50 protein-coding genes and 1 pseudogene (1 of these 51 running past the window's edge) are annotated in these 57,671 nt (G+C 50.1%); 28 read left to right on the forward strand and 23 right to left on the reverse strand.

Going from position 1 to position 57,671, the window contains the following annotated elements; all coding sequences use genetic code 11:
* Positions 1-146 precede the first annotated feature (146 nt).
* The 7 genes from typA to J5W02_RS11920 all read left to right on the forward strand — a co-directional run bounded on the left by typA (position 147) and on the right by J5W02_RS11920 (position 7,508).
* A complete protein-coding gene (gene typA, locus J5W02_RS11890) occupies positions 147-1,967 on the forward strand; it encodes a translational GTPase TypA (RefSeq protein ID WP_219965922.1) in 1,821 nt (606 codons plus the stop codon).
* A 1-nt stretch (position 1,968) separates the two neighbouring features.
* Positions 1,969-2,850 (forward strand): 3'-5' exonuclease, encoded by an 882-nt coding sequence (locus tag J5W02_RS11895; protein WP_219965923.1) that lies wholly within the window; start codon positions 1,969-1,971, stop codon positions 2,848-2,850.
* Positions 2,851-2,998: 148 nt separating this feature from the next.
* Positions 2,999-3,841, forward strand: a complete 843-nt coding sequence (pgeF, locus tag J5W02_RS11900; RefSeq protein WP_219965924.1) for a peptidoglycan editing factor PgeF — start codon at positions 2,999-3,001, stop codon at positions 3,839-3,841.
* Positions 3,838-4,731, forward strand: coding sequence for a radical SAM protein (locus J5W02_RS11905; RefSeq protein ID WP_219965925.1), 894 nt, complete (start codon positions 3,838-3,840; stop codon positions 4,729-4,731). Before pgeF ends, J5W02_RS11905 begins: the two co-directional genes overlap by 4 nt.
* Before the next feature lie 87 nt (positions 4,732-4,818).
* Positions 4,819-5,505 (forward strand): PAQR family membrane homeostasis protein TrhA, encoded by a 687-nt coding sequence (gene trhA, locus J5W02_RS11910; protein WP_219965926.1) that lies wholly within the window; start codon positions 4,819-4,821, stop codon positions 5,503-5,505.
* A gap of 89 nt (positions 5,506-5,594) precedes the next feature.
* On the forward strand, positions 5,595-6,545 hold the full coding sequence (locus J5W02_RS11915) for an alpha/beta fold hydrolase (protein WP_219965927.1): 951 nt from the start codon (positions 5,595-5,597) through the stop codon (positions 6,543-6,545).
* Positions 6,546-6,635: 90 nt separating this feature from the next.
* Positions 6,636-7,508: a polysaccharide deacetylase family protein gene (locus J5W02_RS11920; RefSeq protein ID WP_219965928.1), complete on the forward strand. Its 873-nt coding sequence runs from the start codon at positions 6,636-6,638 to the stop codon at positions 7,506-7,508.
* A gap of 4 nt (positions 7,509-7,512) precedes the next feature.
* Here J5W02_RS11920 and J5W02_RS11925 read toward each other — a convergent pair whose 3' ends face one another.
* The gene (locus tag J5W02_RS11925) at positions 7,513-9,849 is read right to left on the reverse strand and encodes a cation-translocating P-type ATPase (protein WP_219965929.1); all 2,337 of its coding nucleotides are present in this window, start codon (positions 9,847-9,849) and stop codon (positions 7,513-7,515) included.
* A gap of 283 nt (positions 9,850-10,132) precedes the next feature.
* Between J5W02_RS11925 and J5W02_RS11930 the strand changes: the two genes are divergently transcribed.
* Together J5W02_RS11930 and mgtA are read left to right on the forward strand one after the other, a co-directional pair.
* Positions 10,133-11,350: an O-antigen ligase family protein gene (locus tag J5W02_RS11930; protein ID WP_219965930.1), complete on the forward strand. Its 1,218-nt coding sequence runs from the start codon at positions 10,133-10,135 to the stop codon at positions 11,348-11,350.
* A gap of 159 nt (positions 11,351-11,509) precedes the next feature.
* Positions 11,510-14,161, forward strand: coding sequence for a magnesium-translocating P-type ATPase (gene mgtA / locus J5W02_RS11935; RefSeq protein ID WP_219965931.1), 2,652 nt, complete (start codon positions 11,510-11,512; stop codon positions 14,159-14,161).
* 38 nt (positions 14,162-14,199) lie between these two features.
* Here the strand turns inward: mgtA and J5W02_RS11940 are convergent, their stop codons facing one another.
* Entirely contained in the window at positions 14,200-15,477 is a 1,278-nt protein-coding gene (locus tag J5W02_RS11940; RefSeq protein ID WP_219966159.1) for a LysM peptidoglycan-binding domain-containing protein, read from the reverse strand.
* Positions 15,478-15,685: 208 nt separating this feature from the next.
* Between J5W02_RS11940 and J5W02_RS11945 the strand changes: the two are divergent.
* Positions 15,686-16,440, forward strand: a pseudogene (locus tag J5W02_RS11945) (MerR family transcriptional regulator).
* A gap of 162 nt (positions 16,441-16,602) precedes the next feature.
* On the opposite strand, the gene J5W02_RS11950 reads toward J5W02_RS11945, so the two are convergent.
* The 5 genes from J5W02_RS11950 to J5W02_RS11970 form a co-directional block, all read right to left on the reverse strand.
* Positions 16,603-18,552 carry a DUF2207 domain-containing protein gene (locus J5W02_RS11950; RefSeq protein WP_219965932.1) on the reverse strand — a complete coding sequence of 650 codons (1,950 nt, stop codon included), beginning with the start codon at positions 18,550-18,552 and terminating at the stop codon, positions 16,603-16,605.
* Between the two features lie 27 nt (positions 18,553-18,579).
* Positions 18,580-19,137, reverse strand: coding sequence for a LemA family protein (locus J5W02_RS11955; protein ID WP_255575733.1), 558 nt, complete (start codon positions 19,135-19,137; stop codon positions 18,580-18,582).
* A gap of 167 nt (positions 19,138-19,304) precedes the next feature.
* Positions 19,305-19,946, reverse strand: coding sequence for a redox-sensing transcriptional repressor Rex (locus J5W02_RS11960; protein ID WP_219965933.1), 642 nt, complete (start codon positions 19,944-19,946; stop codon positions 19,305-19,307).
* A 30-nt stretch (positions 19,947-19,976) separates the two neighbouring features.
* On the reverse strand, positions 19,977-21,185 hold the full coding sequence (locus J5W02_RS11965; protein WP_219965934.1) for an NADP-dependent isocitrate dehydrogenase: 1,209 nt from the start codon (positions 21,183-21,185) through the stop codon (positions 19,977-19,979).
* 49 nt (positions 21,186-21,234) lie between these two features.
* Complete coding sequence (locus tag J5W02_RS11970; RefSeq protein WP_219965935.1) at positions 21,235-23,169, reverse strand: aconitate hydratase; 1,935 nt, start codon at positions 23,167-23,169, stop codon at positions 21,235-21,237.
* A 243-nt stretch (positions 23,170-23,412) separates the two neighbouring features.
* Here J5W02_RS11970 and J5W02_RS11975 point away from each other — a divergent pair, with 243 nt between their 5' ends.
* The 5 genes from J5W02_RS11975 (at position 23,413) to J5W02_RS11995 (ending at position 29,910) form a co-directional block, all read left to right on the forward strand.
* Complete coding sequence (locus J5W02_RS11975) at positions 23,413-24,246, forward strand: ClpP family protease (RefSeq protein ID WP_219965936.1); 834 nt, start codon at positions 23,413-23,415, stop codon at positions 24,244-24,246.
* A 144-nt stretch (positions 24,247-24,390) separates the two neighbouring features.
* Positions 24,391-26,886, forward strand: coding sequence for an FtsK/SpoIIIE family DNA translocase (locus tag J5W02_RS11980; protein ID WP_330659758.1), 2,496 nt, complete (start codon positions 24,391-24,393; stop codon positions 26,884-26,886).
* A gap of 5 nt (positions 26,887-26,891) precedes the next feature.
* Positions 26,892-28,766, forward strand: coding sequence for a YgiQ family radical SAM protein (locus J5W02_RS11985; protein ID WP_219965937.1), 1,875 nt, complete (start codon positions 26,892-26,894; stop codon positions 28,764-28,766).
* Positions 28,733-29,656, forward strand: a complete 924-nt coding sequence (locus tag J5W02_RS11990; RefSeq protein WP_219965938.1) for a ComEC/Rec2 family competence protein — start codon at positions 28,733-28,735, stop codon at positions 29,654-29,656. Before J5W02_RS11985 ends, J5W02_RS11990 begins: the two co-directional genes overlap by 34 nt.
* Positions 29,657-29,688: 32 nt before the next feature.
* Positions 29,689-29,910 carry a DUF3006 domain-containing protein gene (locus J5W02_RS11995; protein WP_219965939.1) on the forward strand — a complete coding sequence of 74 codons (222 nt, stop codon included), beginning with the start codon at positions 29,689-29,691 and terminating at the stop codon, positions 29,908-29,910.
* Between the two features lie 52 nt (positions 29,911-29,962).
* Here the strand turns inward: J5W02_RS11995 and J5W02_RS12000 are convergent, their stop codons facing one another.
* From J5W02_RS12000 to J5W02_RS12010, 3 genes are all read right to left on the reverse strand, one after another.
* Positions 29,963-31,111 carry an FtsW/RodA/SpoVE family cell cycle protein gene (locus tag J5W02_RS12000; RefSeq protein ID WP_219965940.1) on the reverse strand — a complete coding sequence of 383 codons (1,149 nt, stop codon included), beginning with the start codon at positions 31,109-31,111 and terminating at the stop codon, positions 29,963-29,965.
* Positions 31,112-31,242: 131 nt separating this feature from the next.
* Entirely contained in the window at positions 31,243-33,201 is a 1,959-nt protein-coding gene (locus tag J5W02_RS12005; protein ID WP_219965941.1) for a sensor histidine kinase, read from the reverse strand.
* A gap of 37 nt (positions 33,202-33,238) precedes the next feature.
* On the reverse strand, positions 33,239-33,940 hold the full coding sequence (locus J5W02_RS12010; RefSeq protein WP_219965942.1) for a response regulator transcription factor: 702 nt from the start codon (positions 33,938-33,940) through the stop codon (positions 33,239-33,241).
* A 224-nt stretch (positions 33,941-34,164) separates the two neighbouring features.
* Between J5W02_RS12010 and J5W02_RS12015 the strand changes: the two genes are divergently transcribed.
* From J5W02_RS12015 to upp, 5 genes are read left to right on the forward strand one after another with little or no spacing between them, the layout of a single operon-like run.
* Positions 34,165-35,832: a formate--tetrahydrofolate ligase gene (locus J5W02_RS12015; RefSeq protein WP_219965943.1), complete on the forward strand. Its 1,668-nt coding sequence runs from the start codon at positions 34,165-34,167 to the stop codon at positions 35,830-35,832.
* Positions 35,833-35,852: 20 nt separating this feature from the next.
* Positions 35,853-36,275, forward strand: a complete 423-nt coding sequence (tsaE, locus tag J5W02_RS12020) for a tRNA (adenosine(37)-N6)-threonylcarbamoyltransferase complex ATPase subunit type 1 TsaE (RefSeq protein ID WP_219965944.1) — start codon at positions 35,853-35,855, stop codon at positions 36,273-36,275.
* Entirely contained in the window at positions 36,275-36,985 is a 711-nt protein-coding gene (tsaB, locus tag J5W02_RS12025; RefSeq protein ID WP_219965945.1) for a tRNA (adenosine(37)-N6)-threonylcarbamoyltransferase complex dimerization subunit type 1 TsaB, read from the forward strand. Before tsaE ends, tsaB begins: the two co-directional genes overlap by 1 nt.
* On the forward strand, positions 36,982-37,425 hold the full coding sequence (gene rpiB, locus J5W02_RS12030) for a ribose 5-phosphate isomerase B (RefSeq protein WP_219965946.1): 444 nt from the start codon (positions 36,982-36,984) through the stop codon (positions 37,423-37,425). Before tsaB ends, rpiB begins: the two co-directional genes overlap by 4 nt.
* Positions 37,426-37,466: 41 nt before the next feature.
* Complete coding sequence (gene upp / locus J5W02_RS12035) at positions 37,467-38,099, forward strand: uracil phosphoribosyltransferase (protein ID WP_219965947.1); 633 nt, start codon at positions 37,467-37,469, stop codon at positions 38,097-38,099.
* 65 nt (positions 38,100-38,164) lie between these two features.
* Here the strand turns inward: upp and J5W02_RS12040 are convergent, their stop codons facing one another.
* Positions 38,165-39,100 (reverse strand): hypothetical protein, encoded by a 936-nt coding sequence (locus J5W02_RS12040; protein WP_219965948.1) that lies wholly within the window; start codon positions 39,098-39,100, stop codon positions 38,165-38,167.
* Between the two features lie 28 nt (positions 39,101-39,128).
* Complete coding sequence (locus J5W02_RS12045; protein WP_219965949.1) at positions 39,129-40,316, reverse strand: tRNA(Met) cytidine acetate ligase; 1,188 nt, start codon at positions 40,314-40,316, stop codon at positions 39,129-39,131.
* Positions 40,317-40,426: 110 nt separating this feature from the next.
* On the opposite strand from J5W02_RS12045, the gene J5W02_RS12050 reads away from it, so the two are divergent.
* Positions 40,427-41,680, forward strand: coding sequence for an acetate/propionate family kinase (locus J5W02_RS12050; RefSeq protein WP_219965950.1), 1,254 nt, complete (start codon positions 40,427-40,429; stop codon positions 41,678-41,680).
* 59 nt (positions 41,681-41,739) lie between these two features.
* Here J5W02_RS12050 and J5W02_RS12055 read toward each other — a convergent pair whose 3' ends face one another.
* The 11 genes from J5W02_RS12055 to J5W02_RS12105 form a co-directional block, all read right to left on the reverse strand.
* Positions 41,740-42,354, reverse strand: a complete 615-nt coding sequence (locus J5W02_RS12055) for a V-type ATP synthase subunit D (protein ID WP_219965951.1) — start codon at positions 42,352-42,354, stop codon at positions 41,740-41,742.
* Positions 42,355-42,457: 103 nt separating this feature from the next.
* Positions 42,458-43,873 (reverse strand): V-type ATP synthase subunit B, encoded by a 1,416-nt coding sequence (locus J5W02_RS12060; protein WP_219965952.1) that lies wholly within the window; start codon positions 43,871-43,873, stop codon positions 42,458-42,460.
* Between the two features lie 45 nt (positions 43,874-43,918).
* Positions 43,919-45,679, reverse strand: a complete 1,761-nt coding sequence (locus J5W02_RS12065; RefSeq protein ID WP_219965953.1) for a V-type ATP synthase subunit A — start codon at positions 45,677-45,679, stop codon at positions 43,919-43,921.
* 35 nt (positions 45,680-45,714) lie between these two features.
* The gene (locus J5W02_RS12070) at positions 45,715-46,311 is read right to left on the reverse strand and encodes a V-type ATP synthase subunit E (protein ID WP_219965954.1); all 597 of its coding nucleotides are present in this window, start codon (positions 46,309-46,311) and stop codon (positions 45,715-45,717) included.
* A gap of 31 nt (positions 46,312-46,342) precedes the next feature.
* Complete coding sequence (locus J5W02_RS12075) at positions 46,343-46,651, reverse strand: V-type ATP synthase subunit F (RefSeq protein WP_219965955.1); 309 nt, start codon at positions 46,649-46,651, stop codon at positions 46,343-46,345.
* A 26-nt stretch (positions 46,652-46,677) separates the two neighbouring features.
* Positions 46,678-47,124 (reverse strand): ATP synthase subunit C, encoded by a 447-nt coding sequence (locus J5W02_RS12080; protein WP_219965956.1) that lies wholly within the window; start codon positions 47,122-47,124, stop codon positions 46,678-46,680.
* Positions 47,125-47,174: 50 nt separating this feature from the next.
* Positions 47,175-49,118, reverse strand: a complete 1,944-nt coding sequence (locus tag J5W02_RS12085; protein ID WP_219965957.1) for a V-type ATP synthase subunit I — start codon at positions 49,116-49,118, stop codon at positions 47,175-47,177.
* Positions 49,119-49,121: 3 nt separating this feature from the next.
* Positions 49,122-50,183, reverse strand: coding sequence for a V0D/AC39 family V-type ATPase subunit (locus J5W02_RS12090; protein WP_219965958.1), 1,062 nt, complete (start codon positions 50,181-50,183; stop codon positions 49,122-49,124).
* Positions 50,184-50,188: 5 nt separating this feature from the next.
* Positions 50,189-50,500, reverse strand: coding sequence for a hypothetical protein (locus tag J5W02_RS12095; RefSeq protein ID WP_219965959.1), 312 nt, complete (start codon positions 50,498-50,500; stop codon positions 50,189-50,191).
* A gap of 212 nt (positions 50,501-50,712) precedes the next feature.
* On the reverse strand, positions 50,713-52,071 hold the full coding sequence (locus J5W02_RS12100; protein WP_219965960.1) for a PFL family protein: 1,359 nt from the start codon (positions 52,069-52,071) through the stop codon (positions 50,713-50,715).
* Positions 52,072-52,111: 40 nt separating this feature from the next.
* Positions 52,112-52,381, reverse strand: a complete 270-nt coding sequence (locus J5W02_RS12105) for an ACT domain-containing protein (protein WP_219965961.1) — start codon at positions 52,379-52,381, stop codon at positions 52,112-52,114.
* Positions 52,382-52,627: 246 nt separating this feature from the next.
* On the opposite strand from J5W02_RS12105, the gene J5W02_RS12110 reads away from it, so the two are divergent.
* From J5W02_RS12110 to J5W02_RS12140, 7 genes are all read left to right on the forward strand, one after another.
* Entirely contained in the window at positions 52,628-53,440 is an 813-nt protein-coding gene (locus tag J5W02_RS12110) for a histidinol-phosphatase HisJ family protein (RefSeq protein WP_219965962.1), read from the forward strand.
* A 27-nt stretch (positions 53,441-53,467) separates the two neighbouring features.
* Positions 53,468-53,953 carry an Lrp/AsnC family transcriptional regulator gene (locus J5W02_RS12115; protein ID WP_219965963.1) on the forward strand — a complete coding sequence of 162 codons (486 nt, stop codon included), beginning with the start codon at positions 53,468-53,470 and terminating at the stop codon, positions 53,951-53,953.
* Complete coding sequence (locus J5W02_RS12120) at positions 53,925-55,115, forward strand: pyridoxal phosphate-dependent aminotransferase (protein WP_219965964.1); 1,191 nt, start codon at positions 53,925-53,927, stop codon at positions 55,113-55,115. Before J5W02_RS12115 ends, J5W02_RS12120 begins: the two co-directional genes overlap by 29 nt.
* A gap of 34 nt (positions 55,116-55,149) precedes the next feature.
* Complete coding sequence (gene ispE, locus J5W02_RS12125) at positions 55,150-56,022, forward strand: 4-(cytidine 5'-diphospho)-2-C-methyl-D-erythritol kinase (RefSeq protein ID WP_219965965.1); 873 nt, start codon at positions 55,150-55,152, stop codon at positions 56,020-56,022.
* 77 nt (positions 56,023-56,099) lie between these two features.
* A complete protein-coding gene (locus J5W02_RS12130; protein WP_219965966.1) occupies positions 56,100-56,984 on the forward strand; it encodes a fumarylacetoacetate hydrolase family protein in 885 nt (294 codons plus the stop codon).
* A 110-nt stretch (positions 56,985-57,094) separates the two neighbouring features.
* Positions 57,095-57,604 (forward strand): GAF domain-containing protein, encoded by a 510-nt coding sequence (locus tag J5W02_RS12135; protein ID WP_219965967.1) that lies wholly within the window; start codon positions 57,095-57,097, stop codon positions 57,602-57,604.
* Positions 57,605-57,632: 28 nt separating this feature from the next.
* Positions 57,633-57,671 carry the start of an arsenate reductase family protein gene (locus J5W02_RS12140; RefSeq protein ID WP_219965968.1) on the forward strand. Its footprint extends 303 nt past the window's final position, so only the first 39 of its 342 coding nucleotides appear in the window; the start codon lies at positions 57,633-57,635; the stop codon falls past the right edge of the window.

Here is a 57,671-nt window from a genome sequence, read left to right on the forward strand (position 1 = left end):
ATATTACAAAGCGCCGGTAATCTGCCGGCGCTTTTTTGTCGGATAAGCACCGTGGTTTCTTTACGGTGCTTATTCACAAATATATGGGAACGTGGTATAATAATAAAGTTTTGTGAATTACAGAGATTAAAGAGGTATCATCAATTATGGATTCAAGAAATGACATTCGAAATGTTGCAATTATAGCGCACGTTGACCACGGAAAGACCACACTGGTCGATCAGCTGCTAAAACAAAGCGGCATTTTTCGTGCCAATGAAAATGTGGCGGAACGGGTCATGGATTCCAACGACCTTGAGCGTGAACGCGGAATCACCATCCTTTCCAAGAATACAGCCGTCATGTACGACGGCGTCAAAATCAATATTGTGGACACTCCGGGTCACGCCGACTTCGGCGGCGAGGTGGAACGCATCCTGATGATGGTTGACGGCGTTCTGCTGCTGGTAGACGCGTTTGAAGGCTGTATGCCGCAGACGCGATTCGTACTGAAAAAAGCGCTTGGCCTTGGCAAAAAGCCCCTGGTCGTTGTTAACAAAATCGACCGCCCGGGCGCAAGACCGGCAGAAGTGGTCGACGAAGTGCTCGACCTGTTTATTGAGCTGGGCGCGAATGAGGATCAGCTCGAATTCCCGGTCGTTTACGCTTCCGGCCGCGACGGCTACTCCACTTTGGACCCCAATGTGCCGGGTACCGATATGGTTCCGCTTTTCGATTCCATCATTCAATATATTCCTGCGCCGCAGGGCGACCTGAACGGGCCGACTCAGGTTCTGTTTTCCAACATTGACTACGATGACTATGTCGGCAGAATCGGAATCGGGCGTGTGGAGCGCGGTGAAATTCACAGCGGCGAAAATGTTGTGCTCTGCTGCCGTGACGGCGAACAGAAAAATGTAAAGGTTGCCAAGCTGTATCAGTTTGAAGGCCTGAAGCGTGTGGAAGTAGAGGAAGCCAAGCTGGGCGATCTGGTAGCCGTTTCCGGTATCACCGGACTGAACATCGGCGAAACCGCCTGTGCGCCGGACTGTGTTGAACCGCTGCCCTTTGTTAAAATTGACGAGCCCACCGTTTCGATGATGTTCATGGTAAACAACAGCCCGTTTGCCGGAAAAGAAGGAAAGTACGTTACTTCTCGCAATCTGCGCGACCGACTCTTTAAGGAAGTGGAAACCAACGTTGCCATGCGTGTGGAAGAAACCGATTCGGCAGATACCTTTAAGGTGTCCGGCCGCGGCGAGCTCCATCTTTCCATTTTAATTGAGCAGATGCGCCGCCAGAACTATGAATTTCAGGTTTCTGCGCCGCATGTGATCTATAAAACCATCGACGGCAAAAAGTGCGAGCCGATGGAGCTTCTCATGATTGAAGTGCCTGACAGCTATGTCGGCGCCGTAATGGAAAAGCTGGGCAACCGTAAGGCGGAACTTCTCAACATGGGTACGCGCGACACCGGTATGACCCATCTGGAGTTCAAGATTCCCGCCCGCTGCCTGATGGGCTACCGTCAGGAATTCCTGACCGACACCAACGGAAACGGTATCATGAACAACATATTTGATTCTTATGAGCCGTATAAGGGCGATGTTCAGACACGCGCGCAAGGTTCTCTGATTGCGCATGAAACCGGCGAGTCCACCGGTTACGGCCTTTTCTACGCGCAGGACCGCGGCCGTATGTTTATCGGGACCGGCGTGGAGGTTTACGAGGGCATGATCGTGGGTGCCAGCCCGAAATCAGACGACATCGTCGTTAATGTTTGCAAGAAGAAGCATGTAACCAATACCCGTGCCTCCGGTTCGGACGATGCTCTTAAACTTACTCCGCATACCGTTTTAAGTCTGGAACAGAGCCTTGAGTTCATCCGCAACGATGAGCTGGTTGAGGTGACGCCCAAAAGCATCCGTATGCGTAAAATGGTACTGAGTAAAGAGCTTCGCATGAAACAGGCAAGTAAAAATAAATGATATGAGTTTTGTAATACTTGATTTGGAGTGGAACGGAACCTACAATCGCCGACTCAAGGGATTTATGAATGAAATCATTGAGTTCGGCGCGGTGAAGGTGGATCATGACCTGAATGTGGTCGATACCTTCGAGGCTTTGATCCGTCCGCAGGTCGGCAAGAAAATCAGCGGAAAAATCAAGACACTGACCAGCATTACCAATGAAGATTTGAAAGACGGCCTGCAGTTCATGCAGGTTGTCAGCCGGTTCCGAAAATGGGCCGGTGATGCGGTGTTCATGACATGGGGTACGTCAGACGTTCTTGCGCTGGTTGAAAATTGCCGTTATTTCTGCGGAAACGAGCATATTCCTTTTTTGAAACGCTATGTGGATCTGCAGGCCTATTGTGAAAAGATGCTTGATTATGAACCCGGAAAGCAGATGGGACTGAGCACTTGTGCACAACTGCTGGGAATTGACGAGGAGGGCTTCGATCATCACCGTGCTTTGGGTGACAGCCTGCTGTCCCTGCGGTGCTTTCAGAAGCTGTATACCCCGGATCAGCTGGAACCGTTTATACAGGACGCGACAACGGATGAATTTTATGACCGGATACTCTTTAAGACCATGATTATCTGTGATTTAAACAATCCGCTGATTAAGCGCAGCGATATGCATTTTAAGTGCGATCTTTGCGGCGGGAGGGCGCACCGGACGGGCGAATGGCAGCTCAAAAACAAAAGCTACCGCGCGGAGTTTATTTGCTGGCACTGTCACCGCAGGTTTTACGGCCGAGTACAGTTTAAGCTGAAATACGAAGGTATGGTTGTGAAAAAGACGATCCTTCCGGTCAATGCCGAAAAGGATAAAACAGAGGACGAAGGGCCTCAAGAGGAGAGCTGAAAGCTCTCCTCTTTTTTTACCTTTGTATTTGCATTCGCTTTTTTGTTATGCTAAAATCATACTGATTTCAATAATATATTATAAATGGTTTCCTCCGTTTTGACGGAGGATTTTTTCAAAACCACTAACCATTCTGCGGAGGGTATTTATGAATGATAATGGGAAAAATATGAATGTACGGGAAAAAGAGGGAGTCGTCTTTCTGACTTTTCCCTCTTTTGAGCAATATCACTTTGTCAATCACGCCTTTTCTACCCGGATGGGCGGAGTGAGCGCAGGGGAATTTACCTCTATGAACCTGAATTTCGGACGGGGGGACAGCGACGAAAATGTGGTGCGGAATTTTCAGCGGTTTTGCTCCGCGGCCGGCTTCGATTACGAAACGCTGGTTGCTTCGGCACAGGATCACCACACGGTTGTTCGCCGGGTAGGGCGGGGGAACTGCGGAACGGGCATTTGGAAACCCAAGGATCTGCAAAGTGTGGACGGATTGATTACCAATGAACCGAACGTGACCCTCACCACCTTTTACGCCGACTGTGTGCCGCTGTTCTATCTTGACCCGGTAAAGCGTGCGATCGGCCTTGCCCACGCCGGCTGGCGCGGCACCGTTGCCAAAATGGGGGCGGAAATGGTTGGGGCCATGGCGCGGGAATTCGACAGCAGCCCAAAGGATCTCCTTGCCGCGGTCGGCCCGTCCATCGGCCCATGCTGCTTTGAGGTGGATACCCCGGTGTATGAAGAATTTGCCGCGCTGACCGAAATCAAGCCGCAGGAATTCATCGTTGAAAAGGGCGGCGGAAAATTTATGATTGACTTATGGGAAGCCAACCGACGCATCATAATGGAAGCGGGTATCCCTGCGGAAAACATTGAGGTGGCGCAGCTGTGCACAAAATGCAACGCGCAGTGGCTCTGGTCCCACCGTGCCAGCGGGGGCAGGCGCGGCGGTCTTGCCGCAATGATGTGCCTGAAGGGGGAAGAAGCATGATGACGGAGCACTGCATGCTGTGCCCGCGCGCCTGCGGAGCAAAGCGAACGGAAACCGAGGGCTCCGGGTTCTGCGGACTGGGGACAAACCCCGTGGTCGCCCGCGCGGCGCTCCATTTTTGGGAGGAACCCTGTATCAGCGGAAAACATGGTTCCGGGACGGTCTTTTTTACCGGCTGCTGCCTGAAATGCGTATTCTGCCAGAACTATCAGATCAGTACCGAAAAAGCGGTGGGGAAAACGGTCAGTATACAGGAACTTGCGGATATCTTTGACCGTCTTGCCGAAAAAGGTGCGCACAATCTCAATCTGGTCAGCCCTACGCAGTTTGTTCCCGCAATTGTTGAGGCGCTCAAACTCAGAAAGTCCCGGATTCCGGTCGTGTATAATTCCGGCGGCTACGAAAGCCTGGAAACGCTGAGATTGCTGGAAGGCCTGATCGATATTTACCTTCCCGATTTAAAGTATGCGGACGATGTTCTTGCCCGGAAATATTCCGGAGCACCGGATTATGCGGAACGGGCAAAGGCCTGCGTGCTGGAAATGGCACGCCAGACCGGTTCGGCGCAATTCAATGATGACGGGATGATGACGCGCGGTACGATTGTGCGGCATTTGATTTTACCGGGCAATACGCGCAATTCCATCGCCGTTTTGGATTGGCTGGGTGAAAATCTTCCGGACGGGGTGCTGGTCAGCCTGATGGCGCAGTATGTGCCCTGCGGGAAAGCGGCTGAATACCCGGAAATCAACCGCAGAATTACAAAGCGCGAATACCGGAAGGTTCAGGAGCATTTGTTTGACTTAAATTTAGATGGATTTGTTCAGGAAATGGAGTCGGCAAGCCAAAGCTATATCCCGCCTTTCAACTTGGAAGGCGTTTCTGACTGATACCCCTTGACAAACTGCGTCCGCCGTTGTAGACTGTTATATAGTTTTTAATACTACATAAAATAATCTTTAATAGACGGTGATATTATGAATGAAAGCAGTATAAACAAAGCGGAATGGAGAACAACACGGCGCAAAGAACTGGAGCTTCCAAGTTATACCATAACGGAAGAAATTCTCAATGCCGCTACTCACGGGATTGGAACCGGGCTTGCCATTGCGGGCTTTATTGTACTTTTGATGAACGCCCGCCGTGGCGCTCTTTCCCTTACGGCGGTGTCCGTTTTCGGGGTAACCATGATTTTGCTGTATATGGTTTCCACACTTTACCATGCGCTGGGTGTCTGCCCGGGAAAAAAGATCTGCCAGATCCTCGACCACTGCACCATTTTTCTTCTGATTGCGGGAACCTATACGCCGATTTCTCTTTTGTGCTTTGGCGGGGTTACGGGCTGGGTTATGTTTTCGATTGTCTGGATGGTCGCCGTTGTCGGCATCGTGCTCAACGCGATTGATCTTAAGCGCTTTAAAACGTTCTCCATGATCTGTTATCTGGCCCTTGGCTGGTTCGTTGTCTTCTTTTTCAAGCCCCTGCTTACACACCTTGATTCGCAGGCTATCATCTACCTGATTGTCGGCGGCGTGTTCTATACGGTCGGCGCCGTCCTTTACGGGCTTGGGAAAAAGATCAGATACATGCACTCCGTGTGGCATTTGTTCGTACTTGGCGGCACAATCTTTCATTATTTGGTGGTTTATCATATTTCCGTATAAAATTGTTCACAAAACGTATCACATTTTCCTCTTTTTCTGCGATATAATGAATACACAAAATACAATCGCAGCATAGAGAGGTGACGCAATTGGATATTTTACAAAGGCAGATGTCCTTTGATTCCTGTACGGATGATGAGAGAATTTTCGCACGGGTTTTTGAGCCTGCCGACAAAACGGACGTCAGGGCTGTGCTGCAGATTGCTCACGGAATGGCGGAGCACAGTCTTTTATATGTTGATTTTGCGCGTGCATTGGCCGCAAAGGGCTACTCCGTAGCCATCAACGATCACCTGGGCCACGGAAAATCGGTGACCGCCGGCGGTGCGTACGGGTATTTCGGCAAAGGCGGGTGCCAGAATCTTGTCAAAGATATGCACAAGCTTTACGGCCTGATGCGTAAGGATTATCCCAATATCCCTTATGTGCTCATGGGACACAGCATGGGTTCCTTTTTAGCCCGGTCATACGCCGCCCAGTACGGCGACGAGCTGACCGCGGTCATTTTTATGGGTACCTGCGGCAGCCCGGGTGCGGCGGTTCTGTCCACCCAGAAACGCATCAGCAACGCCATCGTAAAAAAGAAAGGCGAAAAAAGCCACGACCCTATTTTCGCAAAGCTTTCCACCGGAAAATACAACAGCGCCTTTACGCCGTTTCGCACGCCGAACGACTGGATTTCCCGCGACGGGGCGCAGGTGGATATCTATACAAATGACCCGCTTTGCGGTTTTGACCTGACCGCTTCCGGTTACCGCGACATCGTCTATCTGCAGGCGGAGGTGAATTCCTCCGGCTGGTTTAAAAAGATGGCAAAAATTCCGATTCTTCTGATTTCAGGCGGAAAAGACCCGGTCGGCGGTTTTGGGAAAGGTGTCCGGCAGGTCGCCGCAAAGCTCAGGAAGACCGGCCATGAGGTGCGTCTGATTTTGTACCCGGAAGCACGCCACGCCCTGCTCAGTGAAATTAATAGAGATGAAGTTTACGAAGATATTGAAGATTTTCTTTCGTCGGTAACAATGAAAGAATGTCAGCTGTAAAAAAGGACAGAGCAAAGCCACCGCTTTGCTCTGTCCTTTTGTGATATCTCCCGGCAGCCCTCCATATATTTGCTTAGGAGGAATGTGCCTATGTTTGCTATCTTTCATATTAACCGCAGATTGGCGCTGATGTTTCTTACAACGGCGGCAATCGCGCTGATGATATGCTGCGGGGCAGTGGCAAATCCCGCCAGAGCGACCGAAAGCGGAAGAGGTATCAAATTGCCGATTCTCATGTACCACAGTGTGCTGAAAGACAAATCCTATCAGGGCGTGTATGTGATTTCCCCGGACAGCTTTGAAAAAGACCTTCAGTATCTTCAGAAAAAAGGCTATACAGCCGTGGTAATGCAGGACTTGCTGGATTACGTCAACCAAAAGACGCCATTACCGGAAAAACCGGTCATGATTACTTTTGACGACGGATACTACAACAATTATCTTTACGCATATCCGCTGATTAGGAAATACAAAATGAAGATGGTTTTTTCTCCGATCGGTTACTGTACGGATCAGTTTTCACAGAAGGACGCGGATCACGCCAATTACTCCCACTGTACCTGGGATGAAATCAACGAAATGATGGAATCCGGATTTGTGGAAATTCAGAATCATACCTATAACCTGCATGAAAACAAGAACGGACGCCTTGGCGCCGGGATGAAGCGGGGAGAAAGCGTGGGAAAATATACTTCCCTGCTGACGGAGGACTTAAGCAAGATGCAGGAAGAAATGAAAGAGCATACCGGCTATACGCCTACTACGTTTGTCTATCCGTTCGGTGCAATCAGCAACGTTTCGCTCCCGATTGTCCGGCAGCTTGGATTTCACGCGAGCCTGACCTGCGAAAGCAGAATAAATTATCTTACGAAGGACCCGAACTGCCTGTACGGCCTCGGCCGGTACCTGCGCTCCGGAAAAACGTCTACGGAATCGTATTTCAAAAAGATAGGGCTGGATTGAGAAGTCAGCTGCCGATTTTTTTCATAATGACTTTTTCCACCATGTGCAGAATAGCGGTCATCAGGCTTGTGGCCACGATGAGCATGGGAACCAGCACCAGCACCATGGGCAGAGTCAGTCCGACCACCGCAAAAAGCGGCTTGAAGAAAATCAGCGCCAAAATAAAGGCGGCGGACATGGAGGAAAACAGTGCCGCGTGCTTTAGATTAAACGGCATACAGACTTTAAATAAGGTCATAAGGCCGGTGTAACCGGTGATAATGACAGCCATTGTGGAAATTTGCTCCGGAGTAAAATTTAGATAGCCGGAAATAAAAACAAGCAGCACAATGTTCAGCACCATGGTCAGCGCGCCGGGCAGTGCCTTTTTAATAACATTGACAATAAACTTACCGTGAATCCGTTCCCGGTTGGGCTCCAGCGCGAGGATAAACGAGGGGTATCCGATGGTGACTGCGTTAATCAGCGTAAACTGGATCGGCTGAAACGGATAGTCGCAGGTAAAAAAGATAAACAGGACGGCAATGATCGCGGAAAACATTGCCTTCACAAGAAACAGCGAAGCGGAGCGCTGCAAATTGTTGATGGAGCGGCGCCCTTCGTTGACAATACGGGGCATACTTGCAAAATCGGAATCCAGAAGGACTACCTGTGAAACCGTCTTGGACGCGTCGCTGCCGGAAGCCATTGCAATACTGCAGTCGCTTTCCTTTAAGGCAAGGACATCGTTTACGCCGTCCCCCGTCATGGCGACCGTCCGGTTCTGCTCTTTCAAGGCTTTGACCAGGTCAAGCTTCTGCTGCGGAGTGACACGCCCGAACACGGAAAAGCTGACCGCGGCGGTTTTAATTTCCTCGTAGCTTTTCAGCGTGGTTGCATCAACGTAGTTTCCGGCGTCTCTCAGCCCGGCCTTCTTCGCAATATTGGCCACGGTAACGGGGTTGTCCCCTGAAATCACTTTGATATCCACACCCTGTGCGGAAAAATATTCCAATGTCTTTTTCGCGTTTTTCCGGATTTTATCACTCAGAAGGATCAGCGCAAGAGGGGAGATATCGGCGGGCAAATCCCCCTTTCCCAGCGGGCTTTCACTGTGGGCCAGAAGCAGTACGCGCTGTCCCTGTGAAGAGTATTTTTCGACCACCTGCCGGATTTTTTCAAATCCTTCTTTTAAAATAAACTCACCGGCGCCCAGCACAAAGCTCCCGGTTTCGTGAAAGCTTGCTCCGCTCCATTTCCGCGCGGAGGAAAACGCGACCGTAGCCGCGCATTTCCACGGCGGAGGATTACGGTCAAGCGCTTTCAGCGCATTGGCGGTGGGGTTGTCGTCGTTGACCGCATTCACAAGAGCGGCAACCGCATCTTCGGTTTCCTGCCGGGAAATATCACACAGCGGGACGATGGCGTCCATCTGCATGGTTCCTTCCGTGATCGTTCCCGTTTTATCCAGACAAAGGGTGTCCACGCGGGCAAGGGTTTCAATGGAATACAAATCCTGTACCAAAGCTTTGTGGTGGGCAAGCCTCAGCACGCTCACTGCCAGCACCACACTGGTCAGAAGGACAAGCCCTTCCGGGATCATGCCGATCAGTGCGGCGACGGTGCTGACGACCGCGCGGTTGAAAGGTTGTCCAGAAAGATAAAGCTGCTTGTAAAAAAGCAAAAGACCAATGGGAATAATGGAAAAACCGATATATTTGATGATTTTATTAATCCACGTCATAATTTCCGAATTTGGTTTTTTTAGGTATTTGGCACTCTGGGTGATTTTAGACGCGTAGTTTTCCGCGCCGATATGTTCCACTTTCGCAAGGCAGCTGCCGCTCCCGATGAAGCTGCCGCTCAGCAGACGATCTCCCGCTTTTTTGGCGACCAGATCCGCTTCACCGGTAATCAGCGCTTCGTTGACCTCGCATTCTCCCTGCACAACAATGCAGTCGGCACAGATCTGGTTTCCGGAAGCAAGCACCATAATATCGTCCAGCACAAGGTCGCTTACTGGGATATCCTGCTTCGCGCCGTCGCGCAGTACATGGGCTTTTGGCGCGGCAATCAGCTTGAGCCGGTCGATTGTCTTTTTTGCTTTGATTTCCTGAACGATTCCGATCAGCGTATTTGAAATAATGACGCCCATAAACAGCAGGTTCTTATAAGAACCCACCATCAAAATCAGCCCGGCAAGAATCGCATTTAATATATTGAACGGGGTAATCAGATTCGTGTGAATAATCTGTCCTACCGTCTTGGTTTTTATTTCTTCCGTTCCGTTTACCAGCCCCTGTTTTTGCCGTGCGGCCACCTGTTCTGCGGAAAGACCGGAAATTCCGTTTTCATCCATCATGAATTTATCCCCGTTCGTGTATGATTTTTATTGAAATTCATTATACTATAGTTAGATCGTTTTTTGCCATAGTAAAAAATATTTGAAAAAAACTTAAAAATTTCGCAACAATTTCCGTTAAAATGACCAAATTATGAATTATCAAAGGAAGATATTCGATTCATAATTTATCTTGTTTCATATTTGCATTATGGTATAATTAATCGGTATGAGATGTTGTGGAAGAGTTTGGTTCCACAACCAAAGTAGGAATATGTGAAGAAAGGGGTCTGCCCTTATCAGAATGATAAAATTTGATTTTCAGAACACAAAGCTGCCTGTCCGGGATTTTGACAGTATGCTCGTTTTGTTGCTGACAGTCTCGATTTTCGCGCCATTCTATTTCAGCGTTGCCGTAACGTGCGCAATCGCTATCATGACAATGATGAACTGCAAAAAAAGGACGAAAGCTTTTTCGTTTCCGTACTCGAAATATCTGCTTGGATTTTTGATTATTCCTTTTTTTGTATCCGCAACCTATAACAATTACTGGGGGATGCTTTACGCAATCGTGATTCTCGCCGCCGCGACCTGCGGCTTCTATATCAGAAGCGTAATGACGCGCCAGCTTTTCGATCAGGTCATGGATGTGTCCTGCATTGCGAGCATCTGGTGTGCACTGGTTGCCATTTTTCAGAAGATCACCGCTTACGGCGACGCACCCCGCTACCGTCCTGTTTCTGCGTTTCACAACGCGAACTGCTACGGTATGATGATTGAATTTATTATCATTATTGCCATCTATCGGATTTTTACAAAAGCAAAGAACAAAAACTTTTATCTTGGCGTAATCGGCATCAATCTGGTCGGGCTTTACCTGTCAGCAAGCCTTTCGGCATTTTTGGCGACTGCGTGCGCCATTATGACCGTTCTTCTTTTCAAAAAGAGATACCGGCTGGCGGGCGGGCTGGTACTGCTGGCGGTTGCTTTTCTTTCCGTCAGCCTTGTTTTTCCGTCAATTTTCCCAAGAGGGCTGGAAGCAATCGACAGCACCTGCGGGCAGCGAATTTCTATTTGGACAACCGCTGTCAGGGGAATCGTGCGCCATCCATTTTTAGGAACGGGCGCGCTGTCCTATCAGATGATCTGTGAGCAGCTGGGCGGCTACAAAACCTACCACTGCCATAATCTTTTGTTGGACACCCTGCTGAATTTCGGGTTTATCGGGTTCGGTGCAATCGGTGTTTACGTTGCTATGCAGCTGAAGCTGCTGTCTTTACGGTTTAGAAGCAATTTGGGTAAGGACATGAATATTCTTGTTCTTGCCGCCGTGGTTGCGATTGCCGTGCATGGCATGACCGATGTCACCATATTTTGGATCCAGACAGGGATGCTGTTCCTGCTGATGTTCTCGGCAACAGGGATTGGTGCGGAGCATCTCGAGCGCAAACTGCGTCTGCCTTCGCTTATCCCGGACTATGCGGAGGATGTCAAAGTCCAGCCAGTTTACCTGAAAAACTGATTCTTCGTTTTCTATTGACTTCCCTGTTTTAAAGGACTATCATCTGCTTGTAATTGAATAGTATGTGATAGCAAATACAATTTATTGTCCCCCTGCCTCACAAAAAATTGGGCAGGGGGATTCCTGTCTTTATAAGTTTTTGAAAGAGAGGCGCGGAAAATGAAAAAGGATATGCAGACCGGCGGAAGCAGCGCGCAGTCTATAGCGAAAAAGCTGACGGAGTTCTCCCGAATGGAGAAGTATATGCTGCTTTCCGCTCTGAAAACCAGAGAAAAAGGCCTTGACATTGTGGATGTGGAGATGTTTTCAGAGGAATACAAAAGCAATGAAATTTCTCATGAAAAACCGAAGCCGTGGTATGTGCAGCTGGTAAAAGCCTTTGTAAATCCTTTTACCCTTGTTCTGCTGATTATCGCCGCAATTTCGTTTCTGACAGAGGTGGTACTTGCTAAGCCGGATGAAAAAAGTCCCGCGGCCGTGATTGTCATTCTTTTTCTGGTGCTCGTCAGCGGGGGACTGCGTTTCTTTCAGGAGTTCCGTTCCGGGAAGGAAGCGGAAGGATTAAAATCCATGGTCAAGACGACCGCTACGGTTATCCGCCGTGAAAATGGCCGGGAAGAGATTCCGATGACGGAACTGCTGCCCGGCGATATTGTTGCGCTGTCCGGCGGCGATATGATTCCGGCGGATGTCAGAATCTTAAAGGCAAAGGATTTATTTGTCAGTCAGTCCGCTCTGACGGGGGAGTCCGAACCGGTGGAAAAGTACCCGGAACCGGATAAAATCACCGAAGGGCATAACCTGTTTGATCTGCGGAATATCTGTTTCATGGGCACCAACGTCATCAGCGGCTCCGCAACCGCCGTTGTGCTGGCTACCGGTGACAATACCTATTTCGGCAATATGGCCCGGGAACTTTCGGGCGATCGTGCTCCCACCAGCTTTGACAAAGGTGTAAATTCCATCAGTTATCTGCTGATTCGCTTTATGGTCGTCATGGTGCCGATTGTGTTCCTGATTAACGGCATTACCAAGCACGATTGGATAGAAGCGCTTCTTTTCGCTATTTCTGTTGCCATCGGCCTGACGCCGGAAATGCTGCCGATGATCGTTACCACCAATCTGGCAAAGGGCGCCGTCAGCATGTCGCGCCAGAAGACGGTCGTTAAACACCTGAATTCCATCCAGAATTTCGGCGCAATGGATATCCTCTGTACCGACAAGACCGGCACGCTGACACGCGACGAGATCATTATTGAAAGGCATTTGAACGTGCAGGGGGAGGAAGATATTCGTGTACTTAAGCACGCCTATCTGAACAGCTATTTTCAGACCGGGCTGAAAAACCTCATTGATCTGGCCATCATCGAAAAGGCCGGTGAAGAGAGCGTTACTTATCTGAATAATGAATATTTGAAAGTCGATGAAATCCCGTTTGACTTTTCCCGCCGCAGAATGAGCGTTGTATTGAAGGACAGAACCGGCAAAACTCAGGTGATTACCAAAGGCGCGGTGGAAGAGGTCATGGAAATCTGTTCCTTCTGTGAATACGACGGTCAGGTTGTCCCGCTCACGGGCGAGCTGCGGGCGCAGGTGGTGCGCATGACCGATGAGCTGAACGCGCAGGGCATGAGGGTGATTGCGGTCGCGCAGAAAAAAGATCCCGCCGTGGAGGGCGTTTTCGGAGTCAAGGACGAAAGCAATATGACTCTGATGGGGTATCTGGGTCTTTTGGATCCGCCTAAGGAATCCGCCGCCACCGCAATCCGCGCGCTGAAAGAATACGGCGTACAGGTTAAGGTACTGACCGGTGATAATGAGGGGGTTACGCAGAAAATCTGCGGCGAAGTCGGTCTGCCGATTGATAAAATTCTGCTTGGTTCTCAAATCGAAAAAATGAGTGAGGATGAACTCCTCAAACAGGTGGAAGATACCACGGTTTTCGCCAAACTTTCTCCGATTCAGAAAGCGCGGGTTGTCAATGCGCTTCAGCAGCTGGGTCATACCGTCGGGTTTATGGGTGACGGCATCAATGACGCTCAGGCGCTGAGCAAAGCGGATGTCGGTATTTCCGTGGATACCGCGGTGGACATTGCCAAGGAGAGCGCCGACATTATCCTGTTGGAAAAGGACCTGATGGTACTGGAGCACGGCGTGATTGAAGGCCGGAAGATCTTCGGAAATATCATTAAATATATCAAAATGACGGCAAGCTCCAACTTCGGAAATATGCTTTCCATGCTCGTTGCAAGTGCGTTTTTGCCGTTTCTACCAATGATGCCCGTACAGATTCTGGTACTGAATCTGTTATATAATATTTCCCAGATTTCCATTCCATGGGACAACATGGATGTGGATTATCTGCGTGTGCCGCGCAAATGGGAAGCCTCCAGCATCGGAAAATTCATGATCTTTATCGGGCCGGTCAGCTCCGTGTTCGACATTGCCACCTATTTGCTGATGTGGTTTGCTTTCGGCTGCAATAGCGCCTCCAACCCTGCACTCGTCGCGCTGTTCAACGCAGGCTGGTTTGTGGAAAGCCTGATTTCACAGACGCTGATTATTCATCTGATCCGCACGCCTAAGCTGCCGTTTATCCAGAGCCGCGCGGCTTCTCCCGTTGTGCTGCTGACTACGGTGATTATGGCAATCGGTGTAGCGATTCCGTTTACCCCGCTGGGCGCCTATCTGGGACTTGCGGCACTGCCGCTTTCTTATTTCGGCTGGCTCGCGCTGATCGTGCTGGGATATACCCTGCTTGCGCAGCTTGTCAAATCCGTTTATATCAGAAAAAACCGGTCGTGGCTGTAACAAAGAAAGGGCTGAGTGTTTCACTCAGCCCTTTCGGGTTATCTCACTTTTCTGATGTTGTACATGGAATTCAGTACAATCCAGTTTTGGGGGAAGAAGCTGTTAATGGTCCAGTAGCTTACCCCTCCCAGATCATATTTGTCTACCAGCTCGAGCTTTGCCTGTATGCTTCTGGCGTCCTCAAACCAGACGACATGCTGCTTTCCGTTTTCATAATAGTTGAAAAACGGCGATTGTGCCTTTGTGTCAAACAGGATTTGCGCGCCCACTCTGGAAGCCAGACTGACGGCGCCGGGATTTGTCAGGGAACGCGCCGAACTGCCTTGAACGAAAGGCAGTGTCCAGTCGTAGCCGTAATTGGGAATTCCCATCAGAATCTTTTTGCTGGGAATTACAGTAACGGCATATTGAAGTACGTCCTCCACCAGATTCACAGGAGCGACCGCGCGGGGCGGGCCGTAGGTGTAGCCCCACTCGTAGGTCATCAGAATGACATGGTCGACCAGCGCACCGTGGGCGCCGTAGTCGTGCGCTTCGTACAGCAGTCCCGGCTGATCTTCACTTGTTTTAGGCGCGAGCGCGGTGGTGACAGTATAGCCCAGTGGGTGCAGTCTGTCTGTGACTTTTTTGATGAATCCGGTGTAAAGGTCTTTGTCCCTTGGAAAGATATATTCAAAGTCGATATCCAGACCGAAATATTTCTTTTCATTCAGCGTTCTTACAATGTTCTCCAGAAGGGTGTTCTGAATATCCGGGTTTGTAAGAATGGTGTGAGCCAATTCGCTGTTAAAGCTGGCGCCCTCTTTGATGTTGGTGATAACCATCATAGGACCCACGTTGTACCTGCGTGCTGCTTCAATCAGTGGGGTGTCCTGTATAGGGGCAAGACTGCCGTCAGGACGGACCTGATAGCTGAAAATACTGAGGTAGGTGAGGTTGGGCAAAGTATTTTCCAGCACGTTGGTGTTGATGTTTGGAAAAGCGTATCCGTTTACATCAATGGTACCCAGCTTTTCGGCAGAGAGGGGAATGATAATCACCTGACCTGCCTTGATCTTGGACGGGTCGGTAATGGAAGGATTCGCGCTTAGAATACGGAACACCGTGGTGTTATAACGCCGGGCAATCGAATACAGCGATTCGCCGGGGGTTACGGTGTGGTTGACACTGTCCGCATCCACCACAATCGCCTGACCGATCATCAGCCGCTCCGTGTCCTCCAGACTGTTGTCGGCGATAATCTTCTGTATAGAGACGCCGTACCGACTGGAGAGAGAATAGACGCTGTCTCCCTGACGCACTACATGGATTACCAAAGCCATCACACCTTTTCAATAGAATGACTGTAAACGGCTGTTCCTCCTAATTGAAGGGCCGTTTTCTATCAGTATATGAGGCTGAATTCCGGCGTATTCCACCGGACGGGATTTCAAGCGGGGACAGACCATAGAAATTTATTGAAAAAAGATGTTGACATTGACGTTACGGAAAGGTGTATGATCTTTTTGCAAAGGAGGGAATTTCATGGAATACACCATTCAGAAACTGGCGCGCATGTCGGGCGTTACTACACGAACCCTGCGGTACTATGATGAGATCAATCTCCTTAAGCCGGCTAGGATGAGCTCATCCGGATACCGTATCTACGGGCAGGAACAGGTCGACCGCCTGCAGCAAATCCTGTTTTACCGTGAGCTGGACGTCGGTTTGGATGAAATTGGCAGGCTGCTCAGTTCACCGGATTTTACGGTAAAGGACGCGCTGAGCTCCCACCGTGAAATCTCCTTGCCAAACGGGCGCGGCTTGACGCGCTCATTGCCAATGTGGAAAAAACACTGGCTTATGCGAAAGGAGAACAAGACATGGCCGATCAGGAAAAATTTGAAGGCTTTAAACAGAAGCTCGTTGATGAAAACGAACAAAAATACGGTGCGGAGATCCGTGAAAAATACGGCGAAGAAGCCGTGAACAGGAGTAATCAAAAGCTAAAAAATATGACACAGGAAGAATACGACCGGATTACCGCTCTGAATGAGGAACTGATGCAGACGCTTTTAAAAGCGTATCAGACGGGCGACCCGGCCGGAGAACTCGCGCAGCGCGCGGCGGATCTGCATCGTCAGTGGCTGTCTTTCTACTGGGACAGCTACAGTAAAGAAGCGCACGCTGGAGTTGCACAGATGTATGTGGATGACCCGCGTTTCACCGCCTATTATGACAAAAAGCAGCCTGGATTGGCCGCGTTTCTGCGTGATGCGGTCCTGATTTATACAGCGTAATATCCGGCCTCCTGCGCCTTTCCATTCCAAAAACCCGCACAAATAAAGAACCGGTAAACTCAAAGGTTTACCGGTTCTGTTCTTTGCCGCTTTAGCGGCAGCCTGTAAAAGTCATGTGGTTGGTAACCTGCTTCAGTGTGTCTTAAGACGCGCGCCAGTACCTTATCTGGCGCCGCCTCCTCCGCCGCCTCCAAAGCCTCCGCCGCCGCCGCCGAAGCCTCCGCCTCCAAAACCACCGCCGCCGAAGCCGCCCGAACCTCCCGAAGATTGCGGGGGATGGGCAAGACGCGTGGCCGAAGTGCTGATGTTGCTGATGGTGCTGCCCAGCACGGAGCCGAAGTCGCTGCCGATGTGGCTGAATCCGCCCATGCCGACGGAACGCCCGAACATGTAGTACATATAGCTGCCCCCATAGTTCGTGTAGAGGTAGCCGTCGTCATTCAGCTGAGGATAAACCATTTTGAGCTGATCGCAGACCTTTTTGGAAATACCCATCATGGTTGCGTAAACCAGGTATTCCTCCCAAAGCGTAAGCTCCGGAACGCCGTATTCTTTCATGCGCGAGAATTCGAGCATGTATTTTTCCAGTCCGTGCCACACGGCGTAGTCATATTCGCCCTTTGCACTCAGCCTTGTTTTGCCGCTGGCGGCCACTAATAACAGAATCCCGAAAATCAGGAATCCTAGGGGAATGTAGACCAGCCAGCCGCCTGTAAGCAAAAGAATCGCAACGGCTCCCGCAATGCTGAGAATTCCCAGAAGGGAACTGCCCGTTAAAAAGGAGGGCCGGTGCTCATAATATCCCCGCGCGGCGATTTCTCTCTTTGTCTGCGACAAAAAGTTCTCCATACTGCTGTCGATGTATTTGCTGTGGTCTTTGGCGTATTTTTCAAACTGCTTCATGGTAAACCGGTCACCGTACGATGACGCAACGGTGGCAATCATATCGTAAAAGGTCTGCTCGCTTTGTGTGAGCGGCAGTTGTTTGGTATTTCCCAAGATGTTTACCATAAACTCTTTTTTCTCACTGGAGTCAAACCCGACGTATCCCTTGCGCGCCAGACTCATCAGCGTGGCGCTGAAAACACGCCCCTCTTCTTTGCTGGTTACGCCGCCGCTGTAGTAGTAAAACAGGTTTGCGGCGCCGCCGGGGGAGCTGCCCTCCGGAATCTCGCGGGTGTATTCGGGAGCATCCACTTGATACGGTTTGGCTTTCTTTTTCAGCCATATCAGAATGAAAATTCCCGCTATCACCAGAACAACTCCGGCTACGGCATCCACTACGCCGATAATATAGTTCATGCGCTGCTTTTCAGCCCATTCATCCGCCCACTTCTGCTCTTCCTTTTCAATGTCGCTCAGGACATTTGCCGTACTGATCCTTGTGGAGGCGGGGAACAGGGAAACGGGCATGCAAACGCGGGTTTCCACCAGCGTCTCCGGTGGAACCTTGTTCGCAGTAAACGTTATCTGAGTGGGAGAGTTGACGGTTAACTGGCTCTGTGCGGTGCAGTGGAGCCATCCCTTTACTTCTTTGTCCTTTGCGCCGGCCGGAAGAGAAATGGTGCCGTGCAGCTGAGTAATCGGAATACTGAATTTATTTCCGATAAAAGCGTTGTACAGGACGGAAGTATCCCCGTATACAGCTACAAGGTTCTTGATGGTATAGGAAACCCTGAAATTGCGTACGCCGCTTTCGATTGACGGCATGAACCAGCCGATTTCCGTATCCTGTGCCGTATTGTAAATATAACAGACATTGTCCTCGGAAAAATAACCGCTCGTCGGGTTAACATCGTCACGGAAGCTGTACTTAACGTTTTCATCCATGTCGTAAACGGATAAGTTTTCGATTCCGCTGGCCTGCTTTTCATTCACCGGAAAGGTTTTATACAGGTTGCTGTAAGGTTTTCCTCGGCCCTCCAGATTGATGTGCCAGGTTTCCGTTACCTGCATATCGCCGTTGCTGCTGAGCTGAGAAACGATATCCAGATTTTCCAAAGTCTGCTTTGCACCGTGCTTGTAACCGTCGGCGCTGCTGCCGATGATAAAAAGAACCAATAGGATAGCGGCAACGGCCGCAGCCATCCCGCCAAAAAGCTTCTTGGCCAATCTGTATGCTCCTTCCTTCGCTGAAAATCAGAATTTTACCTGTGGTACGGCTTTGTCCGCTTCCGCGATTTCAAAGTATTTCTTCTGTCCGAAATGGAAGATGGAAGCAATAATGTTGGACGGGAAATGCATGACATATTCGTTGTATTTCATTGCGGTATCGTTGTAAAACTGGCGGGCAAAAGCAATCTTGCTTTCAATGTCCTTCAGCTGCCCCTGCAGGTCCAGAAAATTCTGGTTTGCTTTCAAATCCGGGTACTGTTCCGCCGTAGCAAACAAATTTACCATTGCGCGGGAAAGCTTAGCATTGTTCTCCATTGCCTCTTCGGGCGTTTTAGAGCTCATTGCCGCGCTGCGCCATTTTGTGACCTCTTCCAAGGTCGATTTTTCATGAGAAGCATATCCCTTGACGGTTTCCACAAGGTTGGGGATAAGGTCAAACCTCTTTTTCAGCTGAACGTCAACCTGTGCCCACCCGTTGTCAACTCTTACCGAAAAAGAGACAAGCTTGTTGTACATGCCTGTAACAGAGAAAATGATAATCAGAATAACAGCGGCAATAATGCCAAATGTGATCCAACCCATGATGTTGTACCTCCTAATGATAGCAAATTCAATCGGCGGGTGTCTCCTGCCGCAGCCCCGTTTCAGGGTAATTGCTGTATTGAAATAATATCATACTTTACAGGAAAAGAAAAGTCGGAAGAAGGAAAAAGGGGAAAGAACCATCGCTCTTTCCCCTGACAGTATGTTCATTTCTGACTTGGATTTGAAATCCGGTAGCAGAGGGTCATCAGGCTGTCGTTCAAATGAACATTTTCAACAACCGTATCATCATACTTCATCGCAATATCATAATGGCTGAAGTTCCAGTAATTGCGCACGCCCAGATTGTACAGGCGCTCAATTACCGTATGAACGCCGTCGCGGGGGATGCAGAGCACAGCCATGGTTGGCTGCTCTTTCTGGCAAAAATCTTCCAACTCTACCGTGTCGCGTACAATTTGACCGTTGATCCTCGTTCCGGTTTTACTGGGGGAACTATCAAAAATACCGACTAGTCTAAACCCTTCATCGTCAAACGACATGTGAGATGCGATTGCTCTTCCCAGATTTCCGGCTCCGATCAGAATCGCTTTATATTCATTGGAAAGTCCCAGAATATTTCCGATTTCATCACAGAGCTGGTCAACAATATATCCGTAGCCCTGCTGGCCGAACCCGCCGAAGCAGTTCAGGTCCTGACGGATCTGTGAGGCGGTCAGCCCCAGCTTTACGGAAAGCTCGGTGGAAGAGATTCTGGTAACCCCTTTTTGCTTCAGATGGGTTAAAAAACGATAGTAACGGGGCAATCTTCTGATTACCGACATTGAAATATTTTCGCGTCTTGGCATACGCTTTACCTCCGTAATTCTGTATCCGGCTTAGAGCAGCCGAATCAGACTTTTATTGACTTCCTTTAAAAAGGTTTCGGTGTCAACTGCAGTTTTGTTTGGCAGAGTGGAAAGGGCGGCAAGGTCACCGGTCATCATGCCGTTTTCAACTGTCTGAACAGATGCCTTTTCGAGTTTGTCTGCAAAATCCACAAGCGCAGGGAGGTGATCGAGCTCTCCGCGCTTTTTCAGCGCGCCCGTCCAGGCAAACAGAGTAGCCATGGAATTGGTGGAAGTTTTTTCGCCCTTCAGGTGTTTATAATAGTGGCGCTGCACGGTACCGTGAGCTGCTTCATATTCATAAATCCCGTCCGGTGAAACGAGCACGCTCGTCATCATGGCAAGGCTGCCAAACGCAGTTGCAACCATATCGCTCATAACGTCGCCGTCGTAATTTTTACAGGCCCAGATGTATCCGCCTTCTGAACGGATTACACGGGCGACCGCGTCGTCAATGAGGGTGTAAAAATAGGTAATACCGGCTTTTTCAAATTTTTCTTTATATTCTGTTTCGTAAGTTTCCTGAAAAATATCCTTGAAACGATGATCGTATTTTTTTGAAATCGTATCCTTTGTGGAGAACCAGACATCCTGCTTTACGTCAAGCGCGTAGCTAAAGCAGGAATGGGCAAAACTTTCAATGCTTTTGTCTATGTTGTGCTGGCCCTGAATAATGCCCGATGTCTCAAAATCATGAATCAGCGAGCGTTCTTCGGTGCCGTCCGCCTTTGTAACGACCAGCTCGGCCTTTGCGCCGGCGGGAACGGTCATCTCCGTGTTTCGGTAAATGTCACCGTAGGCGTGACGCGCAATGGTAATCGGTTTTTTCCATGTTGTGATAAAGGGCGTAATCCCTTTTACAAGGATGGGGGAACGGAAAACGGTTCCGTCCAGAATGGCACGGATGGTTCCGTTCGGGGATTTCCACATTTCTTTCAGGCCGTATTCACGCACTCTGTCCGCGTTTGCGGTAATCGTTGCGCATTTTACGGCAACACCGTATTTTTTTGTAGCGTAAGCGGAATCAAACGTGACCTGGTCGTTGGTTGCGTCGCGGTTTTCCAGGCTAAGGTCGTAATATTCCGTTTTCAGATCAACATAGGGGGTCAGCAGGATCTCTTTAATCATTTTCCAGATGATTCTGGTCATCTCGTCGCCGTCCATTTCGACCAGCGGCGTTGCCATTTGAATTTTATTCATGAATGATCCTCCGTTTACTGTAAGTGTTCCGTAGCGTCAAATACGACAATTATTTGTTCTGTTCTTTAATGTAGCTCAGCAGGCCGCCCGCAAGAACGATTTTTCTCTGGCGGTCGCTCAGTACGGCATCCGCTTCAAAGGAGGTGCCCTTCGTCAGATTCTTTACGGTAACGGTTCCGCCGTTTTCAACGGTGGCACGGATGTCCGGCAGCTCCAGCTCATCCATCTGGTCAATTCCATCATAATCCTTCTCATTTTTAAACACGAGCGGCAAAATTCCCGCGTTTGCCAGATTGGCGCAGTGAATGCGGGCAAAGCTCTTTGCAACCACCGCTTTAATTCCCAGGTACAGAGGAACCAGAACGGCGTGTTCACGGGACGAACCCTGGCCGTAGTTGGAGCCGCCTACAACAATTCCCTTGCCGTATTCGCGGCACCGCTCCGGGAATTCCTTGTCGCATACGCCGAAACAGAAGTTGGAAAGGTAGGGAATATTGGAACGGTAGGGAAGAATTTTCGCTCCGGCCGGCATAATGTGGTCGGTCGTAATGTTATCGCCGACCTTCAGCAGCGCCTTAGCGGTAATATCCTGCGGCAGAGCGGTGGTGGTGGGGACTTCCTTAATGTTCGGCCCGCGCAGGACTTCTACGTCCGTTGCTTCCTTCTCATCGGCGGGGGGAACGATCATATTGTCGTTAATCAGGAATTTTTCAGGCTGCTCAATGGGTGCTTCCTCGCCCAGTGTCTGGGGGTTGGTCAGAACGCCGTAGATGGCGGAGGCCGCGGCGGTTTCCGGGCTGACCAGATAAATCTGCCCGTCTGCCGTGCCGGAACGTCCCTCGAAATTACGGTTAAAGGTTCTCAAAGAAATACCGCCGGAATTCGGGGATTGTCCCATACCGATGCAGGGGCCGCAGGCACATTCCAGAATGCGGGCGCCGGCGGAAATCAGGTCGGCAAGCGCGCCGTTCTGCGCCAGCATATTGTAAACCTGTTTGGAGCCGGGCGCAATCGCAAGGCTTACGTCCGGATGAACGGTCTTCCCTTTTAAAATGGAGGCGATCCGCATCATATCGCGGTAAGAGGAGTTGGTGCAGGAACCGATGCAGACCTGATCTACTTTAATGGAACCGATCTCGTCCACGGTTTTTACCGCGTCCGGGCTGTGGGGACAGGCCGCCATCGGCTTTAATTCGGACAGATTGATTTCTATGGTTTCGTCGTATTTTGCGTCGGAGTCCGGTTTGAGCTCCACCCAGTCCTTTTCGCGGCCCTGTGCTTTCAGGAAAGAAAGGGTCACTTCATCAGAGGGGAAGATGGAGGTGGTTGCGCCCAGCTCCGCGCCCATATTGGTAATGGTTGCGCGCTCCGGTACGCTCAGTGTTGCGATGCCGTTCCCGCCGTACTCTACAATTTTGCCCACGCCGCCCTTGACGGACAAAATACGCAGGACTTCCAGAATAATATCTTTTGCGGAAACCCACGGGGAAAGTTTTCCGGTCAGGTTGATGCGAAGCATTTTCGGCATGGTGATGTAATATTCACCGCTGCCCATGGCGACCGCAACGTCCAGTCCGCCGGCACCCATCGCCAGCATGCCGATTCCGCCGCCCGTGGGAGTGTGGCTGTCGGAGCCGATCAGCGTCTTGCCGGGAATTCCGAAGCGTTCCAGATGTACCTGATGGCAGATTCCGTTGCCGGGTCTTGAAAAATAAATGCCGTGTTTTTTGGCTACCGTCTGAATGTAGCGGTGGTCGTCCGCATTTTCAAATCCGGTCTGCAGGGTATTATGATCGATATAAGCGACAGAGCGCTCCGTCTTTACGCGCGGGACGCCCATTGCCTCAAATTCCAGATAAGCCATGGTTCCGGTGGCGTCCTGCGTCAGCGTCTGGTCTATTTTCAAACCGATATCGCTTCCCGGCGTCATTTCACCGCTCAAAAGATGGGTTTTTATAATTTTTTGTGCTAAAGTCAAACTCATTATCAAGCTTCCTTCCCAATTTGGATTTATCACATAGTTAAATATATAACCATTATCCAATAAAAATATGAAAATGTCAATCTATCCAATTACTTTCTGCGAAAGCATTCTATTTTGCCGCTTTATTTTCTTGATGAATATCACAACTGATGATATAATATGGTATTGATCTTTTAAAATACATGTTTGCGTGTATGAGAACAGCCTTCTTACGGCACAATAATGCGGTAGGAGGGATGATTCATGAGTCATAAAAACCTGGAAGATCAAAAGGAAGACCAGAAAGATTATATAAAGCGCGGCAATGATGAGGAAAAAACTGAGAAAACCGAAAAGCAGACCGACCAAATCATTGACACCGGATCGGTCATTACCGGCAACGGGAAACACCTGATTCATTGTTTGACGATTATCGGTCAGATTGAAGGGCACTATATTCTGCCTTCACAAAATAAGACAACAAAATATGAGCATGTCATACCGCAGCTTGTCGCTATAGAGGAAGAACCCACCATAGACGGGCTTTTAATTATTTTGAATACCGTCGGCGGCGATGTGGAAGCGGGACTGGCTCTTGCGGAACTGGTAGCGGGGATGAAAAAGCCAACCGTATCGCTCGTACTGGGCGGAGGTCATTCTATCGGCGTACCGCTTGCGGTTGCGGCCAAGCATTCTTTTATCGCTCCCAGCGCCACGATGACCATTCATCCGGTGCGCATGAACGGGATGCTGCTCGGTGTTCCGCAGACTCTGGAGTATTTTCAGCGCATGCAGGAACGCATTACCCGGTTTGTTACACAGAATTCCCATATTTCCCCCGAGCGCTTTTATGAGCTTTCCATGAACACGCAGGAGCTGGTCATGGACGTGGGCACGGTTCTTGACGGAAACGACGCTGTAACGGAGGGGTTGATCGATTCTCTGGGAAGTCTTTCCGATGCGATCGACTGCCTTTACAACATGATCGATCAGAACAAGGCGCAGCAAAAGAAAGCCGAAACAAAGACCACGCGCACGGGTACCAAGAAGCCGGAAGCCAGAACCGGCAGAACGGCCGCCAAAAGCCGAAACACTTAAAAGTCTGATGGAGAATGAAAAATGGAGCTTTTTCACAGAAACCCTGTTCCTGATTCATTCTTCATCTTTAACTACATAATGAATGACGGATTTTGAAAGCAGACAAAGCAGACACAGAAAATGAAAATATAAGGTGATTTAAAGGTGGCAACTCAAAAAACAAATACGAAAAAGAAAGCGGCGCCCCGCACACAGGGCAAGCCAAAGGCACAGCACCTTTCCGACCGCAGAAAAACGAAGGTGGAGAAGGAAGCCGAATATATCAGACAGCGCAATCAGGTAAACGCGATTGTGATGTTTGCCATGTCCATTCTGATGGTCTGTCTGGTACTGATTGCCGGCGACCATGTTTGGCTGTGGTGTCATAATGTGCTTCTGGGCCTTTTTGGAAGCTGCGCCATCATCTGGCCGATTCTCCTGTGCTACATATCCCTTGTGACGGCTTTTGAACGTCAGAAAAACCGTTTGGGCAGCAAAGTGATTTTTATGGTAATCATCATCGCGCTGTTCTGTGCGGCTGTTTATATTTTTACGGATCGCAACAATACGCCGATTGCTTCCTACTGGGACAGGCTCAAAGATCTTTATACACTGGGCATCCAAAGATCCGGCGCGGGTCTTTTCAGCGGCCTGATCGGAATCCCGTTCGTCGCGGCCCTCGGCTCTACCGGGGCGAAAATCGTCATTATTTTATCCCTTTTTGTAGCGGTTATGATTTTGACGGGGACCAGCCTTGTGCAACTGTTCCGCGCGGTGACCAAGCCGGCGGATATGATGGCTGCCAATTTCAGCAGCGCGCACGAGCAGCGGGCAATTGAACGCGCCCGTAAAGCCAATTCCAATATTGACATTGCGCTTGACCGTGAGGAAATGGCGCAGCGCACCGCACAGGCAAAGGAACAGTCGCAGAAGAACAAAAAGCTGGAACAGCTGGAAAAGGTGTTCGGAGTGAAAGAGCCCGTAGTGGAAAAGATAGAACAGCCCGCGGTTCCGGTTCCTCCGGCTGCGGATAAATCCGGCTCCGCCGCAGCAGCGGCCGCTTATGCCGCCCGTCAGGCTGCCGCACCTCAGCAGCAAGATAGAGTGCCGGAAACCGCCGCCGTCCAGATGACCATGTTTACCGACGAGCCGCCGCAGGACGGTACTTACCATTTCCCGCCGGTTACCATGCTGGAAACCACCAAAGAACTAAGCGAGCAGGATGTTACCGAAGAGCTGAAACTGAACGGACAGATGCTGGTGCAGACGCTGAAAAGCTTTGGCGTTCAGACAAAGATTGTGGATATCAGCCGCGGCCCCGCCGTCACCCGATATGAGCTGCAGCCCGCAGCCGGGGTAAAGATCAGCAAAATCACGAATCTGTCCGACGATATCGCCATGAATCTTGCCGCGTCCGGCGTTCGTATAGAAGCGCCGATTCCCGGCAAAGCCGCCGTCGGCATAGAGGTCCCGAACAAAAAGGTCAGCGTCGTCAGAATGCGTGAGCTGATTGAGTCCAACAGCTTTGGCGCGGCGAAAAGCCGCCTGACCGTCGTGCTTGGGCGCGACATTGCGGGGACGGTCGCAACGGCGGACCTGAGCAAGATGCCCCATCTTCTGATTGCGGGCGCCACGGGTTCCGGTAAATCCGTTTGCATCAACTCGTTTATTGTCAGCCTGCTGTATAAATCTACTCCGGAAGAGGTTCGCTTCCTGATGATCGACCCGAAGGTGGTGGAACTGGGTATTTACAACGGGATTCCTCAGCTTCTGGTCCCGGTCGTCACCGACCCGCGCAAGGCTGCGGGTGCTCTGGGGTGGGCCGTTACGGAAATGCTCAAGCGCTATAAAACCTTTGCGGCGAACAATGTGCGTGATCTGAGCGGATACAATGCACTGGCGGAAAGCAACGGGTTCCAGGACGAAAACGGTCAGCCGATGCCGCGCCTGCCGCAGATTGTCATCATCATTGACGAGCTTGCCGATCTGATGATGGCCGCCCCCAACGAGGTGGAGGACTCCATCTGCCGTCTGGCACAGATGGCGCGTGCCGCCGGTATGCACCTACTGATTGCCACGCAGAGACCTTCCGTCGATGTTATCACGGGTATTATTAAAGCAAATATTCCCAGCCGTATTGCGTTTGCGGTTTCGTCCCAGGTGGACTCCAGAACCATTCTGGACATGGGCGGAGCGGAAAAGCTCCTTGGACGCGGGGACATGCTGTTTTCCCCCGTTGGTTCGCAGAAGCCCACCAGAATTCAGGGCTGTTTTGTCAGCGACAGCGAAATTGAATCCGTTGTGAATTTTGTAAAGAAGTCCCAGGAAGCGGGATATGATAAAAATATTGCCGAAGAAATTGAGAAAAACGCCGTAGCCGAAAAGGACAGCGGGGGAGAAAGCGCCGTAAACGGCGACACCGACCCCATGATGCCGGATGCGGTGAAATGTGTAGTGGAAGCGGGTCAGGCTTCGACCTCTCTCCTCCAGCGCCGTCTGCGCCTCGGCTATGCCCGTGCCGGCCGTCTGGTCGATGAAATGGAGCAGATGGGCATTGTAGGCCCGCACGAAGGCTCCAAGCCGCGTCAGGTGCTCATTACATACCAGCAGTGGCTGGAAATGACCATGCAGCAGGCAGATCAAAAAGAAAGTGAAGAATAAGCAGAATGCCTTTTTTACCCATAACAAAAGAAGAAATTGATGCTCTCGGCTGGGATGCGCCGGATTTTGTCGTCGTAACCGGCGACGCTTACGTTGACCATCCCACCTTTGGTACCGCGATCATTTCACGCGTACTGGAACAGTTCGGCTATCACGTCGCCATTCTGGCGCAGCCGGACTGGCGTACAGACAGGGACTTTACCCGGTTCGGCAGGCCGAAATACGGGTTTCTGGTCAGTTCCGGAAACATTGATTCCATGGTTGCCCATTATACCGTAGCCCGCCGCAAGCGGAAAGAAGACGCCTATTCGCCCGGGAACAGAACCGGGCTGCGGCCGGATCGCGCCGTCATTGTGTACGCAAAGAAAATTAAAGAAATCTATCCGGACTCTCCCGTCATTATCGGCGGGCTGGAAGCCTCTCTGCGCCGGTTTGCGCATTACGACTACTGGGATGATAAAATCCGCCCGTCGATTCTGTTGGATTCCGGGGCGGATTTGCTCACTTACGGTATGGGCGAAAGTCAAACGGTTGAAATCGCCCGCCGCCTGTTTTCCGGCGAGCCGGTCAGCACGATCACCGATATCCGCGGAACCTGCTACGCGATTCCCACGAAGGAATACCGACCCGTTCCGGCGGTTGACTGCCCGAGCTTTGAGCAGGTCTGTCAGAATAAGAAAGAGTATGCCGTCTCCTGCCGTAAACAGCAGGATGAGCAGGACGCTGTACGCGGGCGCAAGGTCATTCAGCGCCACGGGGACAAAATTCTGGTGCAGAACCCGCCGATGCCGCCTCTGGAGCAAAAAGAGCTGGACGCTGTTTATGAGCTCCCTTATATGCGTACCTATCACCCGAGCTATGAAAGCATGGGCGGGGTTCCCGCCATTCAGGAAGTGGAGTTCTCCATCACGCACAACCGCGGCTGTTTCGGCGCCTGCAATTTCTGTTCCATCGCGTTCCATCAGGGCCGAGCCATCACGACCCGCAGCGAAGAATCCATCCTGCGCGAAGCAAAGCTGCTGACGGAAAGCCCGAATTTCAAGGGGTATATTCACGATGTCGGAGGGCCGACTGCCAATTTCCGCCATCCTTCCTGCGACAAACAGGAAAAACTGGGACTGTGCGCGGGCGGAAAAAAATGTCTTGCTCCGAAGCCCTGCCCGCTTCTGAAAGTAGATCACAGCGAGTACCTCGACATTCTGCGTAAGCTGCGTGCTTTGCCGAAGGTCAAACGCGTATTTATCCGTTCCGGCATCCGCTTTGATTATCTGATTGAGGACAAAGACGATACCTTTTTCAAAGAGCTGGTAAAATACCATGTCAGCGGGCAGCTGAAGGTCGCGCCGGAACACTGTACGCCGGAAGTCCTTGACTGCATGGGCAAGCCGCATATTGAATCCTTTTTGAAATTTGAAAAGAAATATTTCAAATACTGTAAAGAAGAGGGCAAGGAACAGTACCTTGTTCCGTATTTGATGTCCTCCCATCCTGGTAGTACTCTGAAAGACGCGGTTGCGATTGCTCTGTTTTTGAAACGCGAGCATCTTCGTCCGGAACAGGTGCAGGATTTTTATCCTACGCCCGGCACCATTTCTACCTGCATGTTTTATACCGGTCTTGACCCCTATACCTTGAAAGAAGTTTATATTCCCCGTACCGACCGTGAAAAGGCGATGCAGCGGGCGCTTCTTCAGTATTTTAATCCGAAGAACAGGGATCTGGTTATTGCGGCGCTGAAAGCCGCCGGACGCAGCGATTTGATCGGTACGGCCAATTCGTGTCTTGTTCGGCCCAGCCCTGCCATGCAGCGCGCTGCGCAAGTTCAAAACAGAGAGAAGCAGGGCAAATGGAGCAGCAAAAAAACAGCAAAAAGGCGCTGAAAATCACCCTGTCGCTGTTTCTGGCGGTTGGTTTGATTGTCTCTTTGCTGCCGTTTGGGGCGGCAGCCTTCTGGCACCGCGTTTTTTCCTTTTTCGGACTGAACGATTTTTCCGCGGCGGCGGATTCCAGCCCGATGTCCGTCCATGTGCTCGAAGTCGGCAAGGCCGACAGTATCTTTATTGAATGCGGCGGGAAAACGATGCTGATAGACGGCGGAACCATGGATCAGGGGGAGTCGATTGCGGAATATCTTGACCGGAGGGGTGTAAAAAAACTGGATTGTGTGGTCAATACCCACCCTGATGAGGACCATATCGGCGGACTTGCTTATCTGATCGGGCATTATCGCGTCGGAAAATATTTCGCGCCCGATATCCCGAAAAACATGATTCCATCCAGCGAGGAATATCTTTCCGCGCAGAAAGCGCTGAACGAAAAACGGATTTCCACGGTTGTTCCCCGGCCCGGGGAGACTTTCTCCCTCGGCAGTATGAAAATAGAGGTTCTTGCCCCTGTAAAACAGGGGGACAGTACCAATAACAATTCCATCGTCCTGAAGCTGACGTATGGAAAAACACGGTTCCTGCTCATGGGTGACGCGGAAAAAGAAGAGGAATCCGATTTGCTCGCAGGCGGAGAAGACCTTTCCGCCGATGTTCTAAAGGTCGGCCACCACGGCAGCGGTACCTCCACCACGGACGCGCTGTTGAACGCCGTAAAGCCGAAATGGGCGGCAATTTCCGTTGCGGACGATTCCAACGGGCTGCCGAAACGGGAAGTCCTGAAAAGGCTGTTGTCCGCCGGTGCGGCGGTTTACCGGACTGATGTCAGCGGTACGCTTATTTTTATGAGCGACGGACAGAATATTAAAATTAAAACCGAGCGCTGAGTGAACTGATTAAAGCAGAAGGGGATAGAAAAATGAAAATGCTGGTAATAGACCGTTTTGAAGGAACCTACGCAATCTGTGAGGATAAGGAGCAGAAATTCTTTGCCATTGAAACTTCCGAACTTCCGCAGGGCGCGCGGGAAGGCGATGTGCTGAATGTGGATGACGCCGAGGGAACACTCACCATCAATGCGGAAGCAACAGCGCAAAGACGTTCCAAAGCCAAAAAACTGCAGGACAAGCTGTTCCAATAATTCAGTATAGGATAAGAAAAAAGCCACCTGAATTCAGGTGGCTTTTTCTTATCTAACGCCGGAGCGTAACTTTATCCGTGTTCATCCGGTGCATATGCACATTCTGCGCCAACCCGAACCCCAGATACAGACAGGCCGCGGACGAACCGCCCGCACTGAAAAACGGGAGCGTAACGCCCATGACCGGCAAAAGGTTCAGACACATGCCCAAATTGAAAAGCGCCTGTGCCGCAATCATACCGAAGAAGCCAAAGCAGATGCTGCTGCCCAGACAGTCCGGGGATTTCCGCGCAATCCGAAGCGTGCGAAAAAGGAACAGCAAAAGCAAAAGGACAATCAGCATACAGCCCACAAATCCGAGCTGCTCCCCCGCGACCGAAAAAATAAAATCGCTCTGCTGTACGGGAACAAGACCCTTGCTGACGCGTGAATTGCTGTTGAACAGCCCCCGGCCCCAGAACTGGCCGCTTCCTATGGACAACCTGCCTTGAATCTGCTGCAGGCCCTTGTCCAGCGGGTCCGTTTCCGGGTGGCGGAAAATCGTAAAGCGGTCTTTTTGGTAATCCTGCAATATATATTCCCACGCAATAGGGAATGCGACAGCCAGTGCTGCGAAAACCGCTCCAAAGTAGCGCAGTTGAACCCCGGCGCCGAACGCCATAGCTAAGAACATACAGAAGAAAATGACCGCTGTGCCGTCGTCTCCTTGAAAATGGACCAGTATAATCGGAATCATCGCGTGGAGAGCCAGCAGCATGACCTGTGGAAAAGATTTCAGCAGATCGCGCTCCTTAAGCTCTGAAACATGCTTGGAAAAGGTGATGATAAACCCGATTTTCACTAATTCACTAGGCTGGAATGTGGTGCCCGGCAGCTGAATCCACGCTTTCGCGTTGATGCCGCCGCTGCTTTTTACCGCAATGCCGAAAATCTGCGTATAAACAATCAGAAACAGACAAAAACCGGCTACAATATACCAGTAGCTTGCAATCTCGCGGTAATCGATCAGCGTAAAAAGAATTGCGCCGAAATAACCGAGGAAAATAGCAACCAGCTGCACAGTGAAATAAGATTTTCCCGATTCGCTGTTCGGCACGGTCTTCAGCAGCAGGAGGCTGTATACCGATATGGCCAGCATGATAAACCAGTAAAGCTTGTCCGCCCGTTTTAAATAATTGACGAATGATTTTAATCCTCGCATGACTTCACCTCTGATTTATTTATTATATGATGGAAACGCGAAAACTGCAAGCGAATAATGAAGGGAAACGGGCGTGAGCAAAAAACTCGCGCCCGTTTCCCTATGCCCGACAAAGAAAATTTATTTTCCTGCTACTGTTGCGTAAGAGGGAAATCCACCCTGACGGAAAACAGATCGGCATCAACGTTTATTTGCAGCCTGCCCCCGGTTGCTTCTGTGAAGCTCTTTGCGATGGAAAGTCCAAGCCCGCTTCCGGTGGTTGTGCGCGAACTGTCGCCCCTCACAAAGCGCTCGGTCATGTCCGTTTTGCAATCCAGTTCATAGCGTGAGGTGTTCTTTACCGCTGCGTAAGCGTTCTTTCCGTCGTGCTCCAATGTGACGAACACGCGCGAACCTTCCAGTGAATACTGCAGTGCGTTTCCGATCAAATTCTGGAACACCCGGTATAAAAGCTTTCCGTCCGCCCGAATCATAACGGGGGAGTCCGGAATATTTACCTTGAATATCAGGCCGGAGGCTTCTACCTGCTCATTCATATCGGCCATTGTCTGTAAAATCAGTTTGCCGTAATCCAGGACTTCCATATTCAGTTCAATATTTCCGCTCGTTGCTTTACTGACCTGAAAGATGTCCTGCACCATGTTCTTCAGCCGGTCGGATTTTTGAGCAAGAATTTCAATATAATCTTTTATATGGTCCGGTAAATTTTCCTCCTGCTTCAATAAATCGATATAGCTGATAATGGCGGTGAGCGGTGTTTTCAGATCATGGCTCACATTTGTAATCAGTTCTATTTTCATCCTTTCGCTTTTTAAACGTTCTTCAACCGCATAATCGATGCCCAACTGAATTTCGTTGAGGTCAACGGAAGCTGTGTTCAGATCCGCGTCGGCAGGAAGTTCCAGCGGTGTAATCAGGTCGCCGGATTTGACAAGTGAAATCTGATTCATGAGCAGTCCCATATCGTAGACGGTATTCTGAAATCTGCGCACATACCGGTAAATCACGTATACCATGGCGGCAAGAACCAGCAGCAAGAAAACCATGACAAAAAAAGCGCTGGGATGAATCATGGACGTTACGGTGAAACCAAACAGCAACAGCAGGATTTCCGACGCCAGCAGCGCCCAGAAGCGCTGAACCATCTGTTGCTGAAACGGCTTCGACCGCTCAAATTTTCTGTAATTCTTCAGTACAGTGTTGAAAATATTGTGCTTGTAAAAGTGATGGTTACAGCGCATATCATTTACCACAAGGTAATAGCAGAAGAATGAAATGACCGTACAGATTCCCCACAGGAACCAGTCGTTTCTCCATGCATGGATCATAACAGCAAAGTCCAGACAAACCAGCACAACGGTGCATATAGCTTTGAATTCCCACCAGAACCAGCCGGTGAACCGCGCGAGCGCAAGGTCGGCTGCTTTTTTGTCTTTGCGGAGCAAAAGGTACAGCATAAAAGCAATTGCGCCGAGCAGAAGAAAGACTCCGCCCGCGTACAGCGTAATTTTCAGATTGTGCTGGGCCTGCGGGATGTAAGTCAGGGAAGTATATCCGCTGACGGGCGTGACCGGCTCTGACCTTGCCAGCAGCGTGACCTGCATCTCTTCCATATTGTCGTAGCTAAAACTGGTATTGCTGGTATATCCCGGCACATACCACATCGATTTTTCCGGTCGGTAAACGCCGTCGCCGTAAATGTCGACCGTTTTTCCGTCCTTTGTGACCGTCACTTTTTTACCGTCGAAATACAGTTTGAAGTTGTATCCCTTCGGAAGCGGGGCGGTATTCAAATCCAGACCCGGATACCCATTGGAATGTTCTGCGGGGTTTTCATGTGTTCCCGCTGAATAGAGAATGTTTTTTCCGGAATCCTGATCTAAAAGGTTCCAAACTCCGGCATTGTCTTCTGTTTCAGAGGCCAGCGCGTCCAGCACCTCCCCAAGCTGATTCGATACCGTCTGCCGGAACATGGATGTGTTCTGATAATCAGGAGTAAACGCATCGTTTATTTCATGGGAAAGATAATCAGCTCTGTTGACATTAAGACCGTAAAAAAGCGCTGCGATCAGGAGTACCGAAATTGTCATCGTACTGAAGAAAAAGCAAAGCCAGCTGAATATCGTTTTAAATTTTTTCGATTTTGTATCCAATGCCCCACACCACCTTCAAATATTCAGGTTCCTTTGGGTTGAGTTCGATTTTTTCACGAATGCGGCGAATATGTACCATCACAGTATTTTCCACGCAATAGGCGGGCTCGTTCCATACGCGGCGGTAGATTTCCTCCGCAGGAAAGGTCCTGCCCAGATTGCGCATCAGCAAATCGATGATTTTGGTTTCGGTGGCCGTCAGCCGAATCGGATCACCGTCCGCTTTCAGAATCCGCTCCTCTGTGTTATAGGACAGCCTGCCGTTCAGAATCTCGCTTGTATTCCTGTGCGCGTTAATGTCGCCAAGACTGAGGTAGCGCCTGAGCTGGGAACGAACTCTTGCGACAAGCTCCATGGGATTGAACGGCTTTGTCACATAATCGTCCGCACCCATGCTGAGCCCCAGAATCTTGTCTGTGTCTTCGCTCTTCGCGGAAAGAACAATGATCGGGATATTGCGTTTTTCACGGATTTTCATCACGGCGGAAAGCCCATTCAGTTTCGGCATCATTACATCGATCAAAATCAAATGAATTTCGTTATTCATCGCTGCGTCCACGGCTTCCAGTCCGTCATAGGCACACAAAGCGGAGTAGCCCTCTTTTTCCAAAAGAATGGCAATAGCGCGGACAATTTCACGGTCATCGTCAACAATCAAGATCCGTTTTTTATCCATTTGATTTCCTCCCTCAAAAACCTTACTATTACAGTACCTTATATTTCTTAAAAAAAGCTTAATGAATTTCTTACAAATAACTGAAGATTTATTATATTATACCATATTGCGGTTAACATGGTTTCACTCAGCCTGATTCATAAGAAATATTGATTTCGCCTGTTCATTTTTACAGAAAAATATGATATAATTTTGTCATAATTATGTGTTAGGAGAATGCACCAATGCTGACGGATATCGAAATTGCACAGCGGGCAGAGCTCGTACCGATTGCGAAAATTGCCGCTGACCTCGGAATTCACGAGGAGGAATTGGAGCCATACGGCCGGTTTAAAGCAAAGCTGAACGACTCTCTCTACAACAGACTTGCCTCCCATCAGGACGGCAAACTTATTCTGGTTACGGCAATTAACCCCACACCCGCGGGGGAAGGAAAAACCACTACGACGGCAGGGCTTGGCGAGGCAATGAAGCAGATCGGGAAAAATGCCGTCATTGCTTTGCGCGAACCGAGTCTTGGTCCCGTTTTCGGCATCAAAGGCGGCGCTGCGGGTGGCGGATACGCTCAGGTAGTGCCAATGGAGGACATCAACCTGCATTTTACGGGTGATTTTCATGCAATTACGTCCGCAAACAACCTGCTCTGCGCCATGCTGGACAACCATATCCATCAGGGGAACGCCCTTGGGATTGACCAGCGCAGAATTTTAATCAAACGCTGCCTCGATATGAATGACCGTGCGCTGCGGAATATTGTCGTCGGCCTTGGCGGGAAAATTAACGGAATTCCGCGTGAAGACGGCTTCTGCATTACCGTAGCGTCAGAGATCATGGCTATCTTCTGCCTTGCTTTGGACATTACGGATTTAAAAGAACGGTTGGGAAGAATTTTGGTCGCGTACACCTTCACAGGCGCGCCTGTCTATGCTTCGGACCTCAAAGCGCAGGGCGCCATGGCCGCGCTTCTGAAAGACGCGATCAACCCGAATCTGGTACAGACGCTGGAGGGCACTCCGGTTATTATGCACGGCGGGCCGTTCGCCAATATCGCCCATGGCTGCAATTCCGTCAGGGCCACACGTCTTGCGTTAAAGCTTGCTGATTACTGCATTACAGAGGCTGGCTTTGGTTCCGACCTTGGCGCGGAAAAATTCCTCGATATTAAATGCCGCCTTGCGCAACTCAGCCCCAGTGCAATTGTTCTTGTGGCGACCGCACGCGCGCTGAAGTACAACGGAGGGGTAACAAAGGACAAAACGGCGGAAGAAAATCTGGAAGCGCTGAAAAAAGGAATCGTCAATCTGGGCGCGCATATTGCCAATATGAAAAAGTACGGAGTGCCGGTGGTAGTGGCGATTAATCGTTTTGGTACCGATTCTGAGGCCGAATTGGCATTTATTGAAAAATACTGCCGTGACAACGGCGCGGATTTCGCGCTTTCCGAGGTATTTGCCAAAGGCGGAGCGGGCGGTGTAGATCTTGCAAAAAAGGTTTGTGAGGCGGCGGAAAAACCGGCGAATTTCCATCCGATTTATTCATCCGACTCCACAGTCAAGCAGAAAATAGAATGCATTGCCAAAGAAATTTACGGGGCGGACGGCGTGGACTACACCAGCCAGGCGGAAAAGGCCATTCGTGAAATTGCTGCGTTGGGCGGGGATGTATTGCCTGTCTGCATCGCAAAAACACAGTATTCTCTTTCCGACAATGCTTTGCTTCTGGGACGGCCGAAAGGCTTCCGTATTACCATCCGTGACCTGCGTCTCTCGAACGGAGCCGGATTCGTGGTTGCTTACGCGGGGGATATTATGACCATGCCCGGGCTGCCGAGGGTGCCGTCCGCAGAAAAAATTGATGTGGACGAAAACGGGAAGATTTCAGGATTATTTTAAAGGATATAAGGGGACCGGATATGCAGGAAATCATCACTTCTTCGCCCGCTGAGACAGAGGAACTGGGCATCAAAATAGCCGAAAACCTGACCGGAGGCGAGGTACTCGCGCTTTTTGGCGGAATGGGAATGGGGAAGACCGCTTTTACGCGGGGCCTTGCCCGCGGGCTTGGAATTCAGGACGGCGTTTCCAGCCCGACTTTCGCCCTTGTCCACGAATATCACGGAAGACTGGATGTCTACCATTTTGATATGTTCCGCGTAACCGGGTGGGACGACCTTTACTCCACCGGATTTTTTGACTATCTCGACAGCGGCGGTGTGCTTGTAATCGAATGGAGTGAAAATATTGAGGCTGCTCTTCCGCAGGACGCGATCCGCATTGAAATTCAGCAGGGGACGCGCGAAAACGAGCGCATTTTTCATATTGAGGGGATGAAGTAATGAGAATACTGGCGATTGATTCCTCGGCGACCGCAGCCTCTGCTGCGCTGCTTGACGACGACAGACTGCTGGGAGAATTTTATATCAACACTCGTTTGACCCACAGCCAGACGCTGATGCCCATGATCGAAAATCTTCTGCAGTGTACACGCACGGAACTGAAGGACGTCGATCTGTACGCTGTTTCTGCCGGGCCCGGTTCTTTTACGGGTATCCGTATCGGTGTGGCGAGTATCAAAGGACTTGCGATGGCGCAGAATAAACCCTGTGCGGGCGTTTCCACGCTGGAAGCCATGGCGCAGAATCTGGGGCACATGACCGGTACAATCTGTGCGGTGATGGACGCGCGCTGCGGACAGGTTTATAACGCCATATTCACGGCGCACGGGAATTCTATTGAAAGAATCACTCCCGACCGTGCGCTCTCCATTGAAGATTTGGCGGAAGATTGTAAAAATTACACGAATCCGATAATCCTTGTTGGAGACGGCGCAAAATTGTGCTATAATAATGAGCGGTTTAAAAGCCTTAACGCGGTTCTGCCGCCCGAGCATTTGCTTTACCAGCGTGCCTGGGGAGTGGCAAAATCCGCGCTCAAAGTATCTGAGCAGGGCGGGGCAGTGACCCCGGCGGCTCTGATGCCGGTTTATCTTCGCCTGCCACAGGCGGAGCGGGAATTAAAAAAAAGAAATAAAGGAGAAATCAAATGATAGCTTTAGGTGCGGATCACGGTGGATTTTTATTGAAAGAAGCCATTAAGAACTATCTTGCTACTGAAAACATTGCTTATAAGGATTTCGGCACATTTGACGAAGCCTCTATCGACTATGCGCCGATTGCGGCAAACGTTGCGCACAGTATCATCAACGGCGAAGCGGAGCGCGGAATCCTGTGCTGCGGAACAGGGATCGGCATGAGCATCGCGGCCAACAAGGTGCAGGGTATTCGTGCGTCTGTTTGCACCAACGCTTTCTGTACGGAAATGACCCGTCGGCACAACAATGCCAACATTCTTTGCCTTGGCGGCAGGGTCATTGATGAAAAACAGGCGGTTGAGTTTGCAAAGATCTTCTTGGAAACAGATTTTGACGGCGGCCGCCATCAGAGGCGCGTTGATGAAATCTCTGCAATTGAGCGCGGAGAACTGTAATTTCAGATCATAAACAATACTAGAATGTGGAGGCTGTCAACATGGATAAACAGGTATTTATAATGGATCATCCGCTGATTCAGCACAAGCTGACTTTTTTACGCGATAAGAACACGGGTTCCAAGGAGTTCCGCGAGCTGGTTGGTGAAATCGGAATGCTGATGTGCTACGAAGCGACCCGCGATCTTCCTTTGGAGGACACGACGATTGAAACCCCGATTGGGGAAGCGAAAACGAAAGTAATCGCAGGAAGAAAGCTTGCGTTTGTTCCGATTTTAAGAGCGGGCCTGGGCATGGTGGACGGCGTACTGAAAATGGTTCCTGCTGCAAAAGTCGGCCATATTGGTCTTTACCGTGACCATGAGACGCTGCAGCCGGTAGAGTATTACAGCAAGCTGCCGCAGGATATTGAAGAGCGCGACGTGATTGTCCTTGACCCGATGCTCGCCACCGGCGGCTCGGCAATTGACGCGGTTACCATCATCAAACGCAGCAAACCGAAGAGCATTCGCTTTATGTGCATTATTGCCGCTCCGGAAGGGGTAAAGGCATTTACCGAAGCACATCCGGACGTACAGCTTTTCTGTGCCGCTGTGGACGATCATCTGAACGATGTCGGTTACATTGTGCCCGGTCTTGGCGATGCGGGCGATCGTATTTTCGGAACACTGTAAAAATAACGACAACAAGCGGGGGCGGCCATAGGCCGCCCCCGCTTGTTATAGAATTTATGATATATTTATTTGAAATTCGCACTGAATTTTTCAATTTTCTCCTCGTCGGTCGGGTCGCTCGGGAACGGCTGTTTTATCAGAGAAAGATTTTCCACATGGCGAATTCCCTCGCCCGGTTCCAAAGCGTACAGGGGGCTCAGTGATTCCATTTCAATAAAATCACCGCAAGCATACGTTTCATAGGAGCATCCGTAATCCGGGTATGCCGCCTGGGGGGTGTGCAGGTACCGCTTTACCAGCGTATAATCCCCACAGGTGTATGACGCCCAGCCGGGTGTATTGTTTACGCCTATTTTCAGCGCATGGGAAATATTTGTGTCATGCCGTATGGTGATAAACCGGTTCCCCACAAACAGTCTGCTGTCCCGGATATCCGAGTACGGCCACAAAGTCAGAAGCCGGTTGGGAAGCAGGGGGTCACCGGCGTCTTTGCTCAAAGGAATGACTTCAGTACCGCCGCCTTTTACCATAGTGAGTGCCCAAAGCGCGCGGGTTAGTTTCTCTTTTGAGCAGTTTTTCGCGCTGTGCACCACCATAATATCCGTGGCGCCTTCGCTCATCATTACTTCAAAACTCAGCTGAACATCGTTGCGTTTCTGGCGCGGCGGCGTAAAGCTGACGCCTTCCGGTAAAATGCCGTATACAACAGGCTCGTTGTCCGGATAATACGTTTCCGGCATCTTTTCGGGGCTGAGCCACACGCGGTGGCCTCCATAATGGTAAAAAGCCGTGCCGTTGCCGTAGCGCTCTGACATGCTGTCACTGCTGATATAATTGCGGCGTTCCAGGTCATTGTAGAGGATGTTTGCTTCGTCAATAAAGCCGAAACGTACAATGCGCGGCCCGAACTCAATGGTTACAACAATGTCGATCAGGCCGTTGCTCAGTTTCAAACATTTTCCGTAGTTCTCATATTCCGTTTCCTTGATTTCAATAGACAAGAGAAGACACATCCTTTCAGTCAGATGACTAAATAGAAATAATACCCATTGTCCTGTCGAGCCCGCAGGGCGCGATCTTTGGAATACATAAAGAATAAAGGTCAGTTGCTCTGCTTTCTAATTCAAGCATATTTTTCCCATTTTTGTCAAGAGAAAATATGTCTGAAGAATTGGTAATGACCGGAAGGGCTGCCCGCCCCTTCATGAAACGAAGAATTTCTGTTCCGCGCTGATTAAATCCCAGAATTCGCAGATAGGGGGGAGTTCCACGGCTCATGGAAGACTCCAGACCCAGGAAGGCGGAAAGAATAATCCGCCGGATTCTTGCGTGCGTATATCGTTTGGATTTGATTAAGCTGTACATTTCTTCCAGGTTCACGGCTCTGCGTGCTGCGGCGTATACCCGGTTTTCCAGTCCTTCACTGATATCGGGAAGGGCGGCAAAGCGGTCGGGACTCAGCGTTCTCAACTTTGCCAAAACGGCTCGCTCAATCAACGCGATGTCGGCAGGGGCGTTTCCGGCTTTGATTTCCCGTTCTGCCGTTTCTTCGGAGGACGGGGGCATCAGCTCCGAAAAATCCTCGCCTGCCCTCATCAATTTCCGTATCTGGGAAGCAGAGGCAACCCCGCCTTCCGCTGCGTGCGCGTCGTGAGCGGCGCCGACACGTTTGATTGTAAACGGTAAAATGTCGGAGTTTAGCTTTCGCAGCGCCTTCAGGTACTCTATGCCTAAAATATTATTGGGGTCGCGTAAAAGTTCCGAGGTTTCTTCGCCATACAGCCCCGCCACGGCGTTTTGCCTTGCTCGGGCAAAGGTTACACCGCTCTTGAGTTCCAAACGGATCTTTTCGCGCAGCTCGTCAGAGTGGAGTGCCTTTTCCGCTTGAAGCAGATCCGCCGTATTGCCGCATTCGCTGCCAAAACTCAGGATATCAACATCCATTGCATTCAGTAAAGATACTCCGCCGAATGCGAAGGTTTCCGCACCGGAAAGCGACCACGGCAGCGGCAGCTCCACAACAAGGTCTACGCCGTTTTCCAGCGCCTGTCTTGTCCGTGCCCACTTGGAGAGAATGGCCGGTTCCCCGCGCTGCACAAAGTTGCCGCTCATGACCGCGGTGATATGGGTCGCACCCGCTTTGCGGGTTTGTGCAATCAGCGCAGCATGTCCGTTATGAAACGGATTGTACTCAGAAACGATTCCTGCTACCAGCATTTTATGACAAACTCCTTGAAATTAATAGGTCAATGTACTATTATAATATACAGTATTCTTTTGGCGGATTCAATAGCCGCTCAGGTATATAACGTTTAGGAGGAAAAAGCATGAAGATTTTGGTAATAAATGCAGGAAGTTCTTCACTCAAATATCAGTTGATTGATATGGAAACCGAAGAAATGCTTGCGAAAGGCAACTGTGAGCGTATTGGGATAGAAGGAGGAACTTTTACCCATAAAACCGCAGACGGCCGCAGGAAGGACATGCAGGTTACCATGTCCGACCATAAAGAAGCTTTTAAGCTTGTCACGGCAGCTTTGACAGATAAAGAAGTCGGCGTTGTCAAAAATTTGTCCGAGGTTACGGCAATCGGTCACCGCGTAGCTCAGGGAGGCGCTATTTTCAGTAAGTCCCTGTTTATCAACGATGATGTAATCGATGGGATCAGAAGCCTGATTCCGCTGGCACCGCTGCACAACGGGCCGGAGCTTCAGGGAATTCTTGCCTGCCGCGAGGTTTTTGGAACAGCAATACCGGAATGTGTTGTTTTTGACACGTCCTTCCACTCCACCATGCCCAAAAAGGCTTATATGTTTGCCATTCCGTATGAATACTACGAGAAATATAAGATCCGCCGCTATGGTTTCCACGGTACTTCCCACCGCTATGTCAGCAACCACTGTGCGCACCTGATGCACCAGCCGATTGAGGACATCAACATGGTTACCTGCCACATTGGCAACGGTTCCTCTATTGCGGCCATCAAGGGCGGCAATGTTATCGATACCAGCATGGGCCTTACTCCGCTGGACGGCTTTATGATGGGTACCCGCTCCGGTTCTCTTGACCCGTCTGTCGTGACCTTCATTATGGAGAAGGAAAATCTTACCCCCACGCAGATGGACGAAATCCTGAACAAGAAATCCGGCCTGCTTGGCATCAGCGGACACAGCGATGACCGTGACGTAACGAAAGCGGAAATTGAGGGTGACCCCAAAGCGATTCTTGCGCATGAGATGCTTTCCTACCAGATTACGAAGTATATCGGTTCCTATGCGGCTGCAATGAACGGTCTTGACTGCATCGTCTTTACTGCCGGACTCGGCGAAAATCAGGCCCATCTGCGTTATGCGGTCTGCCGCGGCCTGAAGTTCTTCGGTGTAAAAATTGATCCGGTTCTCAATGATAAGATGGTTTCCGGCCGTGAGGGCAAAATTTCCACCTACGATTCCAAGGTTGCTGTCTATGTCATTCCGACAAACGAAGAGCTTGTCATTGCGCGCGATACCAAGGAAATTGTTGAGAAGCTGAATTATGCTTCCACTGAGGACAAGACGATCGTCGATCCTGAAGATATCTGATTTAACAGAAAATAGTAAGATAAAAGGATGCATCTTAAACGGATGCATCCTTTTTTAACTCATTTGCTGGCTTTCTGCCTTTTGATGACTTTTAAGCGGGAAAATTCTTCCCTGTCTTTCTCTTCCAGTGCGTCGGTAATAAACTTTACGGTTTGCTCAAAGCGGGGAATCATAATGTTTTTCAGCGCGTTGGCTCTTTTCTGCGTCTTTTTAATTGCATCCGCCAGTCGGTAAACGCTGTTTTCAACTTCCGCAAGTTCAGCGGTCAGCCGCTTTACTTCGTTGAATTTCATATACGCGTTATCAAGGGTAATATTGGTGGAATTTAGCCCGAAAGGAATCGGTACACATACGGTGTCAATCGAAACCATGGGAATCTCAACACCCATAACGCTCCTGTAGGCCACATTCAGGTTGTTGTCAAGCGGGACTGTGCGTGACAGCTCGTTGCAGATACCGAGCGTGATATTTGCCCTCTGCAGCGCGGCGTAAGCTTCATCGTAAGTATCGTCAATCACGCTCTGAATTTTTGCTGCACGCTCAATCAGAGCCATCATTTCACGGATAAGAATGTTGCGTTTACGGTCCAGAAGATCAAAGCCTGTGCGTGAAAGCGCAAGGGTCTTTTTTGTAGCGAGCAAATTGCCTTTTGTAGGGACGATCTGATTGCTCAATGCGGCTCACCTCCTTTTGGCCGGTAAAATTCATGCGTTTTAAGGGTGTTTTTGTCGGCCGCAATTTCTATGGTTAAAATCGCTTGATAGCACGATTTTAAATTTATTCCTCTTCAGGTTCCTGTTCGGTTTTCTCAGCGTTTTCTGATTTGCTGTAGTATTTGTCTAGAATCGCGTCATCCACACGGTCCAGTTCTCCGCGCGGCAGCGTAGAGAGCAGCTTCCAGCCCAGGTCAAGGCTCTGGTCGATGGTACGGTTTTCATTGAAGCCCTGATTGACGAACTGGGACTCAAACAGCTTGCCGAATTCGATATATTTTTTATCGACGGGGGAAAGCTCTTCTTCACCGATAACCGACGCAAGCGAACGGGCATCCATCACCTTCGCGTAGGATGCGAACAGCTGGTTGGAAAGAGCGGAGTGATCTTCGCGGGTAAAGCCTGCGCCGATGCCGTCCTTCATCAGACGGGAAAGGGAAGGCAGCACGGAAACCGGGGGATAGAAGCCGGAGCTGTCGAGGGAACGGTCCAGAACAATCTGTCCTTCGGTAATATAACCGGTCAGGTCAGGAACAGGGTGAGTCACGTCGTCGTTCGGCATGGTTAAAATCGGGATCTGTGTGACGGAGCCTTTTTTGCCGCGGATCATTCCGGCGCGTTCATAAAGGGAAGCAAGGTCGGAGTAGAGGTAACCCGGGAATCCCTTTCTGCCCGGTATTTCGCCTTTGGAAGAGCTGAATTCACGCAGCGCTTCCGCGTAGGAGGTCATATCCGTCATAATGACAAGGATGTGCATCCCCAGCTCAAAAGCGAGGTATTCGGCGACCGTCAGCGCGCAGCGCGGGGTCAGAATTCTTTCGATAATCGGGTCGTTTGCAAGGTTCAGGAACATAACGACCTTCTGTAACACGCCGGACTCGTCAAAGGAGCGGCGGAAGTATTCGGCGACATCGTTCTTAACACCCATGGCGGCGAAAACAATTGCAAAGTTGCTGCCGCTGTCGTCGCTGATTTTCGACTGTCTGGCAATCTGTACGGCAAGCTCGTTGTGCTTCATACCGGAGCCGGAGAAAATCGGCAGCTTCTGGCCGCGAATCAGCGTCATCAGGGTATCGATGGTGGAAATGCCGGTGTTAATATAGTTTTTCGGGTATTCTCTGGAAACCGGATTGATCGGCGTTCCGTTAATGTTGGCTTTTTTCAGGGGAAATATTTCTCCCAGACCGTCGATCGGGCGGCCGGAACCGTTGAACACGCGACCCAGAATTTCCGGGGAAAGCGGCATCTCCATCGGGTGCCCCATCAGCCTTGTGCTGGTATTGTCCAGTGAAATTCCGCGGGTACCTTCAAATACCTGAACGACAACACGGTTGCCTTCCATCTGAACAATTCGTCCCCGGCGCATGGTGCCGTCATCCATATGGATATCGACGACCTCTTCAAATGAAGCGTTCTCAACATCGTCCAGAACAATCAGAGAACCGTTAATTTCTTTTAATCCGATATAATCAAGGATCATGGTGTAACCACCTTCTTAGGTAAAATTAGGAGTTTCGCGCGGGCGTCAGGAAGCAAGAATGGAAGATAAGGTCCGGTCTATTTCCTTCATATAGTCATCAAACATTTCCAGTTTATTGTTGGGAATGTCGTATTTCATTTTTACCAGCTTGTCAAACAGGCCCGACTGCACAATACCGGAAATCGGCACCGATGCGGCCACGATCTGTTTTGCTTTTTTATAGAGATAGAGAATTACTTTCATCATCAGCTTCTGCTTTTCAAGGGGAACAAAGGTATCTTCCGCGTGGAAGGCGTTCTGCTGTAAGAAACCAACCCTGATAATTCTTGCAATCTCAATAATCAGCTTCTGGTCGTCAGGCAGAACGTCTGAACCGATCAGTTTAACAATTTCCATCAGCTGGTTTTCTTCCTGCAGAATTTTATTAATCTGTTTACGGTATTTGATGAAGTCTTCGCCCACATGCTCTGCATACCACGGATCAAGATCGGTGAAATATTCACTGTAGCTCTGTGTCCAGTTGATTGCCGGATAGTGTCTGGCGTAGGCAAGGGCTTTGTCCAGCGCCCAGAAGCAGCGGGTAAAACGTTTTGTATTCTGTGTGACAGGTTCCGAAAAGTCGGAACCCTGTGGGGAAACAGCGCCGATAATGGTAATGGAACCGTCCGTGCTGTTCAGGTTTCTCACCATCCCCGCGCGCTCGTAGAATTCGGAAAGGCGGCTGGGCAGATATGCCGGGAAGCCTTCCTCGGCGGGCATTTCCTCCAGACGGCCGGAAATCTCACGGAGAGCTTCCGCCCAGCGGGAAGTGGAGTCTGCCATAATGGCAACATGGTAACCCATGTCACGGTAATACTCGGCAAGCGTAATACCGGTGTAGATGGAAGCTTCACGCGCAGCAACAGGCATGTTGCTGGTGTTTGCAATCAGTACGGTTCGGTCGGTCATGGGTCTGCCGGATTTCGGGTCGATCAGCTCTGAAAATTCATCCAGTACCTGACTCATTTCGTTTCCGCGTTCACCGCAGCCAACATAGATAATGATATCCGCGTCGCACCACTTGGCAAGCTGGTGCTGCGTCATTGTTTTTCCAGTACCGAATCCACCGGGGATTGCCGCAGTGCCTCCCTTGGAAATAGGGAAGAGGGTGTCTATGACACGCTGACCGGTAATCAGCGGCACTTTTGTCTGTAAGCGCTCGGTTACCGGGCGCGGCACACGAATCGGCCAGCGCTGGCAAAGCGAAAGCTGGTGTAAATCTCCGTGTTCATCCTGCAGTTCCACGATGGTGTCATGCACTTTATACTGACCGTTCGCGCTTACCTTGGTTACAACGCCGGAAAGGCGCGGAGGCACCATGCACCTGTGCTTGATAATCGTTGTTTCAGGGCATTCGGCGTAAACGTCGCCGCCCTTTAATCGGTCGCCCTCTTTTACGGTGACCGTTACGTCCCAAAGCCGGGTTTCGTCCAAAGCGGATACGTTGCTTCCGCGGGCAATAAAGGCGCCGGACTGTTCTGCAACGCTCTTCAGCGGGCGTTCAATTCCGTCAAAAATATTATCGATAATTCCAGGCCCAAGGGTTACGTTCATTGGGCTGCCGGTGCCGACAACAGGTTCGCCCGGTTTTAGGCCCGTGGTTTCCTCGTAGACCTGAATGGTAATAAATTTATCTGTAATGCCAATGACTTCGCCAACCAGACGTTCGTCTCCGACATATACCATTTCCATCATGGAAAAGCTGCGCGAGTCTTTTACGGTAACGACGGAACCGTTTATTCCGAATATTACATTCTGATTATCCATCTCATTCATCTCCGTTATAACAATTGGGCTCGGGCTCAGACGATAGCCATCCCCGAGTTTTCTGCAAACCACTCGCGCTGGTCCTCCAACATGGAATCAAGCGTGATGTCCGCCGAAATGCCCATTTGCGAATTGTAGGCGCGGATTCCGCCGATATGAATGTCGGGGTTGATCTTAAAAGTACAGTCTTTTCCAAAAGCCTCTTTTATCAGCTCTTGGTATTTTTCATCTTCTTTTTTAATACAAAGGACAGTGCCGGGTTTTGTGAAGGTTTTAGAAAGTTCCGCCGCGAATTTTTTCAGCAGAGCAGTGTATTCGCTTTTCTGAGTATACTCGATCAGCGCATTATTAGCACGCTCAAAAACCTTGGCGGTAATACTCTGGCGTTTAGCCAGAAGTTCTTTACGGCCTTCCATTTCACGCTGAGCCATTTCACGGGAAATTCCGTTGCGCATTTCCGCCATTTCTTTCTGTATCAGACGATAAGCTTCAGTCAGTACCTCCACCTCGGCTTCGTCCAGCTCTCTTTGTTTGAATTCCGATACCTCCTGCTCAATCTTTTTACGCTGTTCTTCCGCGTAGTGATTGATAGCAAGGTAAAATTTATTCATTTTGTCATCATTGACCGCCATGGTTGAACCCCCGTTCCGCCGTAAATGCGGCTTAAATTTTCAGCCCGATCGCCTCACGGACATAACGGGTAATCGAATCCTTCGTACGGCCGTTGCCGTGTCTGTCCGGAATTTCCAGTATAAGCGGGCGCTTTTGGTTGAGCTTTAAATCATAAACCAGTTCGGGGCAAAGGGACAGCAGTGTCTCCGTTATCAGAATAACGGCAACATCTTCCATTGCCATTGCCTCTTTCAGTGCTTTTTGCACTTCGGCGGTTTCATGAACCACCACGCCGTCAATACCGGCCAAACGCAGCCCAACCTGAGTATCCACATTATCGCTTATCAGGTAAAAGCGCATAAGAATGCACCTCAGCTTTCGATCAGTTAAACCTTATTCAGGATCAGGATGGAAATCAGCAGGCCGTACAGGGCAATACCTTCGCCCAAAGCCACGAAGATCAGCGCTTTACCGAACGCCTTCGGATCTTCACTGGTTGCGCCGATTGCAGCAGGAGCCGCAGCGGCAACAGCAATACCGCCGCCGATACCTGCAAGACCGGTAACGAGTGCGGCCGCAATCAGGCCCATTCCTGTGGAATTGCTGGCAGCGGTTCCGGTTTCAGAGGAACTCGGCTTGGCGGGAGTGTCGGAAGGTGTAGTTGCGGAAGCAACAACCGGAATCGCAAAGGTAAGAACACAGACCGCCATAAAGGTCAAAAGCTGCGTTGCTACTGCGCTGTGAATTTTTTTCCCGTTTTTAACGGAACGGACAGAAAAGATCACCGATGCAATTAAGAACAATACGGGCAAGCTGATTAATACGAATTTCATGATAGTACCTCCATCAAATGTCTGATTGATATAGTTATCGGAAAAAAGCATTACTGCTCCTTACGAACAACAACAGGATTGAACGGGCGGCCTCCGCCGTCAAAGAAACGACTGAACATTTCATAGAATTCAAGTCGTAACACCTGAATTCCTACAAGCAGTCCCTCAAGTGCCATGACAAACACGTTGCCGATCATGACGATCAGGACGTAGCCAATGCCGCCGGACATTCCGGCAAGTGTAAACACAACCAGCATCATGCCGGCATGAACAAGGACAAAAGCACCTACACGCAGAAAACTCATGGTGTTTGTTGCAAAACTCAGAAGAAATTCAAACACCTCAAAGAAGTTCTGCATAATGAAATCGCCCCATTTTTCGGGCTTCCAGTCCGGTTTGCGCTCAACTAAACCGCCGAGCACTTCACGGAAGAACATCACGGCAATCGGCAGAATAATGAAACACAAAACATAGGTCGGGCTGACTATCTGCCAGCCAAAAGCAACCTGTCCGCCGAAACCGGCCACCAAAGCGGTATAAAAAATGAAACCCGCGACCCCGTTGGGGCCGAAAAGCGCGTTTTCATAGTGCTTTCTTTTCAGGGAAGAGTAGATGTTTATCAGGATTGCTAAAATGACCAGTATCACGCCGATTCCCACCGCGGAGTAAATAATCATGTTGGTGGTGGCGGGCTTCATCACTTCAACCGGTTTTTCCGCAAATCCAAGCGCGCGGTATATCGGGTCAAGCGCATTCTCAAAACCGAAGACAGAGCCGAAAACCAGTCCGAAAATTCCGGAAGAGACTCCGCAGGGAATCAAAATTCTGCCCAGTTTCATCTGTTTCTTTTTCCACATATACCAGCCGATCAGGGAAACACAGAGCCCCTGCCCAAGATCGCCGAACATGATGCCGAACAGCAGGAAATAGGTGAGCGCAACAAACGGGGTCGGGTCGACCTCATCGTAGCACGGCAGACCGTACATATCCACAAAGAATTCGAAGGGCCGGAACACTTTCTTGTTCTTCAGTTCCACAGGCGGAGAGTGTAAAAGCTCCTCCTCGGCTCCTTCAAAGGTGTAATTCAAAGATTCGACTTTGTCGAGTTCCTTTTTGAAATAGGTTTCCTGATCCGCCGGAATCCAGCCGGTCAGAATGAAATTATCATTGTAGCGGGCAGCGTAGCGCCGGATTCCGAAATAGACGGATTGTTCCGTCAGCCAGGAATAGACCTTCTGGCACATCGTTTTTTCTTTTTTCCAAAGTGCTTCGAACCGTTCGTCAACCCGTTTTATGCGTTCTATTTCAACGTCTCGTTTGCTGCGGAGCGTTTCCACGCCCGTTTCCGGGCTGCCGGTCAGTTCCGTCAAGCGCGTCCTTTCAAAATAGAGGCTGGAGAAAATCCGGTCAACCTCGCTGACCATATCGATGGGCGAAAAATATACCCCCCAATAATGAGTTGCATCACTCGTTGACGGAAAAAATATAACATATGGATTTTGCTTATAAGAATTCAGTTTTTCGTAGCTTTCCCTCGGCAGGGCGCCAAACCGAACCTTAATGTACTTGCAGGCGTGAATCTGGTCCAGATCCAGATCAAGGCCCACAAAATGACTGATTTTTTCTATTTCATTCGTGTAATTCTGAATATTGAGCTGAGCGTCCGCGCGTTCTTTCTGCAGCTGGCTGAAGGAAGATGATATATAGTCCACATAGGCGTTCATATCTTCGCGGCTCATCTTGATTCCGGAAACCTCGTCGGCACTCAGCAGGGTGAGTTTCTTTTTGGAACCTGCCAAAGAGTCGGCCAGCTGCTGCAGCGGTTCGGAGTATGGATTTTCTTCATTCAGCGGTGAAAAATCAGAGGTATCGGAGTAAAATGACAGCGCATTGTCGGGGTGAAAAGAACAGGATTTTCCGCACAGTGTAGTGGCTTGATCCAAGTCAGCCATTCTTCCTATAATACTAACCACTTTAACTTTTAAAACGGCCAAATATCAATCACTCCTTTCACTGAAATTATAAACGACAAGTAATTTCGCAATCTCTTCAGGAGGTAATTTGTATCTGATACCCTCAACGATGGTAACGATGTCCATTAGTTCGATCTGCATAAGAAAGGTGTAGGATATCAGTACGACCGACGGATGTGTAGAAAAATGAATGTCGTGCCGGCAGGTCATGTATTTCACACGGTTGGAAATTTCGCCCGCGTAGCTGTGTTCAATTTTCAAAAAGTGTTTGCCGACGGCGGTCTGTTCCATCAGCTTGGTTACGGCATCGGCGCTTTCCGCTTCGATCATCTCGTCCAGAATCCGTTTGTTGATGTTTCCGAACGGCAGCAGCGAACTGCGAATGAAATCGGGGCCAGCGTTGTAGGAAACCTTTAGACGGATAATGCGGGCGTAATTAATCAGATCAATGTAAGAGTTAAAAATATCGCGGAGCTGTCTTGCCGTCTCTCCGTGAGTATGCTGGTCGATCACTTCAAAAACGCTGCTGTATAAATAAGTATAAAGAGCATTCTCAATTCCAGTGTAGTTCAACGGAATTCCTTCAATCGGCCGGAAGCCTTCCAGAAGTTTCTGGTACGGTGTGTGGCTGAGTGCGCTTATCAGATCATCATAGCTTTTAACCTGACTGAGCGCCGTCAGATTAATGTGCGTATGCCTTGTCAGATACATCGGCAGCGCAAACACATAATCTTCCGGCGTTCCCGCTTCCAGTAAAAGAATGCTGTGCAGAATCTGCTCAATCTCGCTTCGTGTAATTACATACTGCGAAAAATGTTCTCCGACAGATATTTCGTATCGGCACAGAGAGGCATATTCCTCGAAAAGCTTCTGCTTCAGCCTGGCTTCCAGCTGACCGCGGTGGACGTTGTTTTGGTCAATCCCTGCAAGTGCTTTGCCGTAAGAAGTCCGTGTTTTCAGGTAGCTGGCGACTTCGCCCACATTCTGACAGGCCAGCAGTTCTCTGTAATTCTGTTTTGTAAGGCGTCTTCCATACATGGCGCGTGCCTTAGACAAAATTGCGTTGGAGGAAAGGGTGGAAAGCATTTCGATCACTCCCCTAGTACACGGGCGACGATTGCATTCACCCAAGTGTCGCTGTTTTTGGTGTAAAGGTCATCAAGCTTTGAAGAAAGCTCGGCAATTTTCTTTTTCTTTTCGTTCCATTCTGCCTCGGCAACCGCACGTTCATTTGGTTCGTTCAGGGCAATCCTTTTTCGTGCTCTTTCAAGATAATCGTTTCGGATCTGTTCCCTTTTTTCAGCTACTTCCTTTTCGGAACTCACTTTTTCCATCTGAGCCGCATCGGTGATCTCTCTGGCTTTACGATCCATCTCGACAATCTGCTTAATCAAATCTTGCATTTGACCGCGCCTCCTCGTGGCGAAATAAACAATTTATTTCAAAATATTTGTAAACATATTACATGTCTGGCGTTTATCCATTATAGTCCTCTTAAATGGCTTTTACAATATGCAATAATACGCAATGAAATTCACAGTATTTAATTAAATTAGACATAGTGTTGAAAATAACGGGAAATTTATGACTAATTTATGAATAAACGGTTTTTGATTTAGTTTTTCAAACTCTGCATCGGAGCGGGAATCCGTCCGCCGCGCTGAATAAATTTTAACGGCGAATAACGGTTCACTTCCATTACCGGGCCGCCGCCCAGAAGACCGCCGAAATTCAGCTCTTCTCCGGCCTTTTTGCCGATGGCCGGGATGATGCGCACCGCGGTGGTTTTTGAGTTGACCATGCCGATTGCGGCTTCGTCCGCAATAATGGCGGAGAGGATTTCCGCGGGTGTGTCGCCCGGTACCGCGATCATGTCCAGACCGACGGAGCAGACGGCCGTCATTGCTTCCAGCTTAACAATGCTCAGTGCGCCGCAGCGTGCCGCGTGAATCATACCGGCGTCCTCCGTAACTGGAATAAACGCGCCGGACAGTCCCCCTACATGAGAGGACGCCATTACGCCGCCTTTTTTGACAGCGTCGTTTAACAGAGCAAGAGCGGCGGTCGTGCCATGCGCACCGCAGCACTCCAGTCCCATTTCTTCCAAAATATACGCTACGGAATCGCCGACGGCCGGGGTCGGGGCGAGGGAAAGATCCACAATGCCGAACGGAACGTACAGCCTGCGGGATGCTTCCTGCGCCACAAGCTGACCCATGCGTGTAATTTTAAATGCTGTTTTCTTAATGATGTCCGCGACTTCCGTAATATCACAGTCACCGGCTTTTGCCAGTGCCGCGCGGACTACGCCGGGGCCGGAAACGCCTACGTTTATTACACAGTCCGGTTCACCGGCTCCGTGAAAAGCACCCGCCATAAACGGGTTGTCTTCCGGCGCGTTGCAGAAAACAACCAGCTTGGCCGCGCCAATGCAGTCGCGGTCGGCAGTCGCTTCCGCCAGCTCGCGGATTACCTTGCCCATTTTTGCCACAGCGTCCATGTTGATGCCCGCCTTGGTGGTGCCGATATTGACGGAGGAACAGACGAATTCCGTTTCGCTTAAAGCTTCCGGAATACTTTTTATCAGTGCATAGTCACCGGGCGCAAAGCCTTTATGCACCAGAGCGGAGTACCCCCCAATGAAGTTGACGCCGGTCGATTTGGCAGCGCGGTCAAGGGCCTTGGCAAAATGCACAGGATTTTTTCCCGGACAGGCTGCCGCGATCATTGCAATGGGAGTGACGGCGATTCGTTTGTGAATGATCGGAATACCGTATTCTTTACTGATATTTTCGCCGGTTTTTACCAGATTACCCGCATAGCGGCAGATTTTATCGTAAATTTTATCACATGATTTCTCAATGTCAGAATCGACGCAGTCCAGCAGGGAAATCCCCATCGTAATGGTGCGCACGTCCAGATTCTCATTGTCAATCATATTGATGGTTTCCAGTATATCATGAGAGTTGACCATTGGTTGTCCTCAGACCCTTCTTTATATAATGTAAGCTTTTTCAGATCCGGTGCATGGAGTTGAAGATGTCCTCGTGCATCACATGAACGGTCAGGTTCATGTCGCTGCCGATTGCCGTGAGCTTGTCCGAAAGTTCATTAAAAGGGATGGTGGATTTCGAAATGTCAACCATCATAATCATGGCAAACAGATCCTGCAAAATTGATTGTGTTACTTCAACGACGTTTACTCCGTTGTCGGCGCAGATTGTAGAAACCCTGGCCAGGATACCCACCATATCTTTACCGATGACTGTAATGACCGCACGCATAGTATTACCTCCAAATGAATAAATTGTTAATAAAAAATTGCAAACTTACTTAACATTATGACTGACATTTGGGTTCTTGTCAATAGAATCACCCGCACGGGACGAGCCGTGCGGCGTAGTCATTCTGTTCAAACATCCGCCCGATTATTCGGTGCAAAATATTGATGATTGACCTATAAATATACATTGTTTTATGTTACTATAATATATTAATAAGGTAATACGCTTTTTGCCGGGAGGAAATCTATGAAATATCATTATCTATCAGATAGCCACGTCCATTCCGACTGTTCGCGCGATGCCAATGATCCGACCATGATGATGTGCGAAAGCGCTGCCCGGCTTGGGCTTTATTCCATTACCATGACCGACCACTGTGAATGCAACGCTTACAGAACGGAAGGATACGATAAAAGTGCCCGTCAGTCTTATTTTGAAGCGCGCAAGGCGGGTGCGGTTTTTCACGGACGGCTGAACATCTACTCCGGTGTGGAGCTTGGACAACCCATGCAGGATCTTTCCGCCGCTGACGATGTTCTGGAAGCCTGTGACTTTGACTTTGTGCTTGCTTCCGTCCACAGCACGAAAAACAACGTGGATTTTTATGATATGGACTATGCACGCACGGATATTGACGATGCTCTTAACCGATACTTTAACGAAATTCAGGAAATGATTGAATGGGGGAAATTCGATTCTCTGGCCCATCTGACCTATCCCTGGCGGTATATTGTCGGCGAACACAATATTAAAATTGACGACAAAAAATACGCCGGAAGAATCGATGAAGTGCTGAACGCACTGATTTTGAAGCGCAAGGCCCTGGAGGTAAACACTTCCGGGCTTCGTCAGAAGATTGGGACAACCCTGCCGGATCTGTCCATCATTGCCCGTTACCGCGAACTTGGCGGCAAGCTGATTACCGTGGGGTCGGACGCGCACCGCTGGGCCGACGTGGGGGGCGGTGTTGAAAAGGGATTCAGTCTTCTGCTTTCCGCGGGATTCCACCATTTTACCGTTTATCAGCACCATATCCCGAAATTTTTACCGATATCTTAATGCTTTATTTTAGGAGGAGTATTTATTATGGACCGTTTACTGAATCTTTTGGATGAAAATGCACGCCTGACCACTGAGCAGCTGGCCGTTATGCTCAACAAAACCCCTAACGAGGTCGCGGATGCCATTGCCGATTATGAAAAGCAGGGGGTTATCCGGGGCTATAAAGCGCTGATTAACTGGGAGAAGATCGACGAAAACAAAGCAAGCGCGCTGATCGAGCTGCGGGTTTCCCCCAAGCGCGACCGCGGTTTTGATGAAATTGCCAACCGTATTATGCAGTTTGACGAAGTGGAAAGCGTTTACCTGATGTCCGGCGGCTACGATCTGGCGGTCAAAGTTCACGGCAAAAGCATGCAGGAAATCGCCATGTTTGTTATGCGCCGCCTTTCCACGCTCGACTCCGTTCTTTCCACAGCCACTCATTTTATCCTGACCCGTTACAAAGACGGCGGCGTCATCCTGAATTCAGAGGATGAGAAGGATGATAGAAGGAGTGTTCTGTGTGATTGATTACCAGTCCGTACTCAATGACGAAATTAAGCAGCTGAAGCCCTCCGGCATCCGCCGCTTTTTTGATATTGCAAACGAAATGGATAACGTGATCTCCCTCTCCATTGGCGAACCCGATTTTTCGACTCCGTGGCATGTTCGTCAGGAAGGAATTAAAACACTAGAGGACGGCAAGACCTGGTATTCGCCGAACCGCGGGTTTATGGAGCTGAGGGAGGAAATCTGCCGGTGGCTGAAACATCGCTATCATATTGAATATGAGGCGAAAAACGATGTCGTCGTGACAGTGGGCGGCAGTGAGGCAATTGACCTTTGCATCCGCTGTCTCATCAACCCCGGTGAGGAAGTGCTGATTCCCGAGCCGAGCTTTGTCTGTTACCGGCCTTTAACAGAAATGGCAGGCGGTGTTCCGGTTACGATTGAAACCAAGCAGGAGGACAAGTTCCGCCTGACCGCAAAAGCACTGCGGGAAAAGATCACGCCGAAAACAAAGCTGCTGATCCTTCCTTTCCCCAACAATCCGACCGGTGCCGTGATGCGCCGCAGGGATCTGGAGGAAATTGCGGAAATTGTCCGGGAAAACGATCTGCTCGTGCTTTCCGACGAGATCTACAGTGAGCTGACCTACGGCGATACCCGCCATGTTTCTTTTGCCGCCATTGAAGGGATGAAAGAACGCACCGTTGTGGTAAACGGCTTTTCCAAAGCATTCGCAATGACCGGTTGGCGTCTTGGCTACGCAGTAGGGCCGAAGGAAATTATCGCACAGATGACCAAGCTTCACCAGTACGGCATTATGAGCGCCCCCACTATGGCGCAGTACGCTGCAATTGAAGCCATGAAAAACGGTGACAGTGACATTGACGAAATGCGCGAGCAGTATGATATGCGCCGCCGACTGATTGTGGACGGCTTCAACGCTATGGGTCTGACCTGCTTTGAGCCGGAAGGAGCTTTCTATGTTTTTCCCTGCATCAAAAGCACGGGAATGACTTCTCAGGATTTCTGTGAAAAGCTGATTTACGCGGAGCATGTTGCGGTGGTTCCCGGGGATGCATTCGGTGATTGCGGGGAAGGATATGTTCGTGTCTCCTATTCCTATTCCATTAAGCATATTACGGAGGCAATGTCCCGTATCGGACATTTTCTGAAGAATTTATAATGTCGGCATAAGATCGCAGGAGGAGAACCGAAGGATGCCTTTTTCAGTCAAAGCAAATGCGAAAATTAACTTAACGCTGGATATAACCGGGAAACGGGAGGATGGCTATCATCTTCTGCGCATGGTGATGCAGTCTGTTTCCCTTTGCGATACCCTTACGCTCCGTACGGAAGGAGAGGGGACCCGCCTTTTCTGTGACCGGGATGAAATCCCCTGCAAGGAAACCAACACCGTCTATCAAGCGGCCGCGGCCTTTTTCGCGCTCACCGGCATTGCGCCCAACCTGACGGTACATATCAAGAAGGTGATTCCGACCCAGGCGGGCCTGGGCGGCGGCAGTGCCGACGCCGCTGCTGTGCTGCACGCACTGAATCAGATACACGGTACCGGTCTGACGGAGGAAACACTCTGTGCGCTCGGACTGAAAATCGGTGCGGATGTTCCGTTCTGCGTTGTGGGGGGAACCGTGCTTGCCGAGGGCATCGGGGAAAAACTGACGGTTTTGCCCTCGATGCCGCCGTGCCATATTGTTATCTGTAAGCCGCCGGTGGGCGTCAACACCCAAAGAGCCTATGCGCTGGCGGATGCCGCCTCTAAGCGGGGAAGCGGATTTTCCGCAGCAATGCTGGAGGCCGTTCAGACTCAGGATCTTCACGCGGTCGCTCAAAATCTTGGCAATGAATTTGAACAGGTGATGCATCTAGCCGAGGTTCAGCATATCAAGACCGCAATGACCCGGCACGGTGCGCTCGGCGCGTGTATGACCGGCAGCGGTTCGGCTGTTTTCGGAATTTTTGAAGACCCTGCCAAAGCACTTTCCTGTCAGTCGGCACTGAAAGATGTATATCCGGAAGTCTTCGTCTGTGAGCCGGTCCCGTCCGGCTGTGTGCCTCAGAATATTTTCTGAAAGCGGTTCATTCCCGCCGTGAAAAACCGATCGTTCATTTTTGCTGAATTCCTTCTATTTAATGAAAAGAGGTATTTATGAAACTACTCACTTATTTACACAGCGGCAAAGAAAACGCGGGTGTGCTGTCAAAAGACGGGACAAGTGTTTTCCCGTTTTGCAGCTTCGGACTTCCGTATAACGATATGAATTCTTTTATCCGCGATTCCGGCATGTCCCGTTTGAATGAACTCAGCCAAGCGCTCGAGTCAAAAACGGACGGCGGCGTTCCGTTCAGCGAAATCAAATTGCTGGCGCCGATTCCGCAGCCGGCACAGGACGTAATCTGTCTGGGCGTCAATTTTCTTGCCCATGCGCAGGAATCCGCCCGCTATAAAAAAGAGGTCTTTGAGCAGGACCGTGCCGCCGCCGTCTATTTCTCCAAAAGAGTGGACAGGGCGGTCGCGACCGGAGATGAGATCGACGGGCATTTTGATATCGTGGATTCGCTGGACTACGAAGCCGAGCTTGCGGTTGTCATTGGCAGGGACGCCAGAGATGTTTCGGAACAAGATGTTTTTTCCTATATTTTGGGCTATACGGTCATGAATGATGTCAGCGCCAGAAACCTGCAGACCCGGCACAAGCAGTGGTATTTTGGAAAGAGTCTGGACGGCTTTGCGCCGATGGGGCCTTGGATTGTAACGGAAGAGGAGTTTGACCGGCCCCCGGTTCTTTCCGTTCAGTCGCGGGTGAACGGGGAAGTCAGGCAGAACAGTACCACCGGATTATTTATCACTTCCATAGAATCAGCCGTCAGCGAACTCTCCCAAGGGATGACGCTGAAAGCAGGAACCATTATTTCCATGGGAACTCCCGCCGGAGTCGGTATGGGCTTTGACCCGCCCAAATTCCTCAAGCCGGGCGATGTGGTCGAGTGTGAAGTCGAAAAAATCGGTACGCTTAGAAACACCATTCAATAAACCGAAAGCCGTATTCCAAATCAACGGAATGCGGCTTTCTGCTGAATAAGCTATGGAGATTCCCGTCCATTCAGGGAATCGTAAAATTTCATTCAATATGGAGGCAGTTTATGGAGCAAACAATCTCTCTTTACCCGGAAGATCAAAAAGAAATGTACGCGCTTTTAAAAGCACAGATGAAAGCGGTTCTGGACGGGGAACACCATGTGATCCCAAATCTGGCGAACGCTTCCGCACTGTTGAACGGCGCACTGAAAAACATCAACTGGGTCGGTTTTTACCTCAAAAATCAGGACGAGCTGCTGCTCGGGCCGTTTCAGGGAAAGCTTGCCTGCGTGCATATCGCGTTTGGAAAAGGTGTCTGCGGCACCGCGTACAGCCGCGGGGAAACCGTGCTGGTAAAGGACGTTCACCAGTTCCCCGGCCATATTGCCTGTGACTGTGACTCCCGCTCTGAAATCGTTGTTCCTCTGTTCCATCGGGGTCAGGTTGTCGGAGTGCTGGACATCGACAGTCCACTGCTTGCCCGTTTTGACGAAACGGATGCCCGCGAGCTGGAGGAGATTGCCCGAATCCTCGGAAATTCCTGCGATTGGGCCGAGCTGCCCGGTTTACAATAAGGAACCGAAGCGAAAAGGAGAAAAAGAATTGAATATTCAGATATTCGGGAAAGCGAAATGCTTTGAT

The organism is Caproiciproducens faecalis (assembly GCF_019448085.1).
Lineage (GTDB): Bacteria > Bacillota > Clostridia > Oscillospirales > Acutalibacteraceae > Caproiciproducens > Caproiciproducens faecalis.

Coding starts and splice junctions, on each gene's coding strand:
- typA (WP_219965922.1), top strand. CDS start 147: ATGGATTCAAGAAATGACATTCGAAATGTTGCAATTATAGCGCACGTT.
- J5W02_RS11895 (WP_219965923.1), top strand. CDS start 1,969: ATGAGTTTTGTAATACTTGATTTGGAGTGGAACGGAACCTACAATCGC.
- pgeF (WP_219965924.1), top strand. CDS start 2,999: ATGAATGATAATGGGAAAAATATGAATGTACGGGAAAAAGAGGGAGTC.
- J5W02_RS11905 (WP_219965925.1), top strand. CDS start 3,838: ATGATGACGGAGCACTGCATGCTGTGCCCGCGCGCCTGCGGAGCAAAG.
- trhA (WP_219965926.1), top strand. CDS start 4,819: ATGAATGAAAGCAGTATAAACAAAGCGGAATGGAGAACAACACGGCGC.
- J5W02_RS11920 (WP_219965928.1), top strand. CDS start 6,636: ATGTTTGCTATCTTTCATATTAACCGCAGATTGGCGCTGATGTTTCTT.
- J5W02_RS11925 (WP_219965929.1), bottom strand. CDS start 9,849: ATGATGGATGAAAACGGAATTTCCGGTCTTTCCGCAGAACAGGTGGCC.
- J5W02_RS11930 (WP_219965930.1), top strand. CDS start 10,133: ATGATAAAATTTGATTTTCAGAACACAAAGCTGCCTGTCCGGGATTTT.
- mgtA (WP_219965931.1), top strand. CDS start 11,510: ATGAAAAAGGATATGCAGACCGGCGGAAGCAGCGCGCAGTCTATAGCG.
- J5W02_RS11955 (WP_255575733.1), bottom strand. CDS start 19,137: ATGGGTTGGATCACATTTGGCATTATTGCCGCTGTTATTCTGATTATC.
- J5W02_RS11960 (WP_219965933.1), bottom strand. CDS start 19,946: ATGCCAAGACGCGAAAATATTTCAATGTCGGTAATCAGAAGATTGCCC.
- J5W02_RS11965 (WP_219965934.1), bottom strand. CDS start 21,185: ATGAATAAAATTCAAATGGCAACGCCGCTGGTCGAAATGGACGGCGAC.
- J5W02_RS11970 (WP_219965935.1), bottom strand. CDS start 23,169: ATGAGTTTGACTTTAGCACAAAAAATTATAAAAACCCATCTTTTGAGC.
- J5W02_RS11975 (WP_219965936.1), top strand. CDS start 23,413: ATGAGTCATAAAAACCTGGAAGATCAAAAGGAAGACCAGAAAGATTAT.
- J5W02_RS11985 (WP_219965937.1), top strand. CDS start 26,892: ATGCCTTTTTTACCCATAACAAAAGAAGAAATTGATGCTCTCGGCTGG.
- J5W02_RS11990 (WP_219965938.1), top strand. CDS start 28,733: ATGGAGCAGCAAAAAAACAGCAAAAAGGCGCTGAAAATCACCCTGTCG.
- J5W02_RS11995 (WP_219965939.1), top strand. CDS start 29,689: ATGAAAATGCTGGTAATAGACCGTTTTGAAGGAACCTACGCAATCTGT.
- J5W02_RS12000 (WP_219965940.1), bottom strand. CDS start 31,111: ATGCGAGGATTAAAATCATTCGTCAATTATTTAAAACGGGCGGACAAG.
- J5W02_RS12005 (WP_219965941.1), bottom strand. CDS start 33,201: ATGACAATTTCGGTACTCCTGATCGCAGCGCTTTTTTACGGTCTTAAT.
- J5W02_RS12010 (WP_219965942.1), bottom strand. CDS start 33,940: ATGGATAAAAAACGGATCTTGATTGTTGACGATGACCGTGAAATTGTC.
- J5W02_RS12015 (WP_219965943.1), top strand. CDS start 34,165: ATGCTGACGGATATCGAAATTGCACAGCGGGCAGAGCTCGTACCGATT.
- tsaE (WP_219965944.1), top strand. CDS start 35,853: ATGCAGGAAATCATCACTTCTTCGCCCGCTGAGACAGAGGAACTGGGC.
- tsaB (WP_219965945.1), top strand. CDS start 36,275: ATGAGAATACTGGCGATTGATTCCTCGGCGACCGCAGCCTCTGCTGCG.
- rpiB (WP_219965946.1), top strand. CDS start 36,982: ATGATAGCTTTAGGTGCGGATCACGGTGGATTTTTATTGAAAGAAGCC.
- upp (WP_219965947.1), top strand. CDS start 37,467: ATGGATAAACAGGTATTTATAATGGATCATCCGCTGATTCAGCACAAG.
- J5W02_RS12045 (WP_219965949.1), bottom strand. CDS start 40,316: ATGCTGGTAGCAGGAATCGTTTCTGAGTACAATCCGTTTCATAACGGA.
- J5W02_RS12050 (WP_219965950.1), top strand. CDS start 40,427: ATGAAGATTTTGGTAATAAATGCAGGAAGTTCTTCACTCAAATATCAG.
- J5W02_RS12060 (WP_219965952.1), bottom strand. CDS start 43,873: ATGATCCTTGATTATATCGGATTAAAAGAAATTAACGGTTCTCTGATT.
- J5W02_RS12065 (WP_219965953.1), bottom strand. CDS start 45,679: ATGGATAATCAGAATGTAATATTCGGAATAAACGGTTCCGTCGTTACC.
- J5W02_RS12070 (WP_219965954.1), bottom strand. CDS start 46,311: ATGGCGGTCAATGATGACAAAATGAATAAATTTTACCTTGCTATCAAT.
- J5W02_RS12075 (WP_219965955.1), bottom strand. CDS start 46,651: ATGCGCTTTTACCTGATAAGCGATAATGTGGATACTCAGGTTGGGCTG.
- J5W02_RS12080 (WP_219965956.1), bottom strand. CDS start 47,124: ATGAAATTCGTATTAATCAGCTTGCCCGTATTGTTCTTAATTGCATCG.
- J5W02_RS12090 (WP_219965958.1), bottom strand. CDS start 50,183: ATGCTTTCCACCCTTTCCTCCAACGCAATTTTGTCTAAGGCACGCGCC.
- J5W02_RS12095 (WP_219965959.1), bottom strand. CDS start 50,500: ATGCAAGATTTGATTAAGCAGATTGTCGAGATGGATCGTAAAGCCAGA.
- J5W02_RS12100 (WP_219965960.1), bottom strand. CDS start 52,071: ATGGTCAACTCTCATGATATACTGGAAACCATCAATATGATTGACAAT.
- J5W02_RS12105 (WP_219965961.1), bottom strand. CDS start 52,381: ATGCGTGCGGTCATTACAGTCATCGGTAAAGATATGGTGGGTATCCTG.
- J5W02_RS12110 (WP_219965962.1), top strand. CDS start 52,628: ATGAAATATCATTATCTATCAGATAGCCACGTCCATTCCGACTGTTCG.
- J5W02_RS12115 (WP_219965963.1), top strand. CDS start 53,468: ATGGACCGTTTACTGAATCTTTTGGATGAAAATGCACGCCTGACCACT.
- J5W02_RS12120 (WP_219965964.1), top strand. CDS start 53,925: ATGATAGAAGGAGTGTTCTGTGTGATTGATTACCAGTCCGTACTCAAT.
- ispE (WP_219965965.1), top strand. CDS start 55,150: ATGCCTTTTTCAGTCAAAGCAAATGCGAAAATTAACTTAACGCTGGAT.
- J5W02_RS12130 (WP_219965966.1), top strand. CDS start 56,100: ATGAAACTACTCACTTATTTACACAGCGGCAAAGAAAACGCGGGTGTG.
- J5W02_RS12135 (WP_219965967.1), top strand. CDS start 57,095: ATGGAGCAAACAATCTCTCTTTACCCGGAAGATCAAAAAGAAATGTAC.